The 42,061-nt window shown below is 45.7% G+C and carries 37 protein-coding genes and 1 tRNA gene (1 of these 38 only partly in view); 10 read left to right on the top strand and 28 right to left on the bottom strand.

The features are described from left to right. The 3 genes from I5M27_RS13225 to I5M27_RS13215 form a co-directional block, all read right to left on the bottom strand. On the bottom strand, positions 1-269 hold a 269-nt coding region (locus tag I5M27_RS13225; protein WP_200506766.1), incomplete at its 3' end, for a hypothetical protein. Positions 270-926: 657 nt separating this feature from the next. After that, a complete protein-coding gene (locus I5M27_RS13220; RefSeq protein ID WP_200506764.1) occupies positions 927-1,529 on the bottom strand; it encodes a hypothetical protein in 603 nt (200 codons plus the stop codon). Between the two features lie 116 nt (positions 1,530-1,645). Next, on the bottom strand, positions 1,646-1,873 hold the full coding sequence (locus tag I5M27_RS13215) for a hypothetical protein (RefSeq protein WP_200506762.1): 228 nt from the start codon (positions 1,871-1,873) through the stop codon (positions 1,646-1,648). A 472-nt stretch (positions 1,874-2,345) separates the two neighbouring features. On the opposite strand from I5M27_RS13215, the gene I5M27_RS13210 reads away from it, so the two are divergent. The 3 genes from I5M27_RS13210 to I5M27_RS13200 all read left to right on the top strand — a co-directional run bounded on the left by I5M27_RS13210 (position 2,346) and on the right by I5M27_RS13200 (position 4,327). Further along, positions 2,346-2,729 (top strand): hypothetical protein, encoded by a 384-nt coding sequence (locus I5M27_RS13210; protein WP_200506760.1) that lies wholly within the window; start codon positions 2,346-2,348, stop codon positions 2,727-2,729. A 91-nt stretch (positions 2,730-2,820) separates the two neighbouring features. After that, positions 2,821-4,044, top strand: a complete 1,224-nt coding sequence (locus I5M27_RS13205) for a hypothetical protein (protein WP_200506758.1) — start codon at positions 2,821-2,823, stop codon at positions 4,042-4,044. A gap of 200 nt (positions 4,045-4,244) precedes the next feature. Then, positions 4,245-4,327, top strand: a tRNA-Leu gene (locus I5M27_RS13200). A 98-nt stretch (positions 4,328-4,425) separates the two neighbouring features. Here I5M27_RS13200 and I5M27_RS13195 read toward each other — a convergent pair. From I5M27_RS13195 to I5M27_RS13175, 5 genes are all read right to left on the bottom strand, one after another. After that, a complete protein-coding gene (locus I5M27_RS13195) occupies positions 4,426-5,991 on the bottom strand; it encodes an NFACT RNA binding domain-containing protein (RefSeq protein WP_200506756.1) in 1,566 nt (521 codons plus the stop codon). Positions 5,992-6,157: 166 nt separating this feature from the next. Beyond that, positions 6,158-6,919 carry an MBL fold metallo-hydrolase gene (locus I5M27_RS13190; protein ID WP_200506754.1) on the bottom strand — a complete coding sequence of 254 codons (762 nt, stop codon included), beginning with the start codon at positions 6,917-6,919 and terminating at the stop codon, positions 6,158-6,160. Continuing rightward, on the bottom strand, positions 6,916-7,194 hold the full coding sequence (locus I5M27_RS13185; RefSeq protein ID WP_200506752.1) for a hypothetical protein: 279 nt from the start codon (positions 7,192-7,194) through the stop codon (positions 6,916-6,918). Before I5M27_RS13185 ends, I5M27_RS13190 begins: the two co-directional genes overlap by 4 nt. A gap of 15 nt (positions 7,195-7,209) precedes the next feature. Further along, a complete protein-coding gene (locus I5M27_RS13180) occupies positions 7,210-7,587 on the bottom strand; it encodes a response regulator (protein ID WP_200506750.1) in 378 nt (125 codons plus the stop codon). A 3-nt stretch (positions 7,588-7,590) separates the two neighbouring features. Further along, on the bottom strand, positions 7,591-12,798 hold the full coding sequence (locus I5M27_RS13175) for a PAS domain S-box protein (protein WP_200506748.1): 5,208 nt from the start codon (positions 12,796-12,798) through the stop codon (positions 7,591-7,593). A 148-nt stretch (positions 12,799-12,946) separates the two neighbouring features. On the opposite strand from I5M27_RS13175, the gene I5M27_RS13170 reads away from it, so the two are divergent. Both I5M27_RS13170 and miaA read left to right on the top strand, forming a co-directional pair. After that, positions 12,947-14,053 carry a glycosyltransferase gene (locus tag I5M27_RS13170; protein WP_200506746.1) on the top strand — a complete coding sequence of 369 codons (1,107 nt, stop codon included), beginning with the start codon at positions 12,947-12,949 and terminating at the stop codon, positions 14,051-14,053. Beyond that, positions 14,023-14,949 carry a tRNA (adenosine(37)-N6)-dimethylallyltransferase MiaA gene (gene miaA / locus I5M27_RS13165; RefSeq protein WP_200506745.1) on the top strand — a complete coding sequence of 309 codons (927 nt, stop codon included), beginning with the start codon at positions 14,023-14,025 and terminating at the stop codon, positions 14,947-14,949. The genes I5M27_RS13170 and miaA overlap by 31 nt, the downstream gene beginning before the upstream one ends. 182 nt (positions 14,950-15,131) lie before the next feature. Here miaA and pfkA read toward each other — a convergent pair whose 3' ends face one another. Continuing rightward, positions 15,132-16,103, bottom strand: coding sequence for a 6-phosphofructokinase (gene pfkA / locus I5M27_RS13160; protein ID WP_200506743.1), 972 nt, complete (start codon positions 16,101-16,103; stop codon positions 15,132-15,134). A gap of 290 nt (positions 16,104-16,393) precedes the next feature. On the opposite strand from pfkA, the gene I5M27_RS13155 reads away from it, so the two are divergent. After that, a complete protein-coding gene (locus I5M27_RS13155; RefSeq protein WP_200506741.1) occupies positions 16,394-16,822 on the top strand; it encodes a tellurite resistance TerB family protein in 429 nt (142 codons plus the stop codon). Between the two features lie 71 nt (positions 16,823-16,893). Here the strand turns inward: I5M27_RS13155 and I5M27_RS13150 are convergent, their stop codons facing one another. The 13 genes from I5M27_RS13150 to I5M27_RS13090 form a co-directional block, all read right to left on the bottom strand. After that, positions 16,894-17,085 carry a hypothetical protein gene (locus tag I5M27_RS13150; RefSeq protein WP_200506739.1) on the bottom strand — a complete coding sequence of 64 codons (192 nt, stop codon included), beginning with the start codon at positions 17,083-17,085 and terminating at the stop codon, positions 16,894-16,896. A 160-nt stretch (positions 17,086-17,245) separates the two neighbouring features. Beyond that, positions 17,246-19,006, bottom strand: coding sequence for an SLC13 family permease (locus I5M27_RS13145; RefSeq protein WP_200506737.1), 1,761 nt, complete (start codon positions 19,004-19,006; stop codon positions 17,246-17,248). 194 nt (positions 19,007-19,200) lie between these two features. Further along, positions 19,201-20,391, bottom strand: coding sequence for an aspartate aminotransferase family protein (locus I5M27_RS13140; RefSeq protein WP_200506736.1), 1,191 nt, complete (start codon positions 20,389-20,391; stop codon positions 19,201-19,203). A 250-nt stretch (positions 20,392-20,641) separates the two neighbouring features. Next, entirely contained in the window at positions 20,642-21,091 is a 450-nt protein-coding gene (locus I5M27_RS13135) for a hypothetical protein (protein WP_200506734.1), read from the bottom strand. Positions 21,092-21,094: 3 nt separating this feature from the next. Beyond that, positions 21,095-21,526 carry a hypothetical protein gene (locus I5M27_RS13130; RefSeq protein ID WP_200506732.1) on the bottom strand — a complete coding sequence of 144 codons (432 nt, stop codon included), beginning with the start codon at positions 21,524-21,526 and terminating at the stop codon, positions 21,095-21,097. A gap of 30 nt (positions 21,527-21,556) precedes the next feature. Continuing rightward, a complete protein-coding gene (locus I5M27_RS13125; protein ID WP_200506730.1) occupies positions 21,557-22,096 on the bottom strand; it encodes an RNA polymerase sigma factor in 540 nt (179 codons plus the stop codon). Between the two features lie 122 nt (positions 22,097-22,218). Further along, positions 22,219-23,175: a transketolase family protein gene (locus tag I5M27_RS13120; protein WP_200506729.1), complete on the bottom strand. Its 957-nt coding sequence runs from the start codon at positions 23,173-23,175 to the stop codon at positions 22,219-22,221. A gap of 324 nt (positions 23,176-23,499) precedes the next feature. Continuing rightward, positions 23,500-24,885 (bottom strand): vWA domain-containing protein, encoded by a 1,386-nt coding sequence (locus tag I5M27_RS13115; protein WP_200506727.1) that lies wholly within the window; start codon positions 24,883-24,885, stop codon positions 23,500-23,502. 72 nt (positions 24,886-24,957) lie between these two features. Then, entirely contained in the window at positions 24,958-25,812 is an 855-nt protein-coding gene (locus tag I5M27_RS13110; RefSeq protein ID WP_200506725.1) for a transketolase, read from the bottom strand. A gap of 97 nt (positions 25,813-25,909) precedes the next feature. Then, on the bottom strand, positions 25,910-26,329 hold the full coding sequence (locus I5M27_RS13105) for a hypothetical protein (protein ID WP_200506723.1): 420 nt from the start codon (positions 26,327-26,329) through the stop codon (positions 25,910-25,912). Between the two features lie 126 nt (positions 26,330-26,455). Continuing rightward, complete coding sequence (gene bcp / locus I5M27_RS13100; RefSeq protein WP_200506721.1) at positions 26,456-26,908, bottom strand: thioredoxin-dependent thiol peroxidase; 453 nt, start codon at positions 26,906-26,908, stop codon at positions 26,456-26,458. A 66-nt stretch (positions 26,909-26,974) separates the two neighbouring features. Next, positions 26,975-28,873 carry a M23 family metallopeptidase gene (locus I5M27_RS13095; RefSeq protein WP_234462522.1) on the bottom strand — a complete coding sequence of 633 codons (1,899 nt, stop codon included), beginning with the start codon at positions 28,871-28,873 and terminating at the stop codon, positions 26,975-26,977. A gap of 118 nt (positions 28,874-28,991) precedes the next feature. After that, complete coding sequence (locus tag I5M27_RS13090) at positions 28,992-29,603, bottom strand: fumarylacetoacetate hydrolase family protein (RefSeq protein ID WP_200506720.1); 612 nt, start codon at positions 29,601-29,603, stop codon at positions 28,992-28,994. A gap of 223 nt (positions 29,604-29,826) precedes the next feature. On the opposite strand from I5M27_RS13090, the gene I5M27_RS13085 reads away from it, so the two are divergent. Beyond that, positions 29,827-30,621, top strand: coding sequence for a M48 family metallopeptidase (locus tag I5M27_RS13085; protein ID WP_200506718.1), 795 nt, complete (start codon positions 29,827-29,829; stop codon positions 30,619-30,621). A gap of 19 nt (positions 30,622-30,640) precedes the next feature. Then, positions 30,641-31,171, top strand: a complete 531-nt coding sequence (locus tag I5M27_RS13080; protein WP_200506716.1) for a hypothetical protein — start codon at positions 30,641-30,643, stop codon at positions 31,169-31,171. A gap of 159 nt (positions 31,172-31,330) precedes the next feature. Here I5M27_RS13080 and I5M27_RS13075 read toward each other — a convergent pair whose 3' ends face one another. Together I5M27_RS13075 and I5M27_RS13070 are read right to left on the bottom strand one after the other, a co-directional pair. Next, complete coding sequence (locus tag I5M27_RS13075) at positions 31,331-32,143, bottom strand: 3'-5' exonuclease (RefSeq protein ID WP_200506714.1); 813 nt, start codon at positions 32,141-32,143, stop codon at positions 31,331-31,333. A gap of 238 nt (positions 32,144-32,381) precedes the next feature. Next, complete coding sequence (locus I5M27_RS13070; protein WP_200506713.1) at positions 32,382-33,755, bottom strand: UDP-N-acetylmuramate--L-alanine ligase; 1,374 nt, start codon at positions 33,753-33,755, stop codon at positions 32,382-32,384. Between the two features lie 240 nt (positions 33,756-33,995). Here I5M27_RS13070 and dnaB point away from each other — a divergent pair, with 240 nt between their 5' ends. Together dnaB and I5M27_RS13060 are read left to right on the top strand one after the other, a co-directional pair. Then, positions 33,996-35,555, top strand: coding sequence for a replicative DNA helicase (dnaB, locus tag I5M27_RS13065; RefSeq protein ID WP_200506712.1), 1,560 nt, complete (start codon positions 33,996-33,998; stop codon positions 35,553-35,555). A 153-nt stretch (positions 35,556-35,708) separates the two neighbouring features. Beyond that, positions 35,709-36,836 (top strand): tetratricopeptide repeat protein, encoded by a 1,128-nt coding sequence (locus tag I5M27_RS13060; RefSeq protein WP_200506711.1) that lies wholly within the window; start codon positions 35,709-35,711, stop codon positions 36,834-36,836. 58 nt (positions 36,837-36,894) lie between these two features. Here I5M27_RS13060 and I5M27_RS13055 read toward each other — a convergent pair whose 3' ends face one another. From I5M27_RS13055 to hppD, 4 genes are all read right to left on the bottom strand, one after another. Next, positions 36,895-39,165: a cation:proton antiporter domain-containing protein gene (locus I5M27_RS13055; RefSeq protein WP_200506710.1), complete on the bottom strand. Its 2,271-nt coding sequence runs from the start codon at positions 39,163-39,165 to the stop codon at positions 36,895-36,897. Between the two features lie 374 nt (positions 39,166-39,539). Continuing rightward, positions 39,540-41,303, bottom strand: a complete 1,764-nt coding sequence (locus tag I5M27_RS13050) for a phospho-sugar mutase (RefSeq protein WP_200506709.1) — start codon at positions 41,301-41,303, stop codon at positions 39,540-39,542. 81 nt (positions 41,304-41,384) lie between these two features. After that, on the bottom strand, positions 41,385-41,936 hold the full coding sequence (locus tag I5M27_RS13045) for a hypothetical protein (RefSeq protein WP_200506708.1): 552 nt from the start codon (positions 41,934-41,936) through the stop codon (positions 41,385-41,387). 87 nt (positions 41,937-42,023) lie between these two features. Continuing rightward, positions 42,024-42,061, bottom strand: the final stretch of a protein-coding gene (gene hppD, locus I5M27_RS13040; protein WP_200506707.1) for a 4-hydroxyphenylpyruvate dioxygenase. It continues 1,093 nt past the right edge of the window; the window shows 38 of its 1,131 coding nt (coding positions 1,094-1,131); its start codon lies off the right edge, out of view; its stop codon occupies positions 42,024-42,026.

Here is a 42,061-nt window from a genome sequence, read left to right as displayed (position 1 = left end):
AGGGCGGGCAGGTTCTGGCCCGGCAGCTCGAACATTACGTGCTCGAAGGGGAAGCGGCTGGCGTTGTAGATCTTGAACTTGAGCTGGGTGGTGCCGTTTCCCTGGTCCAGGGCGCCGTAGTATTCAAAGCGGAAGCAGTTTTCCTCGATCACGCAGAGCGGGTCCACGGTGCAGCCTTCCGGACAAGGGATGCCGAAAGTCTGGGCTTTGGCCGAGAAACCAAGGAAGGAGAAGAGCAGGAAAAGGAGCGAAAGTAAGTTTGTTTTCATGGCTGTAAAGAGTAAAAGTTTTGTATCGAAATATTGAAGTTCAGTTTGGTTGTTTGTGATATATGGGTTTTAACGCCGGCTGAGAAAGGTAGTTGTACTTTATCAAGTGTCCGTTTCAGGAGTGCAACAACCTTATTGGTATAGTGCTAAATAAAAAGGCTGAAAGGGTTGAAAACAGGAAAGAAAGGCGGGTGAAGAGCGAAACCCGGGCGGCGAAAGGGATTTTGGTGAATTGTACTATGCAAAGAAGGTGTTTGTAAGGATAGCAAGCCGGCCTGTGCAAAAGGCCCTGAAACGGCCTGCCAGGCAGCTCAAGCAGCTATAAAGAAAGTATTATCGCAAGCAAAACCCTCTACAGCGTTTGCACCGTTTTGGAAAAGGTTTGGGATAGAGGCGGGAGAAGAAAAACGCTATGGTTTTAGTAGTAAAACCCGTCAGAAAAATTCCTTGCACGTAACCTGAAAGCAATATCTGAAATAATGAAATAAACCGTAAAAGTTATCGCTTTTGAAATCCTCCGTAGCGTAAGGGCGTAAGGTTTCTGATTTTAAGCGGGCTTCTAGCCATCCGTTGGAGCAGAGTAAGTAGAGAAGGCATAAAAAAACCGGCCGCCCCAATTCGGAGCAGCCGGTTTTTCTTTCAGAAAGAATAGCGTTTTTATTTCAGGTTATAGCGAACACCAATTCCGCCCTGTAATTCAAGATTTACATCATCTACCAATTCCATAAATAAGTTAATATCCGTGAAAATACTGATCGGCAAATCAGAGAAAGTATATTCCAGGCCAAATACCCCATCTAAACCAAGGTCGATGTTGGTATAACGATCATTTATATAAACGTTATGATCGTCGTAATAGTAATAATTTACTTTGTGCGTGCGCAATTGAGGGCCAGCGCCTAAATACCATTTTAGCTCTTTGGCAGCTTTGGTAGACTTGCTTTTCAGAAAGTGAACCTGGAATGCTACAGGGTTGCCAACTTCATAATAATGATAACGATAGTATTTATATTTTTTATTCTTATAAAAATAATCCCGGTAATAACCATTATTATGGTAACGTCCGCTGAAATAATAAGGACGGCCCACCACTACTTCAATGTCTAAAGCCGGGCGGTAAAATTTTACCGATAAGCCCGTTGGGTCGCCAGCTTTAACTCCTAAACCAATAGTACCAGCAGATTGACCAAAGGCCAGTGTAGATAAAGAGAACAACAGCGCCGCAAAAAATGAACGGCGTAAAATTTGTTTAAAATGCATAAAAATTACTAAAGTTAGTTTCCATTTCAGCCGAATTTGCTTTCAGGCTGCCAGTAAAACTACGATAAAGGAACTGCCGTTCAAATTTGTTCCCGTTTTTCCGGGAAAAATCAAACTTAAAACTTAATAAATAAAGGAATTTGAGTAATGCGGCGCACTTTATAGAGTTCGGTTTCGGTGCTAACAAAAAGCATAATATCAAAGCCATCGCGCTGCACTTGTAAACCGCTATTCATAAGTTCACTAAAAATTTCGTCGTTTTCGTACAGTAAAGTGTGCGAAACGTCCGCAGACAGACGATTAAAAAAAGTAACGCTTACTTGGTTAGAGGAGAAGTAATGCATAATCTTGTTTTTAGCGGTGAAAACTAAAGTATTACTAAACCTGCTTTGCTTTAAAAGCCATGGTTTGCCTGATTTCAGACCGGAGCAAATTCTGAGCTTGATTTGCAAAGACCGTGCCTTATATATAATATGATCTATACTAAGTAAAGATTATTTTTCAGGCGCTGAAAAAATATATAGCTGAAACGGAAAGCCATCTGCCTGAACAGGAATAAAATCCGGCTGAAAGCGACGTATATGGAACTGGTTTAGGGTTAAAGCGGGATGGCAGAATAAAAAAATAATGGTTCCTTACGTGCAAGACCGCGGTTTCCGGGAGCCGGAATAGTTGGTAACAGTAGAAAAATCTAAATTTAAAATTTCATATATTTGTTTCCTTTCAGAAAAACGAACCGGATTATTAAACTGTTTTGCTACCGAAAGAGTATATTTTACTTACCGGTTAAAACTTAGGCTTTGTATTTTTTTTACAATGAAATTATTGCAGCGGATTTTAAAGCAAAAGAAGAACCTAGACCTACCGGTTTCTCATGACGAGGTTTATTATTTGCTGGAATGCTGGAATCAATACGCCGATCTGCCTGAAAGCCTCTTGCCTTATGTAGATCTCATTAAAACCAAAGCCGAATGGGAAAAACTGGGTTTCGTGCTTGAAATGAATAAATACGGGCAGATCCGGAAATTTAAAGTTGAAAATAAATATTTCAGTTTCATTAAAGTAGATGGCCAGCAAGCCGCCGAAGCGAAAGCGATCCGGTTGGGCAAACGCCTCACGCATAATCCCGAATATATTGCATTGCTGATAGCGCGTGGCTGCCAGCCTGAGGAATTTCTGCACAACCTGCCTGGTGAATAATTAATGCTTGCATTAACATCACTTTTTAATCCCAAAAAGGCAGCGTTTTTCCGGAAATCCCGTTTAGGGGGGTATTCCTTTCCGGATGTATATGACGAACAAATTTTCTCTGAAATTTCTGCTTCAGTTACTGGTAATAGTTGCCGGTATTTATTTAAGCTGGAACTTAAATGTATTTATTCCTTTCAATGCCAGTTACCCCCCTCTTGATACCTACAAAGATTTTTCCGGAAAAGTAGCTCCCGATACAGTAATTGCCGCGCCAGGAGAGCATTATTTACGAGGGGCCATGGGAGCGTTTTGGCTCGGAAAACACTACCGGTCTGTATGGGCGGCACAGGTTAAAGTGCCGGTATTGCACATAAGCAAAAAAAATGGCGGTATGAAGATTCTGCGAAAGGGTGGGGGCATGCAAACAACCAGCTTTACGCTGGCCGATGCAGCCGGAACGGAGTATGCGCTCCGGTCGGTGGATAAAAATCCGGTACATGTATTGCCAGGGTTTTTTCGCTATACCTTTGTTGCCTCCTTTGTGCGCGATCAGGTTTCTGCCACCGATCCCTTTGCGCCCCAATGGGTGGCTGAACTTTCATCGCATGCCGGAGTACCATATACCACCCCGGAACTCTATTTTATTCATCCCGAAGACAGCGCCTTTAATAAATTTGGGTTGCAGCGGGGTGGCTTTTTTAACCTGAGCCCCAAGGCCCCGGACCTGAAAGAACTGCAACTACCCGGCGAGCGTTTTAAGGAATTGTATTCAACAGCAGAAATGCTGCAGATTCTGACCCAAAGTAAGGGGAAAGCTTCTGTAGATACGGTTTTGTTTCTGAGATGCCGGCTCTTCGATCTGCTCATTGGTGACTGGGACCGCCACCCCGGACAATGGGACTGGGCGGGTTTTTCCACTGAAAATCATACCGTTTTCCGGCCAGTTCCCAAAGACCGGGACCAGGCATTTGGCTATTACAAAGATGGCGTGCTGCCTTATTTGTTAACCCGTAAGTTTATTTTAAATAAGATCGCTTCGTTCACGCCCGAATTTGAAGATGTGGCAGGATATAGTAAGAACGGCCGGGTGCTGGATGATCTGCTATTAAAAAATGTTCCCGGCAGTGTTTTCCAGGCGCAGGCCAGATTGTTGCAAAAGCAATTGCCGGATGCAGTACTTCAGGCGGCAATAAAGAAATATCCTGCCGGAATTGTGCCGGAAACCATTCAGAACAGATTTCAAACTCTAAAAAGCAGGCGGCAACAATTAGGAGAGGGGGCGCGGCTGTTTTACAAAATTATTCAGGAACGAAACATAAATTAATTTCCGGCTAAACACAACGGGCTGAATATTCAGGTAACTGGTGCTTAACGTATTAGAGAAAATGAACAGCCTGATTCTGAAAAATATTCCCTTAATGCCGAAAATACAGGTCAGAAATATTTGGAGGGTAAGGCCGGAAATGTTACTTTTGCAGCCACTTCGATCTGGTAGTTTTTAAGCCGGAAAGGATACCGTTTTTTGCGCACGTGGTGAAATTGGTAGACACGCCATCTTGAGGGGGTGGTGCCTTACGGGTGTGGGAGTTCGAATCTCCCCGCGCGCACTTTTATAAAGATCCTGTTGCTTTGTTGCGGCAGGATCTTTTTTTTGCCTGAAATAAAGCACCAGTCCTTCCGGAATAAAACAGATGACTATTCCTGTTCAAAACGTGCGTTCAAACGGATTTTCGGGCACAACCAATATCACATTTTCCCGGTCTACAATAACGCTGCCGGGTGCGGCGCCTTTGGGTTTTCGCACAAATTTTTTAGGCGTGTAAATTACCGGGCAAAAGCTATCAGTTTTGCGTTTGGAATAATATGCAGCGAGTTTGGCGGCCTTTTCAATAACGGTTTGCGGAAACGCTTTGCCGCTCTGGAATTTCACTACCACATGCGAACCCGAAACGTCTTTGGCGTGCAGCCACAGGTCGTCTTTATGCGTGAATTTCTGGGTTAATACATCGTTGTTGGCCGCGCTTTTGCCTACCAGAATTTTAAAGCCTTCGGTGGTAAATTCCCGGAAAGGGCTTTCGGTTTGGGTTGTTTTTTTGCCGGTTTCAAAAGCGTTGGCTTTCAGGTAATTCTTAAGCGATTTGCTGTCGTGAACCTGGGAAAGCTCCGCTAGCTTTTCTTCCAGCGCAATAATTTCTTCGGTTTTGCGCAGCGCTTTTTCGTCCAGAATCTTAAGTTCTATCTGTTGGTTTTTCGCTTTTTTATAAAGCCGTTCAGCGGTTTTCTGGGGTGTTTCGGTAGCCTTTAGTTTAATAATGCGGTTACGGTCCTGATAAAAATCGTAGAGTTCTATTTCAGAAGTGCGCGGCGGAATATTGGTCAGGTTCGCCATAATTACGTCGGCGGTTTGCGCAAAATTAGTATCGGTTTTTAAGGACTTCTGCTTGCTTTCTACCTGCGCTAAAATTTGTTCGGCGGCGTGCTTTTGTTTTTCCAGTTGCTGCTTAATTGCCTGAAAGTTGCTGACGTAGAACTGCGTGGAAAGGTACTTTACCGCAAAGAACTGCGCCACTTCTATCGGGTCCGGAAATCGGCCAATTTCAGTTCCAAGCGGAAGCAAACTTAACCGGATCTTACTTTCAAATTCGATCACGTAATAGACTGGATCTTCGAGTTTTTGAAGCAATTCCGATACCGTTTTTTGCTGCGTTTCAGCAGATTGAACTTCAAAATTGTTTTCGCGCAGGTAAGCCAGCGGAAGTTCACCAAGGGTAGGAATAAGCTTTTGTAATTGCTTTAAATTCAGCGGAAAATCTGCCGGCGAAACAGAGAAATTACGATCCATGTGCCACGGCTCAAGCTCAAAATCGGCGGGGAATTTTTTATGAAAACGGTTAACCGGAACGCGATTCTGAAACACCACAATATTAGACCGGTTGCCGAACATTTTGAATAGCAAAACCAGACCTTCGGACAGTTCGAAATAAAAGCTGCGCTCGTGCTGATGCTGCACTACTTTTTCCACCGTTTTGCCTACCGTTTCCGGGAAAAGATTTACCGAATTCTGCCGTTTACGATGAAAGTCGGAAGGGAAAGCCAGGGAAGAAAAACCGGATGTTAAAATGGCTTTGATATAAAAATCTTCCTGCCCGTTGGTGAAACCCAGCACCAGTTCATCTTTCTCCTGACTGAAACAAGTGGCCAGCGTAAAACCAACCAGCTTCTGCTCCAATGCCGCACTCAGTTTTTTCAGGAAAAAGTAATTCAGGTGCACGGTTTAAATTGTTGAATGGCTAAATTGTTAAATTGATGATTGCTGATTGTTAATTGATTTTATTTAATTGGAGAACTGAAATTCCTGAATAAATACGGTATAGTTTTAAACTTTAAAAGTCTGATGGCCAGGCCCTATCAGGCAATTAACAATCAGCAATCAACAATCAACAATTAAAAGTGAGCCCGTCATAGGCGAGTCTGATAAAATCGGGGAGTTCTTTTTCTACCTCGGCGTGGAAGCCCATTAAATGGCTGATGTGCGTTAAATAGGCTTGTTTGGGTTGTAATTCCTCCAGTAAGGTTACGGCTTCGGAAAGGGAAAAATGGCTGATGTGGGGCTCTTTGCGCAGGGCATTCAGAATAATGACTTCGGACCCCTTTATTTTTTCTTTTTCTGCTTCGGAAATAAAGTTGGCATCGGTAATATAAGTGAAATTTCCTACCCTGAAACCAAGTACCGGCAGCTTATAATGCATGGCCCGGATGGGCGTAATAAGTACGCCTTCAATTTCGAATGGCTCTTCGGTAATAGGGTGAACCTGCACGCGCGGAATGCCGGGATAATTGATGCCGGAAAAGATGTAGCTGAACTCGTTTTGCAACTGATGAATCACGCGTTCCTCCGCATAAACCGGCATATCCTGATGCTGCGAAAAATTAAACGCCCGGATGTCGTCCATCCCGGCGGTATGGTCTTTGTGTTCGTGCGTGAAAAGGAGGGCGTCGAGCTTTTTTATGCGCTCCCGCAAAACCTGCTGCCGGAAATCGGGGCCGGAATCGATGATAAAACTTTTGCCGTTCACCTGCAGGTGCACCGAAACGCGCAGCCGTTTATCGCGGTAATCGAGGGAATGGCAAACCGGACACTCACACGCAATTACCGGTACGCCCTGCGAAGTGCCCGAGCCAAGTACAGTTACTCTCACGAAGCTTCTTCCTCCTGGCTTTGAATTTCGGCTAAGAATTCCTGGTTTTTTTCGCTCAGCCGGCTGGTGTCGATCGTAATAGTACGCAGGATCTCGTAGAGGCAATTCACTTTTCCTTCCAGGGCGTAATATTTATTTACCACCACCACTTTCATATCTTTCAGCACGCAATAACCGGCCTTAAAATTTCCTTTTTCGTACCGCAGCATATAATCCGATTCGGCAAAAAGGTCTTCGAGCTTGCTGAGGAAATGGCGCGTGTATTTCAGCTCCATGCCGTAGTTTTTTGCTTAAGAAATATACTGTTTTACGGTTTGCACCAGCATGTCGAAATCTACCGGTTTGGGCAGGTAGGCATTGATGCCGGCCGCTTTAAAATCTTCCATGCTGTAATTGTTGGCGTTACCGGTTACGGCAATGATCGGAATCTTCGAGATCTCGGGATTGGCGTTCGCGCGAATTTCTTTGGTACAGGCCATGCCGTCTTTACCCGGAATGTTGAGGTCCATTAAAATGCCGTCAATTTTCTGGCTGTCAATGGTTTTCATTACTTCACTGCCGTTTTTAGCCGCAATAATGTTGTAATTCTGCAATTCAAGAATTTTGCGGGTCAGGTTCAGAATAACGGAGCTGTCTTCCGCAATCAGAATAGTTTTAGCTTCAGCCATAATTTAGTTTTGAGTGAAATATTGCTTATAAGTTTGCGTAAATTCTTTGTAGTACTGTAGTAGTTTTGCAAAGCCGGAAGCTACCGTTTCCAGGTTGTCGTGCTTTATTTCCTGCTCCAGCTGCTTGGCCATTTGCGCCATTGGGTTCAGGCCAAGCGTTGAGGCCGTGCCTTTAATCTGATGCAATGTACTTAAAATCTCTTTGTAATGTTTTAAGTCCACTTCTTTTTTAGCGGCATAAAGCAGTTCACCGGCCTCAGCTTCAAAATCGTGATAAAGCTGTTCGGCAAAATCGGCGCCACCCAGTTCACGCAATTGTTCCAGGATGTTTAAGTTCAGCGGCGGTTCGTCTATAGTAACTGCTTCGGCTACAAGCTCTTTGGTGTACGTATCCATGCCACTCCATTTCTGGATAATATTGAAGAGTTCTGCTGATTTAACCGGTTTCGAAATATAATCATCCAGCCCCTGATTCATGAATTTTTCGGCGTCGTCTTTCATAGAATAAGCCGTCATGGCAATGATTGGCGGGCAGTCCAGCAGGAGCATATCTTTTATTTGCGCAGTTGCTTCCACACCATCCATTTCCGGCATCTGAATATCCATAAAAATAATGTCGTAAGGATGCACCGCGGCAAATTCGATGGCTTCATAACCATTGGAGGCTACATCGCAGCGGCAGCCGAGTTTATTCAGCAATTTCAGGGCTACTTTCTGGTTTATCTGGTTATCGTCAACTAATAATACGTAGGGTTCGTTTTCGAAATTTTCGGTAACCACGGCAGCATCTTTTGTGGCCTGCATATTTTTTACGATCTCTTCGCTGTTTTCGGCTATGCGGGTGGCAATGGTAAACCAGAACGTGCTGCCTTCGCCGTAAACCGAGTTCAGGCCGATTTCGCCGCCCAGCAATTCACTCAGCTGTTTGGAAATAGCTAAACCTAAACCCGTACCGCCAAAAGATTTGGTAGAAGTATCGTCGAGCTGCGTAAAATTGGTGAACAACAGCTTTTTATTTTCTTCGGTTATGCCAATTCCGGAATCCTGCACTTTCACTTCCAGCATGAATTTGCCATCAGATTCGCGTTTTTTCTTAACAAAAATATTAACCGCGCCGCTGTTGGTGAATTTAATAGCGTTAGCCGTCAGGTTCGATAAAATTTGCAGAAAACGGGTTTCGTCGGTAATGATATACCGCGGCACATCGGGCTCAATGTGCAGCGCAAAATCCAGGTTTTTATGATTTGCCCGATTCTGGAATAAAGAATAAATTTTATCCAGCGTATCGAATAGATCAATTCCGGTTTCGTGAATTACCAGTTTGCCGGCCTGTATCTTCGAAAGGTCCAGAATATCGTTCAGAATTGCTAAAAGGGCATCGGAAGATTTGCGCAGCGTTTCTACGTATTCGGCTTGTTCTTCCGAAATTGAAGTTTGGTTAAGCAGGTCGATCATGCCAATAATGCCGTTCATGGGCGTGCGCAATTCGTGGCTCATATTAGCCAGGAACAGGGTTTTGGCCTGTAACGAACTTTCTGCGAGTTCTTTTGCCCGGATCAGCTCTGCTTCAATTTGTTTCAGTTCGGTAACGTCGCGGCAAACGCCTTCCATGCCCAGTGGGTGACCGCTTTCATCGCGCAACTGCCGGGCATTGATCAATACTTTGCGAACTTCACCCGATTTTTTCTTCAGCGAAACTTCAAAGTTCTGAACCTTGCCCAGTTGGTTAACGGCCTTTATTAAATTTTCACGTTCCTGCGGGTTATCATAGAGCTCTATGCTGTGCATGCCCAGCACTTCGGTCTGAGAATAACCCAGAATTTCCTGCACCGACGGGCTCATTAAAAGCACATACCCATCGCGGTCGGTCCGGTAATACAGATCCTGGAACGATTCGAAAATGGAACGGAATTTTTCTTCGCTTCGGGCCAGCGCCAGCTGCGATAATTTCTTTTCGGTAATGTCAAGCGAAATACCCGAAACTTCTTCAAAACTCCCATCGCGCAGATAGATCGGGTTGAGATAAATTTCGCGCCAGTTCGTAGTGCCATCCGGCCGTTCCAGTTTCAGTTCGAAATGCTGGTTTATACCCTGAAATACCTGCTGGTAGCTTTGCTGCAATACCGGGAAACTTTCGCCAAAGGCTTCCGGCAGACCCGAAGTTTCTAAATTGAAAGGCAGTGATTTGGAGTTTGCCGGGAAGAAATAATTGTAAAAATTCTGGTTGTAAGATGTGATCTCCAGCGCATTATTTACCGACCACATCATGTGCGATCCGCTTTCAAAAATGGCTTTGAGGCGGGCATTTTGCAGGTTTATTTGCTCTTCGTTGCTTTTTCTCTCAATGGCGAGCGCCACCTGGTTCGAAATAAAGTGCAGGATCTCGATATCGGTGTGAATATAGGCGTCCTGCTTTCTATAATCCTGCACCGAAATTACCCCGATGATGCGGTCTTCGATGGAAAGGGGAGAGCCGAGCATCACTTTGGGGATTTCGCCCTGGTAGGTTACTTTGCCTGAATCGATCAGTTCCTGGTAGTCTTCTTTTAATAAGAACAGCGGCCGGCCGGAATTAATAATGTACTCGGTTATTCCTTTGTCGAAGGGGCGCTTTATTTCGGTGCTGCCGGCGTTCAGTTGCTGATCCACGTGGTACACAAAATTCAGCTCCGTCCGGTTTTCGTCGCAAAGCGCGATCTGGATATTGTTCGTTTCTATGATCTTGCTCAGCTCGCGGTGAATGGCCCCGTAAAGCGAGGTTAAGTCTTTGCTGCTGATGGCCAGGTTGGCAATGCTATAGTAAACTTTCTGTAAACGTTCGGCCTTGATGCGGTCGGTAATGTCGTGCAGAATGGCGCGCGTTGCTACCGGTTTTCCATCCTGCAGGGTGCAGTTGATACTGCCGATGAGGTGGATCGGTTTGCCGCTTTTGGTAAGGAATACCGTTTCGATTTTATTTACATCTTCGCCTTTATATAAATTGCGGAGCTGGTAAATAAGCTTGGCTTTGTAATAGGGGTGAACAATATCGTTCAAAGCCAGTTTTTCGATGTCGAAATCGTTATAGCCCAGTTTTTCTTTCCAGGCCCGGTTCACGAAAATGAATTTGTTGTCTACCGAAGTATCCTGGATCAGGTCATGGGCGTTGTCGAAAAGATCCTGCAGGCGGATCTTGTTGGTTTTCAGGGCTTCCATGGCCGCTTTCCGGCCGGTAACGTCTTTTCCTACGCTCGAGAGTCCGATGATATTGCCGTCGATATCTTTTTCGAAAATGCTGTACCATTTCAGCACTTTCACCAGGCCGCTTTTGGTTACAATATTGCGTTCGTAAAAGTGGTTCAGCGTCTGGTCTGTAAACGTTTGAAAAAAAGCTTCCTGCCGTGCCTGTTTTTCACTTTCGGGCAGAAAGAGTTCGAAATAATTGCGGCCGATCACTTCTTCCCGGGTATAACCGGTGTAGGTCAGAAAATAATCGTTTACCGTTATCAGGTTGCCTTTCATATTCAGGCTGATGTAGAGCAGGTTTACTTTTTCCAGGAAAACCCGGAATTGCTGCATGCTTTCGCGCATTACTTCTTCGCGGCGCATGGCTGCCTGCGCCATTTTGCGTTCCGTAATATCGCGGATGTTGGCCTGAATATAATGATGCCCTTCCAGGGAGATGCGGCTCAAGCTTACTTCGGCATCTAATAAAGAGCCGTTCTTATGCCGGAATTTCCACTCAAACGATTGCGATACGCCGGCCTGCAAAGTAGCTTCTACTATATTGGCGGCTTTAGTGGCCGATGGTTGCTTGTCGGGTTGATTCTCCGGGGAAATTTCGTCGAGGCGTTTGCCTAATAATTCGTGTTTCTGGTAGCCAAAAAGCTGAATGGTAGTATCGTTGGAATCTACGATCACGTTGTTGTAAAGCAGGCAGATCCCGTCGTAAGATGATTCGAAAAGTGCCTGGTATTTACTTTGGGAAACGGATAGCTCCTGAGAGAGTTGTAATTTGGAGATATAACGCCCAATGCCGGACCCGATCGAATCGACCAGGGAAACCAGCGCCGGCGTGATCTTGTGCCGGCTTTTTATGAACAGTAAATTGATAGCCACTACCTGAGAATCGGTACAAATAGGCATGATGAGGATGGGCAGGCTCGGGAAATACTCCTGTAAAACGGCAGCAATTTTTTTCAGCCCTTCCTTTTTCTGCCCATGAAAAAGGGCATGCATCAATTCTGAATCTACGGTAATTTCCTGGTGCTGCAAGAGCAGATCCGAGAATAAACCGCAGCTGGAACAGATGCTTAATAAGTTATCTTTTTCCGAATAAAAATAAGTGCCGCCGCCAATGATGTCGCTTTTTTCCATGAGCTGTTCAATGGTGAAGCGCAGAATTTCTTCGGTATTTTTAAAAACCGCCAGGTTGGCCAGCAGATGATTTACAAACTCCAGCTGGTTGTTGCGCGATAAAATATTTTGCTCGGCACTTATTTTTTCCCAGCTATCGGCCACCGTACAGATCAGGATCTTCTGATTATTGGAAAATGCCGTTTTGAAACTGATCTCAATGGTAGTCAGATTGCCGTCCGGCAGGGTAAACCACCAGTCGAATTTGCGGGGCTGACCGGAAAAGGCAAGATCCAGGTTTTTATAAAAAAAGGCTTTTTCGTAAGCATTGAAATCCAGCAGTTTTGGCAGATTTTTTCCGATCGCAGCACTTCTGTCAAAGGTTACATACTTTAAAGCGGCGTCGTTGAGGTCCAGTAATTCGCCGCGGCGGTTCAGAATACATACGGCCAGGTCAGAGTTTTCGAATACGCTTTTATAACGCTGGTTTTTGACCGCGTTTGCTTCCGGCACGCTGGTTTCAGCGGCAATTTCGCTGAACTGAAAGATAAAAAAATTGTGGTTCTCGAACCAAATGGGTTGCCACTGATACGTTAAAACGGTATCTGTCAGGCCGGGAAAAGTGATCTGCTGCCCGTTGGTTCTTTCCTTGCCAGACGCTATAAGTTGTTCCAGTTGCGGCAGGTATTCATAAAGATGGATCTCGTCAGCGCCATCGGGTTTAAAACCGAAAAAGCGAATGGCTTCCGGGCTGGCCGCTAAAAGTAATCCACTCACATTGGCAATAAGCACCAGCTTTTTTGTGTTTTCTAACTGGCTGATTATTTGTAATAAACGTTCAGCAGAAACGGTATCGGAATCGGAAATAAAAGTCATGGCAGCAAATAAGGTTGCCCGTTAGCGCTTGGGGCGGTTTAAGATACGCGAATTTTCACGAAAAGCTCTAAATTCGCAGGTTAAATTTACGTAGTTTGAGCTCTCCGGCCGGAATTTTACTTTCCCGGATACGTTGCTGGTTTATAACATGAAAAAAATTGTTTTTGCGGTAACTACCGATCTGAACTACGACCAGCGCATGCAACGAATCTGTAAAAGCCTGGCTGGTAACGGGTATGAAATTTTGCTGGTAGGACGCAGGTGGCCGGTTTCCAAACCCCTGCAACCGCAACCTTATGCGCAGCACCGCCTGCAATGTTTCTTTTCCAAAGGCAAATTCTTTTATCTGGAATATAACCTGCGTTTGTTTTTTTTCCTGCTTTTTAAAAATGCCGATGCTTTTGGCGCCGCCGATCTGGATGCGGCGCTGCCGGTTTGTTTTAAAGCCCGGATGTCGGGAAAACCTTTTATTTTCGATGCGCACGAATATTTCCCGGAAGTACCGGAAGTAATCAGCCGGCCGGCAATTCAGAAAATGTGGCGGGCGGTAGAAAAATTTATTGTGCCGCGTTCTGCTTTGCGATATACGGTTACCAGTTCTCTGGCCGGAATTTTTACCCGGAATTACCGCGTTCCGTTTAGCGTGATCCGGAATATTTCGGTGCTGAAACCGTTTGTGAAAACTGAAAAAGAACAGCGTTATATTCTGTATCAGGGTGCCGTGAACGAAGGCCGCGGGCTGGAAATGCTGCTGGAAGTAATGCCGGAAATAAATGCAGATTTATGGATCTGTGGCAAAGGCGAAATGCTGGAAACCTTGCAGCGCCGCGCCCGTGAACTGAAGCTTGAAAACAAAGTGAAATTCCTGGGTTACGTGCTGCCGGCCGACCTGGAGAAAATTACCCGCCGGGCGTACCTCGGGTTTAACCTGCTCGAAAATCTGGGTTTGAGTTACTATTATTCGCTTTCCAACAAGTTCTTCGATTATCTTCACGCCGGTATTCCGCAGGTGGTTATTGACTTTCCGGAGTATGAAACCTTGTTGCAGGAATTTGAAGTTGGCGTGGCCATTCCGCTGGAAAAAGCTGCTTTAAAAACTGCTTTGCAGGAATTGCTGACCGATGAAAAACGCTATGATTTTCTGGTTAAAAACTGCTTGTTAGCGCGCGAAACCTGGAACTGGCAACAGGAAGAAAAAAAACTACTGGCTCTTTACGAAACGCTATGGCAAACTCAGCAAAAACTAAATTCCTGATCGTGATTGCCGGACCCACGGCCGTAGGGAAAACCGACCTGAGCATAAAACTCGCGCAGCATTTCAACACCGAAATCCTTTCCGCCGATTCGCGCCAGTTTTTCAGGGAAATGAACATTGGTACCGCCAAACCTACGCCTGCGGAACAGCAAAATATCCGGCACCATTTCATCGATTCGCACAGCATTTCCGAAGATTATAATGCCGGCCAATTTGAAGCGGATGCGCTGGATATTCTGGATAAATTATATCAGGAAAAGGACGTGGCGATCCTGGTGGGCGGATCAGGATTGTATGTGCGCGCATTATGCGAAGGCATGGATGAAATGCCGGAAGTTGCGCCCGAAATTCGGGAAGAGCTGAACCAAAAACTGGAAGCCGAAGGCCTGGAAACGCTATGCCTGGAGCTTGAAAAACTCGATCCGGAATATTTTGCGCAGGTAGACAAAGCCAATCCGCAACGGGTAGTGCGGGCGTTGGAAGTTTGCCTGGTCAGCGGCAGGCCGTATTCGTATTTCCGGAACCAGCAAAAAAAGCAAAGGCCTTTCCGGATCATTAAAATTGGCCTTACCCGCAACCGCGAAGAACTTTATAAACGCATCGATCTGCGGATGGACCAAATGCTGGCGCAGGGCTTGCTGGATGAAGCAAAAAGCCTGGAGCAATATAAAACGCATAATGCGCTGCAAACTGTTGGCTACACCGAAATTTTTGATTTTCTGGAAGGGAAATACGATTGGGCCGAAGCCGTAAGATTACTGAAACGCAACAGCCGCCGCTACGCCAAACGCCAGCTAACCTGGTTTCGGAAAGACCCGGAATTTACCTGGTTCGAAGCGTCGCAGGAAAAAGAGATCCTGCATTTCATAGAAGCAGAAATGCACGCCGGCGGCTAAAAAGAACGGTATATTTTCAGACTTTTTAGGCCCAAAAACATACCGTTTTTTTTATAATAGAATAATAGAATTGTTGAATGCTAGAATTATTAAATCGTTAAAGTTTGAATCGAGACTCAAGACAATTTAACTAATATTTAATTCAACCATTTAACAATTTAGCCATTTAACCATTAAGCAATTTAAACACTCAGAATTTCTACCATGCGGGTAAAGCGTGGGTTTATGAGTTTCTTTTTGTGGATCGTATCTTCAAAGGGAGTGTAAATGATTTTGGCATTCACCTTTCCGGCCATTACGTTTTTCTTGCCGTTTAATAAGCCTTCCACGCATGCCATGCCCAATTCTGAGGCCAAGAGGCGGTCAAGGGCAGTAGGGGAGCCGCCCCGCTGGATATGGCCGATCACCGTTACGCGGGCATCCATTTGCGGCAATGCTTTTTCTACTTTTTTTACAATGTCGGTGGCGTGGCCTTCTTCGTCGCCTTCGGCAACTATAATTATAAAAGAAGTTTTAGAGCGTTTCCAGCCGTTTTGCAGCGTATCGATAACTGTTTCTATGGATGTAGTGGTTTCCGGGATCATAACGATCTCGGCGCCGCCGCCAATGGCGCAGGGCATGGCAATGTAACCCGAATCGCGGCCCATTACTTCAACAAAAAATACGCGCTCGTGGCTGTCTGCCGTATCGCGGATCTTATCGATGGCATCTAAAGCTGTATTTACGGCGGTATCGTAGCCAATGGTATGATCGGAGCCGTAAAGGTCGTTATCAATGGTACCAGGGGCACCGATAAAAGGGATGCCGTGTTCTTCGTAAAATTTTAAAGCGCCTGCGAAGGTTCCGTTCCCTCCGATGGCAACTACGCCGTCTATTTCAAACTTCTTCAGTTGTTCGGCCGCTTTGGCCCGGCCTTCCGGGGTCAGGAATTCCTGCGAGCGGGCCGACTTTAAAATGGTGCCGCCTTTCTGAATCGTATTACTCACCGAAGAAGAATCCATTTTTATAAAATCGCCGTTTATCATGCCGTTGTAGCCGCGGCGGATACCATAAATTTCCAGGCCGTGGTAAATAGCGGTGCGCACTACCGCGCGGATGCACGCATTCATGCCCGGCGCATCGCCGCCGGAGGTAAAAACTGCAATTTTTTTCATAGGTTTTTGAGACTTATACGGGGCTAAGTTAAGATATTCCCAGTCAGGACGTAAATTTTAGATTTTAGATCGAAAAAATCTGTAAAAAACAGACACTAATCTCTGAATTTAGCGTATATGAAAACATATATATTTAGGAGGCCAGGAACCCACTTTTCCGGTATAATTTTTTCGGCTAAACCTGATACAATTTAAAGGTAGAATTTTTATATTGGAGAAAATTGCGGGAGGTTGCGCTATTCCTTTTATAATGCTTAATGCGTGAATTTTTAACTTAAACGGACCGATTTATGTTTAATTTTTTTGAAAGCGAACAGACTAAAAAGCTGAAAAGCCATTTAATGAATTTAGGTGCGCTCGCGAAAGTGGATGGGCACATAGATACGGCCGAGATGAACTATATTGTAACCATCGGTCGCAAAAATGGTTTGAAACCGGAAGATGTACGTACCCTGATCGCCAATTCCGGCGGCGTGAAACTGGAACTTCCTACCAACGACTCTGAGCGTTTCGATCAGATCTACGACCTGGTTGAAATGATGCTCGCCGATGGAATTGTGGACGATAACGAAATGGATTTCTGCATCGATATGGCCAGTAAACTTGGTTTCCGGAAGGCGATTGTAGGCGTGCTGGTGCGGAAGATTTCGATGGGGGTGAAAGATGGCCACAGCCGCGAACATATTAAGAAAGAAGCCCAGTCGTTTCTGGAATATTAAGTCCGGCCCGAAAAAAAACTTCAAAAATAAAAGCAGTTTCCCGGTTGGTAAATAACCGCGGGGAACTGCTTTTATTTGTTTTCTAGCGTATCGCTTTCTACTGCGGTTCCGTCTTTTGGTTGCTGCTCCAAAGAATCGGTTTTTTCCGGAAGTTCGTATTTTGCTGCAACTTCCGGCTGTTTATCAGCGGGGCCGGAGCAGGAAGTTAATTGAAAGCCGAAGCATAAAACAAGAAAGCCCAGACTTTTAAGCGATAATTTCATAGCGTTTTTACGGATTTCAGGTTTATAAAAGGTAATTCGGAAATACAGTATTTCGGAAACGGTATGGTTTTGAGCCGAAAAACTGCTTTCAGGAGTTAAAGTTTTGGATTAAGGCTAGCCGGATTTCTACATAAGCGTTAAATTCTGGAAATTTTTTATGTTAGAATGGCCAGAGGAAAGGCACTAACCCCAGGATCAGCGCAACTAAAATCAGCGTCAACCCGGATCCTACTTTCAAAAAATCGGAGAACTTATATTTTCCCGGGCCATAAACCAGAATGCAGGACGGCTCGAAGGGGGTAATTAGGGAAACGGAGGCGGCCAGCATAATGGCAATGGCAAACGAACGCGGATCTACCTGCAAAGCCAGTGCTGTTTTAATGGCCACCGGCACAATTACCAGCGCTGCCGCTGCGTTGCTCATGGGTTGGGTAAGAAAAACGGTGAGCACTACAAAACCAGCCAGAATACCCAAAGTGCCCCAATCCTGCAGTAAGTTTACAATGCCGGTAGCCAGAAAACTGGCCGCTCCGGAATTTTCCATGGCCGTACCGAAAGCGGTCATACCGCCGATTAAAATAAGTAACCGCCAGTCTATGATCTGATAGGCGCGTTCGGTGGTAATGCATTTGGTAATTACACTGATCACGGCGGCGCCTAAAAAACTAACCGAAAGGGGCACCAATTCCAGGGACCCTAATAAAATGGCCAGCAGGAAGCAACAAATGGTAATAAGCCCTTTCTGTTTCTTAAAAAGTATCGGCTGAAACTCATCCAGAATGGTGAGGTTCTGGCTGGAACGGAGGGTGGCTAATCTTTCGGCGGCGCCTTGCACCAGCAACAGATCACCCATGCGCAGTTCTATTTCATTTATTTTAGAGCGTAGCGTTTCGCCGTGCCGGGAAATTGCCAGAATTGCAAAACCATAGCGCCGCATAAAGTCGATTTCGCGTACGGTACGTCCGATAATGTTCGATTTAACGGTAACCAGTAATTCCCCCAGCCGGATATCTTTCGTTTCCAGATCTTTTTCGGCCATCACGTCAGCCATAATTTCGATGCCCTTCGATTCTTTGATCTTGATCAGGTCTTCAAGGCTGCCTTCCACTAACAGAATATCATTCTCCTGAAAAACGGTTTGGTAATCGGGTAAAAAGTTGTTTTTCCCCCGGATCAGGTTCAGGGTTCGGAAGGGCGAATTGGCCAGAGCAGAAGTGAAAACATTCTGGCCAATAAGCGGTGATGCCGGCATTACCAGAATTTCGGTCAGGTATTTCTGGATGTTGTATTCTTCTGCCAGGTCCTGCTGATTGGTTTGCTTCGGCAACAGTTTTTTACCGACCGTCATCATGTAGATAATGCCAACCGCAAATAAGATCAGGCCAATTGGTGTAATTTCGAATAAGCCGATTGGTTCTATGCCGGCTTTATCCAGGTAGCCGCTTACCGCAACGTTGGTAGACGTCCCGATGAGCGTGCAGGTGCCGCCTAAAATAGATGCATAAGCCAGCGGCATTAAAATCTTTGAACTGCTGATCTTCGCCTTCCTGGAAACACCTACCAGCGGCGTTACGAACATGGCCGTAACGGTGGTGTTGTTCATAAAGGCTGAAATGGCCCCCGCTACGAGCATTACCAGCGCCAGCAACAGATTCGTGCTTTTACTGGCCACGCGCACGAGTTTCACAATTAAGAATTCCAGAACGCCCGTATCTTCCAGGGCTGCGCCCAACACGAACACCGAAGCCAGGATCACAATAAAATCGGAACTGAAACCGGCGTAAGCTTCGGCAGGGGTAATGATATTGGTAAGCACCAGCACGATCAGCATGACCAGCGTTACAATATCGACAGAGAATTTTTCGGTAGCGAACAGTATAATTGCCAGCAAAAGTAAGCTGAGCACTATGGTAATTTCCATAAAAACGGTAGGGTTTATCCCGAAAAAAGTCGTTTAACCGGTTCAGAAACAGGTTGAGTTTCGGGTAATCGCTATTTACTGTTTTTACGGCAAAGGGTTAGGTGCAAAATTTAAAATAAAAGATCGAAGCGTTCAGGCGTACATTTCTTCAACCTTAATCCGTTCAGCCTGAAATATTTGAAGAGGGCAATAGCTTATTGCAAAACTTTATTTATTGCGTTCAGAATTATTTCGCAGGCCGCTTTAATCTCGGTTTCAGAAATAGTAAGCGGCGGAGCAATGCGCATGGAGTTGTCGCAGAACAGGAACCAGTCGGTTAGGACGCCATCCAATATGGCCTGGTCGATCACCGGTTTCAGAATTTCGAAGCTTTCCATTTCGGCGGCCATCATTAACCCACAGTTGCGGATCTGTTTAATGGCCGGGTGCTGCAGTTTTTCTTTGAATAATTCGGCTTTGGAGGCTACGCCTGCCAATAAATTTTCCTGCTGAATCACTTCCAGCGTAGCCAGCGAAGCTGCGCAACTTACCGGGTGGCCGCCAAACGTAGTCATGTGTCCTAAGATCGGGTTAGATTTGAATACGCCCATAATTTCTTCAGAAGCGATAAAAGCCCCGATCGGCATGCCGCCGCCCATGCCTTTGGCGCACAGTAAAATATCCGGCACAATGCCAAATTGCTCAAACGCCCAGAAAGTACCCGTCCGCCCGAAACCGCACTGAATTTCGTCGAGTACCAGCAGGGTGCCGGTTTGCGTGCAGCGCTCACGCACCGCCTGCAGCCAGTTGTTTTCAGAAGTCCGGAGGCCGGCTTCGCCCTGCACCGTTTCTACAAAAACGGCCGCGGTGCGCGTGGTAATGCGTTCCAGATCTTCAAAACTATTGAACCAGATATGGTTTACGTCGGGCAATAACGGGCGGTAAGCGCGTTTGAAATTCTCCGAACCGGTCAATGACCAGGAACCTTGCGTGGAACCATGGTAGGCGTTGTGGCAGGAAATAAGTTCGGTGCGGCCGGTATATTTCTTGGCCAGTTTCATGGCACCTTCCACCGCTTCCGAACCTGAATTCACGAAGTAAGAAATGCTCAGGTTTTCGGGCAGGGTTTTGCTTAAGGCTTCGGCTAATTTTACCTGCGGGGTTTGCACAAATTCGCCGTAAACCATTAAATGCAAATATTTATCGAGCTGCTCCTGAATGGCTTTAAGTACGTGCGGGTGCCGGTGGCCTACGTTGCTTACCCCAATGCCCGAAATCAGGTCCAGGTATTTTTCGCCATTTGCGCCGTACATATACACGCCTTCGGCTTTTTCAATTTCCATCATGAGCGGAAAATCGGAAGTCTGGGCCTGGTGTTTTAGAAAAAGCTGGCGGGAGGTAAGCATCTTTTTAGTGATTAGTGATCAGTGAATAGTGTTTAGTTATTCTCCCGCAAAGTTACGGCTTATTTCGGAACGGCAGAAGGTGGTTTTTTACTGCCCGATCGACTTTTTATAGTCAAAAGCATAGCGTTTCGGTGGACCAAACCTCACAGGTGATTAAAGCCAGTGAGGTTTTTTTTAGTACCCTTTTGGCACAAAAAAACGGAGCACATTTGCGCTCCGCCTTTTTTATTCACCCTAGTGGAAAAACAGATTAGTTTTTTGCTTTTTCGTCGTTAAGTTTTTGCAACAGCACTTTCATGAATTCGCGTTCGCCTTTGTAGAGGGCCGCTAACTGCCGAATCGAAATGATTTTCTGAAATTTGTCGGCATATTCTTTATCCAGGCTAATTTCTTTCTGGCGCGTATCGAACATCAGGTTCATTTGTTCTTTCAGCTGCGCATCTGTAAATTTATCTAGATCCTGGCCTTTGAACGGGCGCGATACCCGGCGCAGCTCGTTGCGTTTAGCATCGTACTCGTTATAAAGCGGCCAGAATTTCTGCGATTGCTCGGCGTTCAGGTTCATTTTATCGGTGAGGTAAGCCGTGCGGGCGGCATCTATTTTTTCGTTGCGCTTACCGCCATGTTTGCCTTGCGCCTGCGCCGAAAATGCGATGCAGAGCATGGCAAAAAATAAGGTAAAAGTTCTAATAGTTTTCATGCGTTAATAATAAGATTCATCTAAGGGAATTTCTTCCAGTTCATGCCGTATTTCGGCAGAGTTGGCGGCAATAAATTCATGCGTAAGATCCTGGTCGGCTGCATTTAGAATTGCCAGATCGCTGCGTTCCATTTGTTCTGTGGCCAACAGGTAATTCATTATTTCAGTTTGCGGCACCTGGGCCAGCATGTCGGCTCGAGGTGTTTTATCTTCCTGCATATTCAGCATGAAAACGGTAGCGAAAACAGCCGCAAAACCCGAGCCAGCCAGGGCCAGACGCAATGGTTTGGGAAACCAGCTCCCTGCTTCGGAAGTTTCCGCCGGAGTAGAAGTTACGCGTTGCATGATACGGTTAGGCAACTTATCGAAATAGTTTTCCGGTACGTTGTAAACGTTTTCGTGCTTCAGGTCTTCCAGGTTAAAATTCGGTTTCATACTGCTTAGAGGTGTTAATAAAGCAAAGGTTTAACCCTTGGTAATGTAATCTTCAATTTTTTTCACTGCCAGGTGATACGAAGCTTTTAGCGCGCCTACGCTGGTTCCCAGAATTTCCGAGATCTCTTCGTACTTCAGGTCGTCGTAGTATTTCATGTTGAATACCAGGCGTTGCTTATCGGGAAGTCTGAGCAAAGCTTTCTGCAACTTAAGCTGAATTTCATCGCCGGAAATATGATCCGACTGGTCGATCTTGGCTGTTAATTCGGCGGCTACGTCGTTAATAGGAAGGAAGAATTTGCGTTTTTTGCTTTTCAGGAAGTTCAGGCATTCGTTCGTGGCAATGCGGTAGAGCCAGGTATAAAGCTGCGAATCCTGCCGGAAATTTTCCAGATGCTTCCAGACCTTTATAAAAACTTCCTGCGTCAGGTCATCGGCATCTTCATGGTCGATCACCATTTTACGGATGTGCCAGTAAACTTTCTGCTGATACTTGCGCACGAGCTGGTTGAAAGCCAGATTACGGCTTTCTTCTTTCGCAAATTTTTCAAGTATCTCTTTGTCTTCCAAAGTTTGGTTGTTCGTTGGTGGTTGTTAGTTTTTTGTCACAAAACCATACCGTTTTCCAATAAAAAAGGCTGTTGCCCGTAAGCAACAGCCTTCTGAAAATCAGAATTAGATTCTGAAAAAGATTACTGTTTACGCGCCATTACGGTTTTTACGGCTTCTACGATAGCGTTTTCGTTCAGGCCGTATTTTTCCATGAGCTGGTCAGGCGTACCGCTTTCGCCGAAGCTGTCGTTTACGCCAACCATTTCCAGCGGAAGCGGCATTTTACGGGCCAGAAGCTGCGCAATGCTGTCGCCTAAGCCGCCGTTCAGCTGGTGCTCTTCCGCCGAAACCACGCAGCGCGTTTTGCTTACGGATGCTAAGATGGCTTCTTCGTCTAAAGGTTTAATGGTGTGGATATTTATTATTTCCGCATCAATTCCCTGCTCGGCCAGGAGTTTACCAGCCAGGATCGCTTTCCAAACCAAATGGCCCGTAGCGAAGATCGAAACGTCTTTTCCTTCGTTCAGCACCACTGCTTTACCGATCTCGAATTTCTGATTGGCAGGGGTGAAGTTAGGTACTACCGGACGACCAAAACGCAAATAAACCGGGCCTTCGTATTCGGCAATGGCTATGGTCGCAGCTTTGGTCTGGTTGAAATCGCAAGGGTTGATCACGGTCATGTGCGGCAGCATTTTCATCATGCCCACATCTTCCAGGATCTGGTGCGTGGCGCCGTCTTCGCCTAATGTAAGGCCTGCGTGCGAAGCGCAAATTTTTACGTTCTTGCCGGAATAAGCCACGCTCTGGCGGATCTGGTCATAAACCCGACCCGTAGAGAAGTTGGCAAACGTACCGGTGAACGGAATTTTACCACCAATGGTCATACCAGCCGCCAGGCCGATCATGTTCGCCTCAGCAATACCTACCTGGAAAAAACGCTCCGGAAACTCTTTCTGAAACGCATCCATTTTCAGGGAGCCGGTTAAGTCAGCGCACAAACCAACCACGTTCGGGTTGGTACGGCCCAGTTCCAATAAGCCCGCGCCAAAACCAGAACGGGTATCTTTCGATTCGGTGTAAGGAAAATCTTTCATTTTTATGTTTTAATGTTTTTCAGGATGCTGAAATGTGAAAAAGGATTGTCTTTTAAGTTTTTTTGAGGGAAGAAAATTTTCACGTTATCCGGTCATCCCGACGACCGGAGGGATCTCATCCGGTTAGTATTACCATTTAAGCTGGCATTTTCCCTTCCTCAAGAGATTTCTCCTTGCGGCGAAATGACAAAACGTAAACCCCGCCCAAAGTGGGACTTTTATCAGTTACCTTTCACTTTCCGCATCTTATTTTTTAGTTCTAAATTTATTTAAAATCCAGGAAGAAAGTCCTGCTACTTGTGTCTTAAATCCTGTGTCCAGAAATTATTGCCCGAACAACTTCACGGTAGTGGTTTTGCCGCTGGTTATGGTGAAGTCTTTGGTTTCTGTGAATTTACTGGCGCGGGCGCTTTTGGCGCGGTACACCAGGCGGTATTTTCCGGGCAGCAGCGGCAGGTTAATTTTGCTGTTGCTTTCCGGCAGGTTATAGATCCATTTCTGACTGCCTTCGCTATCAATCGTATAAATGCTGCCGTAGCCTTGCAGTTCCGACGTAATATTCAACAAACCGGGCATCGGATAGCTTACGATTTTAGTTTCGCCTTGCTTTACCACTACATCGTTTAAATAATAGCGCGGCAGCGTTAACAGCTCGATGTCGTATTTCCCGGCCAGCAATTTCTGGGTGGAGCCATAGGTGGTCCAGGCCAGGGTTTGCGGCGAGCCGTTCTTCCGGATAATGGCCGTAACCGTACCGTAAGCCGGCGGCGCTTCCTGTCGGAAATTCAGGTAACCCTGCGGCGCGGTAACCGAAAATACGTTGTGCTTACCCGCTTTTATCTTCAGGTTTTTTTCTATAATCTGCGGGGTTGTGTTGATCACCAGGTCGTAGTTCAAAAGCGCATCAATGTCCAGGATATCGGTTTTGCCGTTGGCGTCCAGGTAGTGCACGTAGTTGTATTCGGGTTCGCCGGTAACGGTGTTTATGAAGGTCATATTCACGTTGGTTTCTACCGGTTTGCCTTGTTCGTCCTTTAATTCTACGCTAACCGTGGTGGTGCTCAAAGCGGTGGTTACCACGTCATCCAGTACATTTTCGAAGGTTTTAATGTCGGCCGCGTTGTAATACTGGCCCACGCACTCGAACTGCTTCTGGAATTCTTCCGTTGCCCCGATGCCAATTACGAAAGGCCGCAAAAAGATCCGCTTTTTCTGCAAGGCCAATGAAGCTTTACACGGATCGCCTTTACAACTTTCCAGCCCGTCGGTAATAATAATGATCACGTTCCGGGTGTTTGGTTCGGCTGGAAAATCTTTCGCGCTTTGCTCCAGTGAATACGTGATCGGCGTATTTCCTTTCGGCGTGATGGCTTTGATGCGTTTCTTGATTTGATCCGAATTTCCCGGCGAAAAAGGCACTTCCAGTTTGCTGTCGGTGCAGTTATTTTCCTTGTTCGGGAATTGGTGACCGTACACGCGCAAGGCCATTTCCAGGTTTTTGTGCATTTTCAAAGAGTCGACCATTTCGGTAAGCAATTGCTTGGCCACTGTCATCCTAACGCTGTTTTCCCATTTCGCATTCATACTGCCCGAACCGTCGAGCAGAAATAAAATGCGTGTCTTCTTCGGTTTCGGGGTAGGGGCTTTTTGAGCCTGCGCCGCGAAACTTAGCAAAAACAGAAAAATGAATAACCGGAAGAAATTTTGCATAACCTGAATATTTTTGAGGCATAGTTTTAAGCCCCAAAATCATACCGTTTTCAGCCCGCCAGGGTTCGGAAATTAATAATCTCCGGCTGTTTCAGCTGCCTGTAATAACGCCTGCTGCAGCTGCGCATCGTTCGGCGCAATACCATGCCACTTGTGCGAACCCATCATGAAGTCGATGCCGTAACCCATTTCAGTGTTCATCAGGATCATGATCGGCTGGCCCTGACCGGTTAAGCTTTTAGCTTCTTCCAGCGTTGGCAGCAATTCGTTGAAATTATTGCCCTGCGTTTCCAGCACTTTCCAACCGAAAGCTTCCCATTTGGCGCGCAGGTTGCCTAAGCTCATAACCGCATCGGTCGGGCCATCGATCTGCTGACCGTTCACGTCTACAGTAGCAATAAGATTATCTACTTTGTGGTGGTGAGCATACATGGCCGCTTCCCAAACCTGGCCTTCTTCCAGTTCGCCGTCGCCCATGAGCACGTAAACCAGTTTGTCGTCGCCATTCAGTTTTTTAGCCTGCGCTGCGCCGGTAGCCGCCGATAAGCCCTGGCCCAAAGAACCCGAAGCAATGCGGATGCCCGGTAGATGCTCGTGCGTGGCCGGGTGGCCCTGTAAGCGGGAGTTCAGTTTACGGAACGTTGCAAGTTCTTTTACATCGAAGTAACTAGAACGGGCCAAAACGCTGTACCAAACCGGGGAAATGTGGCCGTTCGAAAGGAAAAACAGGTCTTCGCCGGTGCCATCCATGTTGAAATTCGGGTTGTGATCCATTACCTTAAAGTAAAGGGAAACCAGGAATTCAGTACAGCCCAAAGAGCCGCCCGGGTGACCGGAATTTACGGCGTGCACCATGCGCAGAATGTCGCGGCGCACCTGCGATGCCATCTGGTTCAGTTCGTCAACGTTTTTGTTAAAAGGGTTCATTTATTTGTAATGATTAATGTATAATGACTAATGATTAATTTTACTTCAATGTATAACAGTTGAAAACGGTATTGTTTTTTGGTTAAAAAGTCAGGGTTTATTTTAAAAGTGCTTCATTGCAATCCCAATCAATATAGTAGATAAAAGTAGTGTTTAGAGCTGTTCTGTTTATTTTAAACTCCAGGCTGCCATTTTCTTTTAGAATGGAATCACCAACCTGAAGGAAATTGTAAGTCTTAGGGTTTAAAAGTGCCCACTGGCTGATCAAGGTATCAGAGCCACTTACATACTTGAAAAACTTCACTCCTCTTTCATCAGCGAATTTACTTGTAACTACTCCCTGAATGCGTTCTGCTTTTAATTTTTTTTCGTCTTCGCAATTCTTTTTATTAATCCGGCTCTCAGTGTTTCCTATATCAATTTTGAATATGCTTAATACGATCACTCCGCCCACCCAAATTATCGTAGGAATTGTAAAAAATAAATATTTCCCCTTAAACCATTTTTTTATATCCATTCAGCTCGTTCAAAAACCCTATCCTTTTCCCCAAAAAAACTCCTTCTACTTTCTTCCTTTATCCTTCTACCATCAAACCTATAAAGCCAAAAAGTTGAACCGCGATTTTCACAGTTCAACTTTTAGTTAGCTTTTCAGAATTTGCGCCGCGTGGTTTTTTGTATCCACTTTGGTGATGATGTCTTCAATTTTTCCTTCCTCATCAATCACAAAAGTGTATCGCATAGTGCCCATGTATTTGCGGCCATACATGCTTTTTTCCTGCCACACGCCGTATTTTTCCACTATTTCGTGCTCTGTATCAGCCAGGAGCGGGAAAGGTAGTTCGTATTTATCTATAAATTTCTGGTGCTTTTTTTCGTTGTCTACACTTACGCCTACAACCACGTAGCCTTGTTTTAAAAGTGCATCGTAATTGTCGCGAAGGCTGCAGGCCTGGGCGGTGCAGCCGGGCGTATCGTCTTTCGGGTAAAAGTAAAGCACCACTTTTTTGCCCCGGAAACCGGAAAGCTTTAGTAACTCGCCGTGCTGGTTCTTCACTTCAAAATCAGGTGCGATATCGCCAACTTGTAAGCTCATTTTTATTTGTTTTAGAAAATCCTGAAAATCATCTTCGAATTTCAAATCTCCAAATTTTCAAATCCACTATATTTTGGTTTTATAAACCGTTTCGTTTCCGGCGTTGTCTTTCACCCGCAAAACCACTTCGCCCGACAAAGGTACTTTTTTATCCAGTTTTTCGGACCACATCAGCGCTTTTTTATGTTCGAACTTGAGCAAAACGAATTTGCCGTCTATTTCCAGCTTATATGAAGCCAGTCCTGAAAGGTCGTCGCGTACCCGGAAAGAAATTACGTCTTTGTTTTTCATCAGCAATTTCACGGTCGGGGCGGTGGTATCGGTTAATATCCGGAATTTGCCCAAGTTTTTGGTGTAAGTCGTGATCGCGCCATTTTCCCATTTGCCGCCTTCAAAATTGCGGCTTTTGCCCCAGCCCGCAAAATAAACTGCGGCTTTACTCAGATCGCCGGCTGGCAAGGTTTGCGGTTTTAAAGTCAGTTTAATAGGGCCGTAAAGTGGCGTGAACATATCGTTTACGGTAAAGAACTCTTTGTCGACAGCCGTTTTCAAGTACAGCGTATCGTAAAGCGAATTTGGCTGGAAAACCACGCTCACGTTATTGTCGGTATAATTCAGTTCCTGGCCCGAGGGTACGATCTGGCGGATGCCGGGTTTCCGGGAAATGCCGCAGAAAGTTATGGAATCCGGAATGCCGCCGCGCAGGTCATAAAGGTGCACCGAACCGTTTTCGGTAGCATAACTTGGCAGGAGGTTGTATTTTAAGCGGCCAATATAAAGTTCTACGTTGCGAACCTGGCTGGCCGTATCGTTGGCGGTAACTTTCAGAATATTTTCGCTGATTTCGTAATCGAGTTGCGGTTTTTTGGGTTTTTTGGCCGTGCCTTCAAAAACCGGTTTCCGGCCGTAGATCGTAAAACGGAACGTGGTAGTGTTTTGATAAGCATCTTTCAGCGTGAGCACCACCTCATTTTTAGAGTTCGGTTTAATGAAGAATTTGCCTTTCTGGTAGGTTTGCGCGTAGATCGGTAAGCCGTTGCCATCGTCTACATAGCACTTTTCGAAGCTTTTTCCATAGCGTTTCAGTACCTCGTAATTAATATGGCAGGAAACCTGGCGGCTTTTTTCGTGCGGAATGGCGTCTATGTAATGGCTGTAAACCACTTTGCCGTTCACTGTCAGATCCACTTTCTGTACGCCGTTCTTGTTTTCGGCATTATTCAGCCGGTCGAAAGCCATCATTTCCAGGCCAATCAAGCCGTGGGCAAAAACGCTATCTTTTAAGGTGTAAAAAGTGCCGCTTTTCACGGGCGTAAATTCAAAACGGTCAAATTGGTTGTTTACCCGGCCATCGATAGATAGTGTTTTAAGCGCGATGGTATTTAAAGTAGGTGGAATATTGTCCACTATTTCCGGAAACCTGAAACGCAGCACGTTGTACTGTACATCATCTTTATCGCGGATCTCGAAGTGCAGATGTGGGCCGCCAGAACCGCCCGTATTTCCGCCATAGCCAATAATATCGCCTTTTTTGAACTTGAAAATATCTTTTTCCGGCTTTAGTTCCAGTTCAAAGGCCTGGTTTTCGTATTGCTTGCGCAGCATAAAAGCGGCTATCGGCTCGGCAAAACGCTCTAAATGGGCATAAACCGTTACCAGCCCATTGGGGTGGGTTAAATAAACAACGTTGCCGTAACCGTAGCTCGATTGTTTGTACCGCGATACGTACCCGTCGGCGGCCGCATACACCGGCCAGCCCGTTACGCCGCCCGTTTTAATATCGATGCCGCCATGAAAGTGGCTTGGCCGGATCTCGCCCATGCTGCCAGAAAGGAAATTCTGCTGGCCCGGTTTTATCGGGAACATAAAATAATCTAAAGGCACATCGGCCGGCATCTGGGCCAGCACTGCAAAAACGGTACTAAAAAACGCTAAAAAACTCGCTGCAAAAAATCTGAACTTCAAAACTAATTTAATATGTAAATGTGAAAATGTGTTAATGTGCTAATTTAAATGCGCTAATGTGTAAATGGGTTAAAATTATTAATTCACTAACACATTAGCACATTGCCACATTAGCACATTATTTTACTTCAAAATCGAGCATTTTCTCGTTTTCTATAAAGCCTTCCAGGCGGTCGCTGATCTGAACCGGGCCAACGCCGGCAGGGGTACCTGTAAAAATAATGTCGCCTTTTTTCAGGGTAATGTATCTGGAAATGAAAGCAATAATATCAGCAAACTTATGCATCATGAGTTCAGAATTACCTTGCTGCCGCACCTGGCCGTTTACCTGTAAGCTGAAATTGATGTTGTTCTGATCCGGGAAATCGGCAATTGGTTTAAATTCCGAAACCGGGGCGGAGCCGTTAAATTCTTTGGCCAGGGTCCAGGGCAAACCTTTGGCTTTGGCTTTGGCCTGCAGGTCGCGGGCAGTAAAATCTACGCCCAGGCCAATACCGTCGTAATAATTCTGCGCAAATTTTGCCTGAATATTCTTGCCTTCCTTGCTTATTCTTAAGATCAGTTCAATTTCGTGGTGAATGTCGCTGGAGAAATCGGGGAAGTAAAAAGGTGAATTCTGGCGCAATAGAGCGGTATCTGGCTTGGTGAAAATTACCGGTTCGTCCGGAATTTCGTTTTTCAGTTCGGCAATATGGTCGGCGTAATTACGGCCAATGCAAAGTATTTTCATAGCAGGGAATTTCTTCCTTCAAAAGTAAAACTTAATTCTCAGGGAAAACAGGCTTAGCTGCAAGTTTATTGCCCGGCCCCGGAAATCACCCCTTACGGATATTGGAACCAGCAGGATTTTTTTCCGGAAGCAAACATTTTATATAGCTAAAAACGTATAGAGGTGCAATCACCATGGGTATACCCCAAACGCTATCTTTTTCATACTAAAAAGTAGAATCATTATGTTAAGAAAATTTTTCCTCGCCAGTTGTTTGTTCGCTGCCGTTAGTTGTTCCACGGTTCCGGTTACCGGCCGCCGGCAGCTCGATCTGGTGCCCGATTCGCAAATGCTTTCCATGAGCTTTTCCGAATACGATACTTTCCTGAAACAAAACCGCCTTTCTTCCGATGCAGCCAACACGGCCATGGTGAAAAGGGTAGGGCAGCGCATTCAGCAGGCCGTGGAAGCCTACATGGCGCAAAATAATTTAAGCAACGAACTGGCCGGATTTCAGTGGGAATTTAACCTGGTGGAAGATAAAACGCCTAACGCCTGGTGTATGCCCGGCGGAAAAGTGGTGGTATATACCGGCATCTTGCCTTTAACCCAGAACGAAACCGGCCTGGCCGTAGTAATGGGCCACGAAATTGCCCACGCCATTGCCAAACACGGCAACGAACGCATGAGCCAGGGCCTGGCCCAGCAGTTAGGCGGCGTAGCGCTGGATGTTGCTCTTTCTCAGAAACCGGCCCAGACGCGCAGTTTGTTTTTAACTTCTTACAACGTAGGTTCGGGCTTAGGTTTGCTTAAATACGGCCGCACCCAGGAATCGGAAGCCGACCATTTGGGACTGATTTTTATGGCCATGGCCGGTTACGATCCGCAGCAGGCAATTCCGTTCTGGGAACGCATGGCGGCCCAGGGCAGCGGACAAGCTCCCCCGGAATTTTTATCCACTCACCCTTCCGATGCCACGCGTATCAACGATCTGCGCCGTTTAATGCCGGAAGCCATGAAATATTATAAACCACGCTAAAAAACGCTAGGGTAATATCATGAAAAAGTATGCATTCATTTTTAGTGCTGTCCTGTTGCTCGGTTCTGCCTGCCAGCGCGAAGGCAATTTTCCGGAAGTAATCAACATGCCCGTAGAACAGAATGGGGAAAAAGTAGCAGCCGGAAAATTGCTCGGGCAAATGATCTTCGATAGCGTAACGTATGCCGTGGAGCCCGAAAAAATGCTGCAACCGTTTATCGATGAATTTGGCGATGGCACCGTGGTAGATCATGCGCAGATCAGAAGGGTGCAGGCCACTAAAAATGATAAGCCGTACTACTACGCCGTAGGGATCGGGCAGAAGAACGGCGAATTCCGGATGATGGCTTTAGAGCTTCACGTTTCCGAAGACAACAGTTTATACGTAAGCTCCAATTCCCGGAAATACGTTACCACCAGCCGCGACTGCGAATTCTGCCTTTTCACCTACGATCATAATATTATTACCGGTTCCGAATGTCAGGAAGAAGCAAGCGCCGGTTCCTGTTCCTATTCCGTAGCCGAAACCAACAGTTTTATGCGCCGCTGAAATGTGGAAGAAACTGATCTTAACCGCCCTGGCCGTTTTAGCCGCTACCACCTTAGCCGGTGATAAACGGCAGAAAAAGAAATAAAACGGTATAATTTTAAACCAAAAAAGTCCGGCAGAAGAGCCGGACTTTTTTGGTTTTTATGTTTAGGAGGATTTTTAGGCTTTAAACATCGTAACGCCGCGCAACTTGATTTTGGTCAGTACTTTCTTGGTGTAAAGCGGAAATTCACCTTTCATCATCCAGTCGTAATAACTTGGTTCCTTAACAAGCACGTCTTCCACTGGCACATTTTTATGTTTCCCGAAATTGAAAACTTCGCGGCCGGCGTTATTGTAAACAATTCTGCCGGAAAGATCGGCCGTGTTTTGCGCTGTAAATTTATGCAGCTGCTGCATGTCGTTGCAAACCGGAAAAACTTCTTTCAGATCCGCCGAAACCATCGAAACGTTTTCGTACCGCAGGATCTGCGCTTTTAGAATTTCGTAAGTGGCCACCGTATCAGCTTCCGCACTATGGGCATTATCCAGGGCTTTGTCGCAATAAAATTTATAGGCCGCACTTAAAGTCCGTTGTTCCATCTGGTGAAAAATGCGGCATACATCTACCACGGCGCGGTTTTCCAGGTCGAACTCGATGTTGCAGCGCAAAAATTCCTCGGCCAGCAAAGGGATGTCGAATTTGAGCAGGTTATAACCGCCCAGGTCGCAACCCTGCATAAAATCATACAGATTCTTGGCAACCTGCGCAAACGTAGGACAATCCTTCACGTCGTCGTCGTAAATTTTATGGATCATGCTCGACTCCAGTGGAATCGGAATGGTTGGGTTGATCTTCCGCGTTTTCAGGATTTCTTCACCATCAGGCATCACTTTCAGCACGCTGATCTCCACAATCCGGTCTTTGCAAATATCGGTTCCGGTAGTTTCCAGATCGAAAAACACAATGGGCTTTCTCAGGTTCAGCTTCATAGTTTAATGATTAATGGCTAATGAATAATAATTAATTATTCGCAAAAACGGTATCGAAAATGGGTAAAAAAGTCAGTTTCGAATGAAAGTTATCCCGGGCATGCGCGGGATCTGGCTTGGCATTCGAACTGAAATAGATTCCTCCTAAAATCGGGATGCCCTGAAAAATCAGGTTTAGTTGTTAAAACCCCACTTTAGAAATTTTAAAGCTCGCCTCTTTTAAAAGGAAGGATTGGTTTTAAAGCACTTTCTCCGTCAAATGTTTAAAATCCAGGTTGTCGTAATTTCCCGAACTCATCAGGAGCAGATTCTGCTCTTGCCAATTTTGATCTTCAATAAATGCCTGCAGGACTTTGCTATTGGTAAAAACCCTGATGTTCGGATTTTTGAACGCTTCTTTTATCTGGCTTTCATCCAGCATTTCCATGCGCTTATGTTCCACCGTTTTTGGGTTGAAGTACACCACCGGCACATCGGCCGCATGCAAAGCGCCTGCATATTGCGGCAGGAAAGCTTTGTTCAGGCTGCTGAAGGTATGCAATTCCAAACAAGCAACCAACTTCCGGTGCGGGAATTGTTTTTTCAGGGCTTCGGTAGTAGCTTTTACTTTGGAAGGCGCGTGTGCAAAATCACGGTAAATTACCGTAGAATTTTTTTCGCCTAATTTCTCTAATCTTTTAGCCGCACCTTTAAAGGTGGCCAGTGCTTCGTAAAAAGCAGCACCCTTGATCCCGATCTCCTTGCAAACTTCCTTAGCCGCGCTGATATTCCGCAGGTTATGCTCGCCAAAGATCTGAATTTCTACCGGGTCTTTTTTGGTGATGAGCCAGGTCTTCCCGTTTTTGATCTTATGCTCATGCACGCTGTAACCAATAAATTTAGCGTCCTGTGTACGCGGCACGCACACGTGGGCTACCTGCTCGTCGTCCTGGTTGTAGATCATCACGCCGGCTTTGGGGGTCATGTCGGCAAAAATGCGGAACTGCTCGCGGTACATTTTCTCGTCCGGGAACACGTTGATATGATCCCAGGAAATGCCGGAAATTACGCCGATGTGGTGATGATACAAATGGAATTTCGGCACCCGTAGAATTGGCGAAGAAAGGTATTCATCGCCTTCAATTATAATGATCGGCGCATCTTCCGTCAGCTTTACCATGTTCTTAAAACCTTCCAGCTGCGCGCCCACCGCGTAATCGAACTTGCGGTTGTGGTACTGCAGCACGTGCATAATAATGCTGGTAATGGAGGTTTTTCCGTGGCTGCCGCCAATTACAATGCGCTGTTTGTTTTTGCTTTGCTCGTAAATAAACTCCGGGAACGAATAAACCGGCAGGTTCAACTCCTGGGCTTTGAGCAGTTCCGGATTATCGGCGCGGGCGTGCATACCCACAATTACTGCATCCAGTTCAGCCGTAACTTTTTCCGGGAACCAGCCTTCTTTTTCCGGCAGCAAACCGGCCTCAGCCAGACGGCTTTTGGCAGGTTCAAAAATTTCGTCGTCAGACCCGGTAACCTGCAGGCCTTTTTCGGCCAGGGCCAAAGCCAGGTTGTGCATAATGCTGCCACCGGTAGCAATTAAATGAATGCGTTTATATTCGTTCGAAAGCATAAAATAGCATGGTAAGAAAGCAAAAGTACGAAAATAAACTTCTTCGCCTATGGCCGGTTTTTAATTTTGAAAGCATCCCAATTGCTTAAACCAATATAGTGAAAATGGTATGCTTTTAGGCTTAAAAACTAACCGAAATTTAATTTACTGGCTTTCAGGAAAGTGGACTTTTTGTGAACAACTTGTTTATTATTCTGCCGGTTTTTGCAGTAGATTTGTTTGAATTAGGAAGATAAGGCTATGGAAGAGAATAACGTAAAGTTTCAGACAAAAACCAAAAACGGTTGGAACGCAAAATCGGTGTTGCCGGCAGGCGTAGGCAAATTGCCCCCCCAGGCCCTGGAACTGGAAGAAGCTGTTTTGGGCGCCTTAATGCTCGAAAAAGACGCTTTAACCACCGTAATTGATATTCTGCGCCCGCAAAGTTTTTACAAAGAAGCGCACCAGAAAATTTTCTCCGCCATCGTTGGCCTCTTCGATAAATCAGAACCAATCGATATCCTGACGGTTGTAACCGAATTACGCGAACGCGGCGAACTCGAATTTGTAGGCGGACCGTACTACGTTTCGCAGCTCACTACCCGCGTAAACTCAGCGGCCAACATCGAGTTTCACGCCCGTATCATTTCCGAAAATTCCATCAAGCGTGAACTCATTGGCATTTCTTCCGAAGTTTTAAGCAAAGCCTACGAAGATACTACCGACGTTTTCGACCTGTTGGATAGAACTGAGGCCCAGCTCTTCGAAGTATCTGAATCGAACATCCGCAAGAACTTCGACGATATGCGCTCGTTAATGGTGAAAGCCATTAAAGAACTGGAAGTAAAGAAAAACCAGAAGGAAGGCTTAACCGGGGTTCCTTCCGGCTTTACCGCTCTGGACCGCGTAACTTCCGGCTGGCAACCTTCCGATTTAATTATCCTGGCAGCCCGTCCGGGTATGGGTAAAACCGCTTTCGTAGTTTCAGCCATGCGGAATGCTGCCGTAGAATTTAAAAAACCGGTAGCTATTTTCTCTTTGGAGATGTCTTCGCTACAGCTCGTAAATCGTCTTATTTCAGCGGAAGCGGAACTGGATTCGGAGAAGATCAAAAAAGGCAACCTGGAAGAATACGAGTGGGCACAGCTGAACCATAAAATTGCTAAACTTTCCGAAGCCCCCATTTACATTGATGATACGCCGGGGCTTTCCATTCGTGAGCTTCGTACCAAATGCCGCCGCTTAAAAGCCCATCACGACATCCAGATGGTGATCATTGATTACCTGCAGCTCATGACCGGCTCAACCGACGGTAAAGGCCCGGGTAACCGTGAACAGGAAATCGCTTCCATTTCGCGGGCTTTGAAAATGATCGCCAAGGAATTAAGCGTGCCGGTAATTGCGCTTTCGCAGTTAAGCCGGGCCGTGGAAACCCGCGGCGGCGATAAAAAACCAATGCTTTCCGACTTACGTGAATCCGGTTCTATTGAGCAGGATGCTGATATGGTAGTGTTCCTGTACCGTCCGGAATATTATAAAATTACGGAAGATGAAATGGGTAACCCGACAGCCGGAACTGGTGAAGTAATCATTGCCAAACACCGGAACGGTTCCCTGGAAAACGTGATCCTGAAATTCATCGGCAAGTACACAAAATTTGCGGATCTCGACGGCGATTTCAATGCTGATTTTAATCCAGGCAGTTTTTCTTCGGCCAGCAATTTTGAAAACGAAACCCCAGGAACGATTCGTTTAGGCAGCAAAATGAACGACGGCAGCGGCTTCCCGGGTTCAGCCTTCGATGAAGAACCACCTTTTTAAAACGGTATTATTTTAACTGGGAAAAGGCTCTGCAATACTGCAGAGCCTTTTTTTATGCCTATACTGAACTTCTGAAGGTTGTTTTAATTCCATTTAATTGTCCAAGCTGATTTAATAAAGTAGTTTAGTTTTTTGTTAATAATTCAAATTTTCATGGACCTAAGATTACTTTTTTTACTTTTTGTTTTGAGTATTCAGGCGTTTCATATTTCGGCTCAGGAAAGAATACATGTAAATGAATTTCAGAAAGGCAATGAACATTTCGACGCTGGCCGGCATCAGGAAGCAGTTGTGGCTTATACAGCAGCGCTTTCTTTAGATTCGATGATGTCTGAAATTTATGTGAACCGAGGCCTAGCACAAATGGAATTGAAAAATTACCGGGCTGCGCTGAAAGATTTTGATCAGGCACTTCTGATGGACAGGAGCAATAAAAATAATTTTAAAAACCGGGCAGTAGCCAGATTGAAATTGAAACAATATCCGGAAGCCTTAACTGATTTTAACGAAGCTATTGCTTTAGAACCCAATGATGGCGCGCTGTATTACGAAAGAGCTTTATACCATGTAATTGCCGGCGAAAGCAAAAATGCTATTGCTGACCTGAATGAAAGTATCAGGTTAAGCCCAACCGCGAAAGCCTTATTGGAACGCGGGAAAGTAAAGGCGAAATTGAATGATATGCATGGAGCAATCAGTGATTTTACCGAAGCTATTGCCAGAAATTCTAAGTTAACCGAAGCCTATTTTGAAAGAGGCTCAGCCTATAATGATTTAGGGTATGGTTTGGAAGCGGAAGAAGATTTTACCCAAACAGTAGTTTTGTCTCCCGGCAAAGCAGATGCGTTTTATAATCGGGCTTTGCTCAAATATGCCCGTAACGATGCAAATGGCAGCTTACAGGACCTGAATAAATTTATTGCTCTGAATAAGAAAAGGCCGGAAGCATATTTTAACCGGGGACTTGCTTATAAAAAACTGAATAAAAATACCGAAGCTCTGGCTGATCTTAACAAAGCTATCTCCTTGAAACCAAAGCAGGCTGATTTTCTTCGGCATCGCGGCGAAGTAAAAATTGCTCTTAAAAGTTTTGTCGAGGGAGAAAAAGACTTTACCCATGCACTTTCCATTCAACCCAAAAACGCCGAAGCTTTTTTAGGCAGAGGATACTGCCGCGTAATGCTGAAAAATAAAGTTGGCGGTTGTGCCGATCTGAATAAAGCTTACAGCCTTGGAGCAAAGCAAGCCGCCCAACTAATAAATTTTAATAAATGCCAGTAATTACTTTTTAAGCTGAAAACCATACCGTTTTCAGCTTTTTTTTCAAAATTCGTTCAGACTACAGCGTATTCAGCTTCTGGATTTTTTGCTTTTCGCCCACAATCCACACAATATCGCCCCATTCAAAAGTAGTTGTTGAAGTCGGGTTTAAGATTCGTTCGTTATTGCGCTCAATGCCAACTACCAGTCCGTTGGTTTTTTCGCGAATGCCGGAATTAAGCACGGTTTTGCCTTTCAGCCGGTTATGTTCGTCAACCACAATTTTCTGCACTACAATGTCTTCAATGTTGTGATCGGCGGTATCTACGGCTTCCAGCGTATCGAAAACTGGTTTAAAAGCCTGCATTTGTTCATCGGTGGCAATAATACCCACGTGGTCGAAAGGCAGCAGTTTGTTGTTTTTGCCGGGAGCATAAATGAGTTTGTCGCCCCGTTTAATGTAGGCAATATTCACCCCATAATTTTCGCGCCAGGCCAGCTCCTGCAGGGTTTTACCAATGTATTCGGCCTGCTGGTTTACTTCCAGGTCTACCATGTGCGCATCCCAGGGCGAAAGATCGGATTGCGGGCTGAAGTGCTTGCTCAGAATGTTTTCAGATTCGGAAAGCTTTGCGGCTTCGGCTCTTTCTCGCGCGTGCAGGTTGCTTAAAAAGCGGCCTTCCAGACGCTGGTAAAATGCCTGGATCCGTTTTGAGAACATGAACATGACAATGATGATGATGGGTACAGCCACCAGTATGGCAATAGTAGTGGAAAAAATGCGCTCCACCCAGATGGCAACGATCAGAATGCCCAGCGCCATCCGAACTACTTCCAGCACCAGCAAAGGCCCCTGGCTATATTCTTTTTCAAGCCAGAGCTCTTTAAAACCCATGTTTTTCGGCCTTTTGGTCATCAGAGCCCATAAGAACGGCGATCCCGCGGCCAGGGAAATAACCAGGGCAATCACGTTCCGGGTAATCTCGTCGTCAATATGTTCAGCCAGAAACGGTATCAGAAACTTGATGGAAACTAACATCAGTGCCAGTAAAACTATGCCGTTGGTAACCGCAATGTTCAGATAAGCTTTGGTGAGGCGTTTCCAGTTGCTTTCTGCCTGAATGTTTTGCGTGCCGGAGGAATATTTGTTCAAAGCAACCAGCCACCTTTCCGGCGTTACGCGGGTAATGAAATTATAAACCGGCTCAGAATACTGGATCATGTACGGGGTGGTGAACGTAGTAATGGCCGAAGCCCCTACGGCAACCGGGAAAATAAAATCGCTGGTAACGCCCAGGGAAAGGCCCAGGGCCGCCACAATGAAGGCAAATTCCCCGATCTGCGCCATACTCATGCCCACCTGTACCGATTGCCTGAGCGGTTGACCGGAAAGAATAGCCCCCAGCGTGGTACTGAAAAATTTACCAAATAATGTAAGCAACGTTACCCAAACCACCGGCCAGCGGTATTCCCAGATCGTTTCCGGATCGATGAGCATGCCCACCGAAACAAAAAATATTGCGCCGAACAGGTTTTTAACCGGCGTAAGAATATGCTCTACTTTTTCAGCCGCCGTTGTTTCTGCCAGAATCGAGCCCATGATAAAAGCTCCTAATTCCGCCGAAAATCCGGCTTGCGTAGCTAAAACCACCATGCCCAGGCAAAGCCCGATAGATAAGATCAATAAGGTTTCTTCGTCGAGTAAGGGTTTGGCTTTTCGCAGCAAAGTAGGCAGCAGAAAAATGCCGGCAATAAACCACAAAGCCAGGAAAAAGAGCAGTTTCAGCACGGTATAAGCCATTTCTGCGCCCTGAAATTGTTGGGTAACGGCAATGGTAGAAAGCAATACCATAAGCAGGATCACTACAATATCTTCCACTACCAGCACCCCGAAAACGATGCGCGCGAACATTTTGGTTTTTATTCCCAATTCATCGAACGCTTTGATAATGATGGTGGTAGAAGAACTCGCCAGCATACCGCCTAAAAACAAGCTGTCCATGGTAGACCAGTCCATAAGTTTACCCAGGAAAAACCCAGCTACGGTAATGAAAATAATTTCCACAAAGGCTGTGATGCTGGCAGAGCCTCCTACCCGCATCAGTTTTTTAAAGCTAAACTCCAGACCTAAACTAAACAAAAGGAAAATTACCCCGATATCGGCCAGTGTTTCTACGTTTTCGGTGTCTACAACATTAGGCGTGAGCGATAAATGCGGGCCGATCAGTAAACCGGCTATAATATAGCCTAAAACCAAAGGTTGTTTAATACTCCGGAAAAGTAAAGTAGTGATAGCGCCAACAATCAGAATCAGGGCAAGGTCTTGAATTAGTTTTGGTAGGTGCTCCATGCAATAGGGCTAGGTTTATTTTCAGTTTTGGTAATTTACTGCTTAAATGCCTGAAATGCTATTTTATTGTAATAAGCACGCAGGTTCTGATAAGTTTATTAAGAAAATACATTTCTAATACGGAAAATTAAAAAGCTTCGCTACAGCTCCCTTTTCGCAATTTATTGGTTTTCGGTTTTGCTTCCCGGCGAGTATTCTAACAGCTTTACCTTAACTTTTCAGAGCTAAAAGCATAGCGTTTTAGAGATTGAATACCTCACAAATCTTTTCAACTTTCGCGAGATAAATTCCTTCTTAAAACCGGATCTATTCAGACAAGAAAAAAGCCTGAAGCAATAATGCCCAGGCTTTTTTAAATTCTTATAACAGAATTCTTACTTCAACTGCAGATCTGCAACAATGGCTTTGATCTTATTGGTGAGTTTCTGATCTACCTGGTCAAAATCTTCGGCTTTTTCCAGCTTTTCGTTTACACTGAAGTAGAATTTGATCTTGGGTTCCGTGCCGCTTGGCCGGGCAGAGATCTTGGAACCATCGGCCGTAAGGAACTGGAGCACGTTCGAGCTTTCGGTAGTGGTTTTGGTTTCTGCGCCGGTTTCGAAGTTTTTGATCTGGCCGGTTTTAAAATCGCGCAGTTCTACCACTTTTGAGCCGGCAATTTCCTGCGGCGGATTGGCCCGCAAATCACTCATCATCTGGGCAATTTCTTTGGCGCCATTCATGCCTTTCTTGGTGATCGAGATCAGGTCTTCTTTGTAGAAACCAAATTCCTTATACATCTCGATCATGAGTTCGAACAAGGTTTTGCCCTGGTCTTTGACTACCGCCGCCATTTCCGCGATCATCGCGCAGCTCGCTACGCCGTCTTTGTCGCGCACAAAATCTCCGATCATATAGCCGTAGCTTTCTTCGCCGCCGGCAATGTAGGTGGCGCCGTTGCCGCTCAGTTCCTGTTCGCGGATCACTTCGGCAATATATTTAAAGCCGGTAAGCGTTTCGTAGTTTTTAACGCCCATCTTTTCGGCAATGTGGTTAATCAGATCAGTGGTTACAATGGTGTTTACCACGTACTCGTTGCCGGTAATTTTGCCCGCTTTTTTCCAGGCGTTGAGCATGTAATAGATCAGCAAACTGCCGGTCTGATTACCGTTTAAAAGCACGAATTCGCCTTTCAGATCTTTTACGGCAATGCCTACACGGTCAGCATCCGGATCGGTAGCTAAAACCAAATCCGCATCGATGGCTTTGGCTTTTTCAACGGCCAGTTTCATGGCATCTTTCTCTTCCGGGTTCGGGTAAACCACCGTCGGGAAATTGCCATCGGGCGTTGCCTGTTCTTCTACAATAGTAACGTTGCTGAAACCAAACATCTGCAGGGCGCGCGGCACCAACGTAATGCCGGTTCCGTGTAGCGGCGTGTACACAATTTTGAGGTTATGCTGCCGGTGAATCGCTTCTTTGGAAACTGAAAGCGAAGCTACTTTTTGCAGATATTTTTCGTCGATTTCCGCCCCGATCACGTGGATCTTTTCCGGGTTGCCCTGGAATTTCACGTCTTCGATGGATTTAATGGCGTTTACTTCGGCGATGATGTTTTTATCGTGTGGTGCTGTTACCTGCGCGCCATCGGTCCAGTAGGCTTTGTAGCCGTTGTATTCTTTGGGATTATGGCTGGCCGTTAATACCACCCCGCTCTGGCAACCAAGTTCGCGGATAGTAAACGATAATTCCGGGGTAGGGCGGAGGCCTTCGAAAAAGTAAACGGTAATGCCGTTAGCCGAAAAAACGTCGGCCACGATCTGGGCAAACGCATCGGAATTGTTGCGGCTGTCATGGGCAATGGCCACTTTAATTTCCTGATCCGGAAAAGACTTCAGTAAATAATTGCTTAACCCCTGCGTAGCCATGCCGAGCGTGTAGCGGTTCATCCGATTAGAACCTACACCCATAATGCCGCGCAATCCGCCGGTTCCAAATTCCAGGTCCTGGTAAAAAGCGTCGTTCAGGGCATCGGTTTGGTCGGTTTCCAAAAGCTGCCGGATGGCGGTTTTGGTTTCTTCGTCGTAATTACCTTCCAGCCAGGTGTTCACTTTTTGCTGGGCTGTATCTACTAGGGTTATGTTTTTTTCCAGATTCATATGCGAGTAGGTTAGGTTGTGGTTTGGCGCAATTAACCAATAGCGCCCGTAACAAAAACGGTAGGAAAATTAGCGAAAAAACTAATAAGGCAAATTGTAGTCCACTAAGTTTGGAAGCGTGTTCGCTACCTTTTCGAACCTCCAGCCTTTTTTGTCTTTCTTAAACAACATGGTCTTGCCGTAACTTTGTTTATGCAAAAAGCCTTTTTCGCGGCTTTCGCTGCCTAACGCAATTTGGCTCAGCACGGTTACAAGGGCATATTCGCTCTCGGGCTGATTGATCTGCATTACCCGCAGAAATACCATGTCCTGGCGGCGGGCCGGGTCAAAGATTTCGCTCTGCGTTTTGAGTTCGAATTTTACGTTTTTGAATTTCGGTAGCTGTTTTTCGTTCAGGTAAACCGGTTCCTTATCCGGATAATCCATCGAAATCATTTTATCGTAAAGCAAAACCGTTTTATCGGCTACCAGTTCCGGATATTCGGGCAGGAAATTAGGGTCGGAAACGGCAATGCGCAGGGCTTCTTTTAAAAGCGCTTTCTGGTCGCGGGAGAATTCGGTTTGGGCCTGGCTGGAAATGGAAAACAGAAAAAGACCAAAAAACGCTAGGAAAAACCGGTTAAAAAGTGCCATAATTTCAGAATTAAAAAAGCGAAAAAAACACCTCCGCTTTTCAACAGAGGTGTTCTTAATTATTGAAATGTAGTCGTAAAATTCGGCTTAGAGGTTGCCTCGCAGTGCCTGCTCGCGCTCAATAG

Origin of the sequence: Adhaeribacter terrigena (assembly GCF_016623615.1) — a bacterium.
Lineage (GTDB): Bacteria > Bacteroidota > Bacteroidia > Cytophagales > Hymenobacteraceae > Adhaeribacter_A > Adhaeribacter_A terrigena.
This window is presented reverse-complemented; position numbering and strand designations above follow the sequence as displayed.

What these genes read in the sequence shown, in the direction of transcription:
- I5M27_RS13220 (WP_200506764.1), bottom strand. Translation starts at nt 1,529, where the DNA reads ATGCATTTTAAACAAATTTTACGCCGTTCATTTTTTGCGGCGCTGTTG.
- I5M27_RS13215 (WP_200506762.1), bottom strand. Translation starts at nt 1,873, where the DNA reads ATGCATTACTTCTCCTCTAACCAAGTAAGCGTTACTTTTTTTAATCGT.
- I5M27_RS13210 (WP_200506760.1), top strand. Translation starts at nt 2,346, where the DNA reads ATGAAATTATTGCAGCGGATTTTAAAGCAAAAGAAGAACCTAGACCTA.
- I5M27_RS13205 (WP_200506758.1), top strand. Translation starts at nt 2,821, where the DNA reads ATGACGAACAAATTTTCTCTGAAATTTCTGCTTCAGTTACTGGTAATA.
- I5M27_RS13185 (WP_200506752.1), bottom strand. Translation starts at nt 7,194, where the DNA reads ATGGAGCTGAAATACACGCGCCATTTCCTCAGCAAGCTCGAAGACCTT.
- I5M27_RS13180 (WP_200506750.1), bottom strand. Translation starts at nt 7,587, where the DNA reads ATGGCTGAAGCTAAAACTATTCTGATTGCGGAAGACAGCTCCGTTATT.
- I5M27_RS13175 (WP_200506748.1), bottom strand. Translation starts at nt 12,798, where the DNA reads ATGACTTTTATTTCCGATTCCGATACCGTTTCTGCTGAACGTTTATTA.
- I5M27_RS13170 (WP_200506746.1), top strand. Translation starts at nt 12,947, where the DNA reads ATGAAAAAAATTGTTTTTGCGGTAACTACCGATCTGAACTACGACCAG.
- miaA (WP_200506745.1), top strand. Translation starts at nt 14,023, where the DNA reads ATGGCAAACTCAGCAAAAACTAAATTCCTGATCGTGATTGCCGGACCC.
- pfkA (WP_200506743.1), bottom strand. Translation starts at nt 16,103, where the DNA reads ATGAAAAAAATTGCAGTTTTTACCTCCGGCGGCGATGCGCCGGGCATG.
- I5M27_RS13155 (WP_200506741.1), top strand. Translation starts at nt 16,394, where the DNA reads ATGTTTAATTTTTTTGAAAGCGAACAGACTAAAAAGCTGAAAAGCCAT.
- I5M27_RS13150 (WP_200506739.1), bottom strand. Translation starts at nt 17,085, where the DNA reads ATGAAATTATCGCTTAAAAGTCTGGGCTTTCTTGTTTTATGCTTCGGC.
- I5M27_RS13145 (WP_200506737.1), bottom strand. Translation starts at nt 19,006, where the DNA reads ATGGAAATTACCATAGTGCTCAGCTTACTTTTGCTGGCAATTATACTG.
- I5M27_RS13140 (WP_200506736.1), bottom strand. Translation starts at nt 20,391, where the DNA reads ATGCTTACCTCCCGCCAGCTTTTTCTAAAACACCAGGCCCAGACTTCC.
- I5M27_RS13135 (WP_200506734.1), bottom strand. Translation starts at nt 21,091, where the DNA reads ATGAAAACTATTAGAACTTTTACCTTATTTTTTGCCATGCTCTGCATC.
- I5M27_RS13130 (WP_200506732.1), bottom strand. Translation starts at nt 21,526, where the DNA reads ATGAAACCGAATTTTAACCTGGAAGACCTGAAGCACGAAAACGTTTAC.
- I5M27_RS13120 (WP_200506729.1), bottom strand. Translation starts at nt 23,175, where the DNA reads ATGAAAGATTTTCCTTACACCGAATCGAAAGATACCCGTTCTGGTTTT.
- I5M27_RS13115 (WP_200506727.1), bottom strand. Translation starts at nt 24,885, where the DNA reads ATGCAAAATTTCTTCCGGTTATTCATTTTTCTGTTTTTGCTAAGTTTC.
- I5M27_RS13110 (WP_200506725.1), bottom strand. Translation starts at nt 25,812, where the DNA reads ATGAACCCTTTTAACAAAAACGTTGACGAACTGAACCAGATGGCATCG.
- I5M27_RS13105 (WP_200506723.1), bottom strand. Translation starts at nt 26,329, where the DNA reads ATGGATATAAAAAAATGGTTTAAGGGGAAATATTTATTTTTTACAATT.
- bcp (WP_200506721.1), bottom strand. Translation starts at nt 26,908, where the DNA reads ATGAGCTTACAAGTTGGCGATATCGCACCTGATTTTGAAGTGAAGAAC.
- I5M27_RS13090 (WP_200506720.1), bottom strand. Translation starts at nt 29,603, where the DNA reads ATGAAAATACTTTGCATTGGCCGTAATTACGCCGACCATATTGCCGAA.
- I5M27_RS13085 (WP_200506718.1), top strand. Translation starts at nt 29,827, where the DNA reads ATGTTAAGAAAATTTTTCCTCGCCAGTTGTTTGTTCGCTGCCGTTAGT.
- I5M27_RS13080 (WP_200506716.1), top strand. Translation starts at nt 30,641, where the DNA reads ATGAAAAAGTATGCATTCATTTTTAGTGCTGTCCTGTTGCTCGGTTCT.
- I5M27_RS13075 (WP_200506714.1), bottom strand. Translation starts at nt 32,143, where the DNA reads ATGAAGCTGAACCTGAGAAAGCCCATTGTGTTTTTCGATCTGGAAACT.
- I5M27_RS13070 (WP_200506713.1), bottom strand. Translation starts at nt 33,755, where the DNA reads ATGCTTTCGAACGAATATAAACGCATTCATTTAATTGCTACCGGTGGC.
- dnaB (WP_200506712.1), top strand. Translation starts at nt 33,996, where the DNA reads ATGGAAGAGAATAACGTAAAGTTTCAGACAAAAACCAAAAACGGTTGG.
- I5M27_RS13060 (WP_200506711.1), top strand. Translation starts at nt 35,709, where the DNA reads ATGGACCTAAGATTACTTTTTTTACTTTTTGTTTTGAGTATTCAGGCG.
- I5M27_RS13055 (WP_200506710.1), bottom strand. Translation starts at nt 39,165, where the DNA reads ATGGAGCACCTACCAAAACTAATTCAAGACCTTGCCCTGATTCTGATT.
- I5M27_RS13050 (WP_200506709.1), bottom strand. Translation starts at nt 41,303, where the DNA reads ATGAATCTGGAAAAAAACATAACCCTAGTAGATACAGCCCAGCAAAAA.
- I5M27_RS13045 (WP_200506708.1), bottom strand. Translation starts at nt 41,936, where the DNA reads ATGGCACTTTTTAACCGGTTTTTCCTAGCGTTTTTTGGTCTTTTTCTG.